The sequence below is a fragment of the Rhodococcus sp. NPDC076796 genome, from assembly GCF_040702765.1.
Lineage (GTDB): Bacteria > Actinomycetota > Actinomycetes > Mycobacteriales > Mycobacteriaceae > Rhodococcoides.
This window is the reverse complement of the sequence record NZ_JBFBMS010000002.1, coordinates 335,196-392,161: the sequence shown is the minus strand read 5'-3', so window position 1 is coordinate 392,161 and position 56,966 is coordinate 335,196. Positions and strand designations below refer to the sequence as shown.

Below are 56,966 nucleotides of genomic sequence, written 5' to 3'. Positions count from 1 at the left end.
AGCGTCGCCGACGAGGTGCGTGGAACGGGCTCGAAGGCAACGACATTCGTGGCCGACGTCAGTGATCGCGATCAGGTGTTCGCCGCCGTCGAACACACTCACGAGGCGCTCGGCGGCTTCGACGTCATCGTCAACAACGCAGGCATCGCGCAGGTCGCCCCGCTCGACGACGTCCGGCCCGAGGATGTCGCGAAGATCTGGGCCGTCAACGTCGACGGTGTGCTCTGGGGAATCCAAGCTGCCGCAGCCAAATTCAAAGCACAGGGCTCGAAGGGCAAGATCATCAACGCGTCCTCGATCGCCGGCCACGACGGGTTCGCGATGCTCGGGGTCTACAGCGCAACGAAATTCGCGGTTCGTGCCCTGACCCAGGCGGCGGCGAAGGAGTACGCGGCCGAGAGAATCACCGTCAACGCGTATTGCCCCGGAGTGGTGGGTACCGACATGTGGGTCACCATCGACAAGCGATTCGCCGAGTTGACCGGTGCCGCGGAAGGCGAGACGTACGACAAATTCGTCGGCGGAATCGCTCTCGGTCGCGCGCAAACGCCCGAGGACGTCGCGGCCTTCGTCTCGTATCTCGCCGGGCCTGACTCGGACTACATGACGGGCCAGGCACCGTTGATCGACGGTGGTCTGGTCTATCGGTAGCCCCCGTTCATGCCGATTTGTGAGCTGGAGCACAATTGACTGTAATGACGCAGTCGACAGGTCCTGAACCTGCGCTGGCGGCCGGCGAAGACCCGCGCCGCTACGCGCAGATTCTCACTGCCGTCTACGACGCGACCATGACCGGCGGCAAGTCGCCCGCACGGCCCCGGGAGGTCATCGGGGATTCGTGGCGGCGGTTGCAGACCCTGGGTATCGACCCGGAGCTGGGTAACCCCGCCGAGACGCAGATGGACGTCTCCGACCTCGAGCTCAGCCGTCGGGAATCGGGATTGTTCGACATCCTCGACGACCTGGCGCGCGGACTGGAGTCGGTGGTGCAGGACGGCGACAACATTCTCGTGGTCGCCGATCGGCACGGCAGGGTTCTGTGGCGCAGCGGATCGACCTCGGTGCTGGACCGGGCCGACGACCTCGGCTTCGTGGAAGGCGCGAACTGGGCCGAGGATTCGGTGGGTACCAACGCCATCGGAACGGCCCTGGTCTCGCGCCGCGCGGTCCAGATCTTCTCGGCCGAACACTATGTGCGCAGCCATCATTCGTGGACCTGTGCCGGAGCACCCATCCGTGATCCGCGAACCGGCCAGGTACTGGGAGCCATCGACGTCAGCGGACCGGCCAAGACGGTGCACCCCACCACCATCGCGCTGGTCGACGCCGTCGCACGGTTGGCCGAATCCCAACTGCGAGAACTGCATCGGAGCACCCTCGATCGACTGCGGTCGGTGGCCGCGCCGATGCTTGCGCGACTGCAATCCCCGGCCCTGGCCGTCGACGCGAACGGCTGGGTCGCGGCCGTCGAATCGGTGGCGCTGCGCAATCGCATCCTGCTGCCCGAGGACCTCGCGACCGGACGCTTCTGGCTGCCTACCCTCGGTGTGTGCGACTTCGAGCCCCTGCCCGGTGGATGGCTCGTCCGACCCGCCAGCACAGTGGATTCCGGCGTCGCCGATGTCGGATCGACGAGAATTCGCATCGACCTGCGCAATTCGCAGAAACCTCGCATCGAAGTGCGCAGCGAGGTGGGGGAGTGGACCCACGAGCCGACGCCCCGGCACGCCGAAATTCTGTACCTGCTCGCCATCCATCGCCAGGGGCGGACTGCCTCACAGATGGCGGCCGATCTCTTCGGCGACGACGGCCGCGCGATCACGGTGCGGGCCGAGATGTCGCGGCTACGCAAACACCTCGCGGGCATCATCTCCACGCAGCCGTATCGGTTGGACGAATCGGCGACCGTGGAGGTGATCACGCCGTCGGACATGAGTCGGTTGCTACCGCATTCGTCGGCTCCGGCGATCTGCGCGGCACGGCTCTGATCGGTGCCGCCGAATCGGGCTTGACCTTCACACCGTGACAAGGTCTTGGCTGACCGTCATGAACGAAACGCTCCAGCACAGCAATCCGTCGGTCCGCCTCCGGGCCGCGCTCGACATCGGGACTACACCGGATCCACGGGATCTCGACGCCCTGGTGCAGCGGTGCGCCGTCGAACCCGATTTTCAGGTGCGGGAAATGTTGACCTGGGCCTTGATTCGCCACCCCGCATCGCTGACGGTGCCGCGGCTGATCGAGGAGGTACGCACCGGAGGAGTCCTCGCTCGAAGCCAGGCGCTGCACACGTTGTCCAAGATCAAGGACCCGTCGGCGTGGCCCGTGATCACCGAGGAACTGATCTCCGACGCCGACGACGAGGTGGCACGAAGCGCCTGGCGAGCAGCGGTGGTCCTGGTGCCGGCCGGCAGTGAAGGGCAGCTGGCCGCGATGCTGGGTACGCAACTCGGCCGAGGTGGGCACGACGTTCGGCGAAGCCTCAGCCGCGCGCTCGTTGCGCTCGGATCGGTGGTCGAACCGATGCTGCGGGAGGCCGCGTCGAGCAAAGACGTTGCCGTTCGCGCCCACGCGCTGGCCACCGAGGCGCTGCTCCGAGATCCGGATGCGGGATTCGAAGTGTTCGAGGCCAAGCGTGTCGATGCTCTTGGCGTAGTCGACACGGCGGGGTGAGATAGAACGATGTTGATCGGTGAGGTGGCGCAGCGGTCGGGCGTCAGTGCACGCATGCTTCGGCACTACGACAGGCTCGGGCTCGTGCGCCCGACCTCGCGCAGCAGCACCGGTTACCGCGAGTACGCGCCGGAGGATCTTCGACGCCTGTTCCACGTCGAGTCACTGCGTTCGCTCGGGTTGTCGCTGAACGACGTCGGTCGTGCGCTCGACGACCCGAGTTTCGCGGCCTCAGGACTCGTCGACGAGCTCGCCGCCCGAGCCGAGGAACGCATCGCGCGCGATACCGAGTTGCTCACGCGGTTGCGTCGAATCGGCGACCCGCGGCCCGAGGCATGGGAGGACGTACTCGGAACCGTCGCGCTGCTCGGTGATCTGCAGTCGGTCAGTGCCGGGAAGCGGCAAACAGCGGCGCTGTCGTCCGCCGGAGATCGACCCATTCCGGCGGACGCATTGGCCGAAGCGGTGCTGCGCGAACCTGCGCCCAATGTGGCAGGCGCACTTCGGTGGGCCCTCGCTCGATCGGGTGGTGAAGCGATCGGGCCGCTCCGGGAAGGCCTGGACTCACCGGACCCCGAAGTCCGGCGCCGCGCCGTCGTCACCCTTGTCGAGATTCGCCACCCCACCGCCACCGACGTGCTGCGGGAGGCGCTCACTCACGACGACGGGCAGGTCAGGCGGGCTTCTGCGCTGGAACTGGGTGCGCGAGGGGTGACCGATGCGGTCCCGACGCTGATCGAGATGGTCTTCGAAGGCACCAACGATGTGGACGCCGCCGATGCCCTGGGCATGCTGGGATCCGCAGACTCGATCGTGGCGGCGCTGATGGACGGGCCAGGCGATCTGCCGACGCGACTACGAGTGACCCAGGCGCTGGCGAGTATCCCGGGGCAGGCAGCCTCGCGCGCCCTGCAGGAGTTGACCGGAGACGCCGACCGTTCGATTGCCCTGACGGCCGAATACATCCTCGGCCTGCGGGAATGAGCCCTTTGGGTACCGTCGGACGCATGAAGGCATTCGGACTCCTCGCGGCACTGATGATCACCTCGACCCTGACTGCCTGCTCCACCGCAACCACCCCGGCCGCACCCACCGAACCCGTCGCCGAGAACCAGGTGACCGTCGCCGATCGGATGTACTCGCCGAAGACGTTGACGATCTCGGTGGGAGACACCGTCACCTGGGTGTTCGCCGATCGCGGCATGGCCCACAACGTCGTCGCCGACGACAACTCGTTCCGGAGCGCTCTGATGGAGACCGGACAGTTCACGCACACCTTCGACACCGCGGGCACCTTCACCTACCACTGCACCCCGCATCCGGACATGACGGCAACGATTCTCGTCGAACCGTGATGGACTGAGTGCATGACGGCACCGACCCGAGGACGCAGCATCGCCGCACCCCTCGGCGTGGCCGCTGCCGCTGTTGGTGGCGCAGTACTGCTGTACGTCCGTGACCCACGAACCTCGACGTATCTTCCCTGCCCGCTCCACGCTCTGACCGGACTGTGGTGCCCCGGCTGCGGCACGACCCGGGCTTTCGGCGACCTCACCCGCGGAGACATCGCCGCGGCCGCGTCGAGCAATGTCGTTGCGGTTGTGTGCGTCGTCGTGGCCGTCGGGTTGTGGGGTTTATGGCTCAGGGCTCGCTGGATGCAGATGCCTCTGACGTTGCCTCGCCCGAATCGCCTGGCTGCTGCTGTGGTGCTCACCCTGCTGACCGTCTTCACCGTTGTGCGCAACACCCCGTGGGGCACCGCTATCGCCCCGACCTGAAACGACTAGGAGTAGCTGTGCTGCTGGAAATCTTCTCGATCATCGTGCTGCTGGGCGTGCTCATCGCGCTCATCCCCACGGCCCGCCGCGTGTTCAAGAAGGGTGACAACGAATGAGCGACTCTCTGCGGGATCGCGTCCGCGCGAAACTCCTCGCGCAACTCGCCGACGACGGAGGCACCGCCGCCGAGCAGGCCGAGGGGGACGACCCACGCCTGAACGCCCTGCGCGACGACCTCGACGCCCTCGACGCGGCGCAGGACGGGGATCCGGTGATCGACGACATCGCCGCACGGCACTGGGTGCCCTGACCGACTCCGCACCCCGCCGTTGGGGAGTCAATGTGACGTTCGGTGGACTGGAGTGGAGCCCGCGGCACGACCATCGGGCACTTTTGGGGAGTCAATGTCACGTTGAGTGGACCTTCTGGTGGCCAGAATTGGTGCACAGTTGAAGTGCATCTAGTATCTATGTTGTGTCCGAGACGAAATCTGCTGCCGATACGGCGTATGTGACGGTCAAGGAGCTCATCGTCTCGGGAGAACTTCCCGGCGGTGAGCTCGTCAGTGAAGGCGAGATCGCAACCCGCCTCGAGATCAGCCGCACCCCCGTACGCGAGGCGTTTCTGCGCTTGCAGGTCGAGGGATGGATGCGCCTGTATCCCAAGCGTGGGGCACTGGTGGTGCCGATTGCGGTAGGGGAGGCCGAGAGCGTCGTCGACGCACGTCGCCTCGTGGAGGCTGGCAGCGTCCGCGCCTTCATCGACGACGCGAGAGCCCGCGAATCGGTGGTATCCGCCCTACGCGAGAACCTGCGGCTTCAACAGCAGCTGGCCGTGGACGGCACTGCCGCACAGTTCAGCGCCGTCGACGCAGACTTCCATCGCATCGTCGTCCATGCCGGCGGCAACCCGTTGCTCGACGCGTTCTACGACGGACTTCGCGAGCGTCAGCGGCGGATGACCGCAGCCTCGGTGACGCGTGACCCGGGCCAGATCTCACGCATCGTCGACGACCATCGCCGACTCACCGACCTCATCGAGGCAGGCGACGCAGACGGATTCGAGCGGGCCGTCGAACAACACATGCTCGGGGTGCACGGCCTACGACCGGACAGAGGGGGAGCACGATGAGCGAAACGCTCACGAACGATCGAGACATCGAGCTGACTGCACGACGCTGGCTGCTGGTCGCGTCGGGCATGTTCGCCGTGGCGTGGGGCGGGAACGAGTTCACGCCGCTGCTGGTGATGTATCGACTCGATCATGGCTTCTCGGCAGTGGTGGTCGATACGTTCCTGTTCGCCTACGTCCTGGGCATCATTCCGGCGATGCTGATCTGCGGTCCGCTCTCGGATCGGCTCGGCCGACGCCCGATCATGTTGCCCGCCCCCGCAATTGCCGCGGCCGGTTCGATCCTGATCGCGCTCGGACCGGACAACGCGTACCTGCTGTTCGGCGGCCGCGTGCTCAGCGGAATCGCGCTCGGAATCGGTATGGCCGTGGGCGGCAGCTGGGTCAAGGAGCTCTCCAGCCGCGATGCCACTGCCAAGCCCGGTGCCGGCGCGCGGCGTGCCGCGATGTCGCTGACGGCGGGCTTCGCCCTCGGTGCCGGAGTTGCCGGCGTGCTCGCGCAGTGGGCACCCTGGCCGACGCACCTCGCCTACAGCGTGCACGTGCTGATCTGCATCGTCGCCGGTGTGGGCATGCTCTCGGTGCCCGAAACACGGACTGCCACAGCGGCATCGAAGAACAAGAAGCTGCTCGACGACCTGAGGATTCCGTCCGCCTCGCATCGCCGGTTCCTGTTCGTCGTGCTGCCGTTGGCACCGTGGGTCTTCGGCGCGGCGAGCGTCGCCTACGCGGTGCTACCGTCACTGATGGCCGACGCCTTGGCCGACGAGCCCGGTGGCGGCTATCCTGTCGCACTCTCCGCGGCGATGGCCGTGATCGCTCTCGGCTCCGGGTTCGCGATCCAGGCCGTCGGGCGTCGCATCGATACACCCGCCAACGCCCGTGGCGCTCTGGTTGCGCTGACTCTGCTGGTGATCGGTATGGCTGTCGCGGCGTGGGCGGCGTCGGTGCTCACCATTGCCGCGGCGCTGATCGCGGCGGCAGTTCTCGGCTGTGGGTACGGCATGGCGTTGGTCTCGGGTCTGCAAGAGGTGCAACGCATTGCGGGCCCCGACGATCTCGCCGGCCTCACCGCAGTGTTCTATTCGCTGACCTACCTGGGCTTTGCGGTGCCTGCCGTTCTGTCGGCGCTCACCGAGACCTGGCCCGGTGTGGTCACGTATCCGATCATCTTCGGATTCGGCGCGGTGATGGCGGCCCTGTGCGGCCTGGTGGTTCGGTCGAAGACGTCTGCTCACTTGCCGAGCGCGTAGGGACGGTTCGGCCCTAGGATCAGCGGCATCATGCTGCAGTCCTCGCGCACGGTCCCGCCGCATCGGGTACCTCCGACGGTGGCGCTCGCGGGTGCGACCGTATGGAACCGGCGTGAGGCGTACTGGTTTCTTATCGCTGTGATCGTGCCGGCCGCATCCTGGTCCAGATATCCGACGGTGGTGCCGTACGTCTTCGCGATCGTTCTGCTCGGGGCCCTGGTGTTTCGCTGCAGACGGATTGTCTGGTGGGTGTCGATGCTGCGCTGGGGACTGATCGCCGACGTCGAGACCGTGGACACCGCTCTGCGAGGCGACCGCAACCTTCGCCTCGCGCACGCCACCGGATGGAACGTCCAACGACGTTGGTACACAGGGGTTGTCACCGAATCCACGGTTCGGTACCGGGCCGGAGAAGCGCGCGGTCACCTGTTCGTTCGGGGACTGCCGTTCACCACCGGTGTTGTGCTCGCGCACTCGAAGCAACCGTCGTCTGCCATGGCCATCAGCGACTTCCCCTGCGATCTGCAATTGGACGGCAAGGGACGCTGGGCGGCGTCGTTCCCGACGGGCTTCTGGCGTCAAGCACTGGCAACGTCGGCGATGTACGGCTACGCGATTGCTGGGTTGATGCTGTCGCTCGGGTATCGCTGACGCAACCGATTCGGTGGGTACCGTGGAGCGGGTACATCCCTCGTACGACGGGAGCGAGCGTGAAATACAACTACTCCGGACCGTGGCCGATTTTCGCCGTGCTGGGCGTCATCGTGTTCTGGGTGCTGTTTCAGGTCGTGGCACTCGATGCGAGTGTCGGCCGCGCCATCGCGTCGCCGATCAACCTTTTCGCGTTGATGTCAGCGGGCTTGATGACCATCGGTTACGCGCAGAAGCGCCGTCGCCGTATCTGACCGGCAGATCGGCTCCCCAGACTTGGATTCAGGCCTCCGATTGCAGGCTGGTTTCCGAAACTGGGGAGCCGATTCGCGACGCTGGAACTACGGCAACGACGGCATCTGCTTGTCCACGAGCCATGCGTCCCACAGACTTCGGGGGCAACCGAAGCGGGAGGCAAGGTCGGTGAAGTCCGCCGTTGCGACCGTCGAGTAGCGGTACTTGGAGGTCCACTCCTGGATCAGGCCGAAAAAGCGCTCGTCGCCGATGGTGCGCCTTACTGCGTGCAGTGCCAGTGCGCCGCGCTTGTACACGCGGTCGTCGAAGATGCGCGCCGAACCGGGATCGGTGAGCTGCATGTCCATGGCCAGACCGCGCTGAATCGTGTGCGCGCGCTTGGCCTTGTCGTGAGCCGTTGCGCCGCCGGAGTTCTCGGCCCAGATCCACTCGGAGTAGCAGGCGAATCCCTCGTGCAGCCAGATGTCGGCCCACTTGCCGAGGGTCAACGAATTGCCGAACCACTGGTGCGCCAACTCGTGCGCCACCAGACGCTCGTAGTACCGAGAACCGGAACAGTGATTGGCACCGAAGATCGACAGCCCCTGCGCCTCGATCGGAATCTCGAGATCGTCGTCGGTCACCACCACGGTGTACGACGCGAAAGGGTAAGGGCCGTACAGCCGTACGAAGGTATCCATCATCTGTGGCTGACGACCGAAGTCGTGATCGAACTGCGCTCGCAGGCGCGGCGGAGTGATGGCCTTCATCGGCACCGGCCCCGGGCTGACGATGCGATGCTCGTACGGACCGATCTGGATGGTCGCGAGGTAACTGGCCATCGGCTCGGGCTGCTCGTACACCCACGTGGTGCGGCTGGCGCGAGTCTGCTTGCGCACCAACGTTCCGTTGGCCACCGCGTAATACGGCGAATCGGTGGTGATGGTGATGCCGTAGCTGGCCTTGGACACCGGATGGTCGTCGCACGGAAACCACGACGCCGCGCCGTTGGGCTGACTCGCGACGAGCGAGCCCTCGGTGAGCTCTTCCCAGCCGACCTCACCCCATACACCGTTGATGGGCTTGGGAGTTCCGCCGTACGCCACTGTGACCACCAGTGCCGCGCCCGACGCGATGGGCTTGGCGGGGGTGATCTTCAGCTTCCCGCGCTGGTGACTGAACTTCACCGAACGAGAACCGTTGACCGACACCTTCGACACGTTCATCGCCGGCCCGAGATCGAATGCGAACTTCGACACCGTCGCCGTGGTGACCGCGGTGATCTTCGCCTTACCCGTCAACCGGTTGCTCTCGACCTTGTACTCGAGGTCGAGTTCGTAGCGCGAGACGCGATAGCCGCGGTTGCCGTTCTGCGGGAGGTACGTATCGATCGGGTTGTCGCTGGAGTCGACGTCGAACACCGGGGCCACGAGCCTGTCTGCCACGGCGATCACCCCTCGTTTCGGTCGTCGCGAATCCGCGGAAAGGGATCACCCTTGGCCCACGGCGCGATCGGATTGCCCTGCCAACGAGTATGCGCGGGAACCGTATCGCCGCGCATCACCAGGGAGGCAGGCCCCACCGTTGCGCCGTCACCGATTCCCGACGCCGGCAGCGCGACACAGTGTGGTCCCAGTGTTGCGCCTCTGCCGAGATCGACCGTGTCCATGGACATGATCCGATCATGGAACAGGTGCGTCTGCACAACGCACCCTCGGTTGACCGTCGCACCGTCGGCCAAAGTCACCAGATCGGCCTCGGGAAGCCAGTACGTCTCACACCAGACGCCGCGGCCGATATCGGCACCGAGCCACCGCAACCACATGTTCAACACCGCTGTGCCCTCGGCGGCGCGCGCGAACCATGGCGCGGCAACGGTCTCGACGAACGTGTCTGCCACCTCGTTGCGCCACACGAACGAACTCCACAGCGGATGATCGGTCTTGCCGATCCGGCCCACCCACAACCACTTCGCCAACGCCGACACCGCAGCAGCCACGAAACCGGCGACGAGCAGGACGACGCCACTGAGCAACGCGGCCAACCAGTATCCGACGGCGTCGGCGAGCGCGGTGAGCGAGAACAGCACTCCGAGCCCGATACCGAACGTCACGACGACGGGAATCAAGCGGCACGTCTCGACGAACGACCGGGCGACCTTCAGCTTGCGCGGCGGATCGAACGTGCGCGACGAATCCGCACTACCGGCGGCTCGACGCAGCCGCACCGGTGGACTACCGAGCCACGACGAGCCGGACTTCGCCTTGTCCGGCGTTGCGGACAGCACGGCGACGAGCCCGTTCTTCGGGACGGTTCGCCCGGGACCGGTCATACCGGAGTTACCGAGGAACGCCCGCTTGCCCACCTTGGCGTCGCCCAGATGCATCCAGCCGCCGCCTAGTTCGTAACTGGCGACCATGGTGTCGTCGGCGAGGAACGCTCCGTCGGCGACCGTGGTGAACTTGGGAATCATCAGCACCGTCGACGCCTCGACGTCCTTGCCGATCTTCGCGCCCAACAGCCGGAGCCAGTGCGGCGTCAACAACGACGCGTAGAGCGGGAACAGGAAGGTGCGCGCCGAGTCCATCAGGCGTTCGGTGGCCCACACCTGCCAGCCGATGCGGCTGCGCACCGGGTGGTAGCCGCCGACGAGTCCGATGCTGAGCAACCGCACCGCGACGACGGTGATCAGCGCGAACACCGCCAGCGACACCAACGTCGCGACGGGCAACATCACCAGACCACGTTCGAAGGCGTCGAACACGGAGTCCGCGGTGTGAATCCACCAGCCCATCAGCACCAGGCTGACCCCGATCGAGAACAGTGCCATACCGGACAGGAACAGCGACGCGACGCCGTACGCGAACACCCACTTCGTCGCGCGCGGCGGCGTTTCCGCGGGCCACGGATGATCGGCCTTGCCGACCTTCTGGGCCGGCGAACCGGACCACATCTGACCGGCCTTCACCCGTCCGACGACGGCAGAGCCTGCCGTGACGACCGAGTTCTTGCCGACCTTGGTTCCGGGCAGAAGTGTCGAGCGGGCTCCGACGGTGGCACCGGCGCCGATCTCGACGCCGCCGATGTAGACGAGATCGCCGTCGATCCAATGCCCGGACAGATCCACCTCGGGTTCGATGGAGCAGCCGTCGCCCAGCTCGAGCATGCCGGTGACCGGCGGCATCGTGTGCAGGTCGACGCCTTTGCCGATCTTGGCACCGAGAGCGCGCGCGTAGTAGACCATCCACGGTGCGCCCGAGAGGTTCGACGCACCACTGGCATCGGTCAATCTCGTTGCCGCCCACAGTCTGATGTGCATGCTGCCGCCGCGCTTGTACGCGCCGGGTTTCAGCCCGGCCAACAGGATGCGGGATCCGATCACCGAGATCGCCATGCGGCCGACCGGCGTGATGAACAGGATGAATGCCACGAGCACCCACCACCACGACAGCGTCGGAGCCCAGGGCACGTCGCCGAACCAGGACATGACGTTGAACAGCAGCCCGAGCCAGGTGACCCACTGCAATCCGGTCAGGGTGGTCAACGGAACCGTTGCCGCGATCTGCGCCCACTGCGCGGTGCGCGACGTCGGCGCGACCTCACGCGGAACGGCCTCGACGACCGGCTTCAAATCGTCGAGATACTGCGCCAGCGAACCCAGCCGCGGGTGGTCGTAGAGCTGCGCGACGGTGATCTCGGGGAAGCGCTCGCGCAACGCCGTCACCAATTGCGCGGCCGAGAGCGAACCGCCGCCGTTGGCGAAGAAATCGGCGTTCTCGTCCGAGACCTGCGCGCCGAGGATGTTGGTCCACAGTTCGGCCACCCAGCCTGCCGTCCCGCCGAGCGAGGAGGCACCCGCCATGCCGGGCAGGGGCCACGGCAGCGCATTGCGGTCGACCTTGCCCGAGGTGCGCGTGGGCATCTCGTCGACCAATGCAAGCCGCGGGACCAGTGCCGCAGGCAATTGCTCGGCGAGCAATTCGCGAGCGGCTTCGAGATCGAAATCGGGGTTGGTGCTGGCCAGATATCCGACGAGCACCGAGTTTCCCGCAGCCGTCTTGCGGATGGCGGCCGCCGCGCCGCCGACGCCCGGAAGTGCTTGCAGCGCATTGTCTATCTCGCCCAGCTCGATGCGTCGACCGCCGAGCTTGACCTGATCGTCGGCGCGACCCTGGAACAACAGACCTTCGAGTTCGAGCTTGACCAGATCGCCGCTGCGATACGCCCGGTCCCACCCGAGGGACGGCATGGGCGCGTACTTCTCGGCGTCCTTGGCCGGATCGAGATACCGAGCGAGTCCGACGCCGCCGATGACCAACTCACCGATTTCGCCGACCTGTACCGGGGTGCCGGAGCCGTCGACCACCGCGAGGTCCCACCCATCGAGGGGGAGCCCGATCCGGACCGGGCCCTTGCCGTCCATGATCGCCGCACACGCGACAACTGTCGCCTCGGTGGGGCCGTACGTGTTCCAGACCTCACGGCCTTCGACGGCGAGCCGCTCGGCCAGCTCCGGTGGGCAGGCTTCGCCGCCGAAGATGAGGAGCCGTACCGCTTCCAACGCCACCGCGGGCCACAGCGATGCGAGCGTGGGCACCGTCGAGACGACGCTGATATCGCGGGAGACGAGCCACGGACCCAGATCGAAACCGGACCGCACCAACGACCTGGGCGCGGGAACCAGGCACGCACCGTGCCGCCACGCCAGCCACATCTCCTCGCACGACGCATCGAACGCCACCGACAGCCCGGCCAACACTCGATCGCCCGGACCGAGCGGATCCTTCTGCAGGAACATGCGGGCCTCGGCGTCGACGAACGCCGCCGCATTGCGATGACTGACCGCAACGCCCTTTGGAGTGCCCGTCGAACCCGAGGTGAAGATGACCCACGCGTCGTCCTGCGGGGTCGGTGGTCCGGCATTGTGTTCGGAAAGATCGTGCTGGGAAATGTCCTGCTTGGGGGCAGTACCGGCGGCGATTCCGCCCGCAGTGACGATGGCCGTCACCTGTGCCTCGCCGAAGACCAACTCGGCGCGCTCCTCGGGATCGTCCGCGTCCACCGGCACGTATGCCGCACCGACCTGAAGGATCGACAGGATCGCGACGTAGAGGGAGAAGGAACCCGACGGCATGCGGATCCCGACGCGATCGCCGCGCCTGACACCGGCATTGGCGAGCCACTGAGCGCCCTCGGCGATGTCGTCCAACAACTCCGAATAGCTGACCGACACGGCACCGTCGTCGATCGCGGGTGCGTCGGGAAAGCGATGGGCCGTGTCGCGGAGAATGTCGATGAGCGTCCGGGCGGGTGGAGCCTGGGGTGAGCGAAGAAACGCCGCCGGTGCAGGTGCGGTGTCCGCGCTCGAACCCGGCAGATCGTTCTCTTGATGCACAGACAACCGGGCGCCCTTCTCGTTTCTTCTTGTAATGACTCTGTGGTGCTGGTGAGCAGCAGCGCCGTTGGTTATCTCACGTTCTGTTTGCCAGCAGGTGAACGAGCGCGCTTTCCCACCGCGGGAATCCTACTGCGGCCTACGGGTGAGTCCCGGCTTGACAAAATCGCAGCGAGTTTGCCAATGTCTTCCCCACGGTCACGAGTACCAGCATCAAGCCCCGGCTAGCTGGTCGGCAACCCTCCTCCGCGGTGGGGTGCTCCGGGTGACGACCAGGCCGACTCCGGAAAACCGGCGCGGCAAGCGCGGACTCGCTCACCACATCCTTCGGTTGCGGGTCCCTCGAACGTGAGGGCTCGATCTGTCATGACATCTGTACTTTCCCGCCCCTGTGCTCCTTTTGCCCCTGTTTCGGGCACGGATCTACAGGTACCGCTGGTCCACGGCTGCACCCGCACCTACGCGAACTTCGATTACGCCGCCAGCGCGCCTGCACTGGACGCGGTGACCGATCGGATCGCGGAACTGCTGCCGTTCTACTCGAGTGTGCATCGCGGTGCCGGCTACGCCTCACGGGTCTCCACGGCGGCGTACGAGAAGGCTCGGGTGACCGTCGCTGATTTCTTTGGTGCACAGGATGATTCGGTGGTGGTGTTCACGCGGAACACCACCGACTCGCTGAACCTGCTGGCCGCATGCGTGCCGGGTGAGACCGTGATACTCGACATCGAGCACCACGCCAACCTGCTCCCGTGGCGTGATCGACGAGTGGTGGTGGCCGCGTCGACCCTGGCCGAGACCATCACGCGTCTCGACGCGGAGCTTGCTGCGAAACCTGCTGCTCTGCTGGCGATCACGGGTGCATCCAACGTCACCGGCGAGGTGCTGCCCCTCGCGGAACTCGCCGCTCTGGCGCATCGGCACGGCGCACGCATCGCGGTGGACGGTGCCCAGCTGGTTCCGCATCGACGGGTCGACATCGCCGCACTCGGCGTGGACTACCTCGCGTTCTCCGGGCACAAGCTCTACGCCCCGTTCGGCGCGGGAGTGCTTGTGGGCAAACGCGATTGGCTCGACCTCGGTGAGCCGCACCTGGCCGGCGGCGGCGCGGTGCGCAGCGTGAGCATCGACCACACCGACTGGGCTCCGGCACCGCAACGGCACGAGGCGGGCACCCCCAACGTGCTCGGCGTTGCCGCACTCGCTGCAGCCTGCGAGGCCATCGCCGGCTTCGACGATGCCGAGCTGCAGGCGCACGAACATGAACTGTCGTCCCGCCTGCGCGACGGGCTGGCCGCACTGGACGGCGTCGAGCAGCTCCAGGTGTGGGCCGATGCACCCGACAGTGTCGGCATCGTCACCTTCACCGTCGCCGGACGCGATCCCGGTGAGGTGGCTGCATACCTGTCCGCCGAACACGGCATCGGCGTGCGCGACGGAAAGTTCTGCGCACACCCACTGCTGAGCAGGCTGGGGCACGCGGCCGGAGCGGTTCGAGCCAGTATCGGGCTCGGCAGCTCGTCGGCCGATGTGGACCGACTCGTCGACGCCCTCGCAGCCCTGGTCGAGTCGGGACCGAGCTGGCACTACGCGGAGGACGCCGGCTGGTGGAACCCTGTACCCGACCCGCGACCCTTCCCCGAGCTGGCCGGATGGGTGGACGGGGTGGGTGGGCTCAGCGCCGCCGGGGTTGGATCCCCGTGCAGCCCCGCAGACCGTTAGCATGGCGTCATGACCGTGAGTGTCGTGTGGACGGGCAACCGCCACTGGTGCAACAGATACGTGGATCTGTGCCGCACTGCGTCCGGGTCGTGTTCGATTTCGGCTCCGCTCCGACCGAATGCGTTCACCGACTTCTAGAACCAGGACCACCACTCATGTCGCACAACTTCACCCGCGTCGCCGTCGAATTCGATTCCGGCTGGTCGGAACTGACCGCCGCTTCCGAGACCGATGTAGTGAGAATCCAGGCCTCCGACCTGCGGGAATCCCAGCAACACCGGGCCCGGGTGCGGGCCGAGGCGGCCGAGCGCGGCGAATCTGCCGACAGCACAGCAGTGTTTCTCGACCTCGAGATCCACATCGCGGCCGATGCCAGGACTGCCCGTCGGGAATTCGCCGCACTGGATGCGCCGACCGGTCCGTCGTCGATCCGCTACGTCGGAACGCCGGCAGGATTGGCCAGTTTGATCTCCGATGTCACCGCGGCCGATGTGGCCGACGGCGTGACGTTGACAGTGCTCGGCGATGTCGCTCGCCAGGCGGTTCTGATCAACGACGGGGTACTGCCGCTGCTCGAATCCCGCGGCACCCGACTCGACATCGACGTCGTCGACGCGGTCCTCGGCGCACCGATCGCCCCGACTCTCGCGTCCTGAGCCCGGTAAAGAAGCAGGGGTCAGGTGACGTCGATCGCCAGACCTGCGGTGATGCGCACCAACTCGGTGAACGTGGACCGAAATATCGTGTTGGTGTGACCGGCGGCCGCCCACACCTCGGCGTAACCGGCCAGGTCCTGGTCGACGAACGTGTCCAGGTTGGTGGGGTGGCCGACCGGGGCGATCCCCCCGATCGGCTGCCCGGTTGCATGCTTGGCCGTGTCGAGAGGCGCACGCATCAACGTGCCGCCGAGACGCTCACCGGTGCGCTCGAGATGAACGTTGTGGGCACCGGAGACCAGCAGCAACACCGGCTCGTCGTCCAGCAGAAACACCATCGACTTCACGATCGCGCCTACCTCGACGCCCAGAGCAGCCGCTGCATCGGCGGCGGTGTGCGTGCCCTCCGGGCTGCTGACCACCACACCGTGATGGCCGCGAGAAATCAGAGTGTCGGCAACATGGGCTGCATTCGGATGAAGTAGCCGGGACATGAACCAACCCTATTGCCCTGACGCTCCTTACGTGGAACTGACGAGATCACCGAACAGTCTCAATCGCGCCATGCCGCCGTCGGGGAAGATGTCCATGCGCACCTCGGAGACCGGGGTGTCGTGGGCGAGTACGAAGCGATGCCGGGTGTCGGGCTGCAGCGTCGTGCGCGGCAACAGTTCCATCCATTCGCCGTCGCCGAGCCGGCCCCGCAGCGATGCCGCACCGGGCGCGTTTCCGAGGAAGCAGGTGGTGTCGAGTTCGGCGAGAGAGATGTGCCCGGTACCCGCGAGCTGCACCTGAACCCAGTCGTTCGCGTCGTTGCGTCGACGCGAGGTCTCCCAGCCCTCACCCATCGAGCGCGGGGGTCCGGGGAAGAGCAGGTTGTTGGGCGAGCTGTAGAACATGTTGGAGCACGCCGAGACGTACGCGCCGTTCTCGAGTGCAGCCAGGTCCACCGGCCCGGCGGCGAGGAACTTGGGGTCGGGCTTACCGCGACCCAGCACTCGCAACCGCGCCACTCCGCCGTCGGGATAGATCGACAGCTTCACGTGCGTCCACCGCGCATCGGAGGCAACAGTGAACCTGTTCTCGCTGTCGCCGTTGACCGCACTGCGCGGGACGATGGTGGTCCACTCGGTCTGGGTGTGAAGCTCCTCAGGGGATGGAAATCCGTCGACCTCGGCGGCCTCGATCGAGATCTCCGGCGGATAGTTTCCGGTGAACCACGCGGTGTCGACGACGATTGCCGAGACAACCCCCGGCGCGCCGAGACGGACGATCGCCTCGTCGTAGCCGGCCTCGCGTCGGCGTCGCGTCTCCCACCCGTCGTAGATCTGGCCCTTGTGTCCGAACGTCGCCGTCGAGTAGTCGGCTTTGCCCGGCCTGACGAGATTCTCCTTCTCCGCGAACGTCTCGTCGTTCGCCCACACGACTGCGCCTCCGAGAGTGCGGACGGCGAGATCGGGCAGTGGCAGAGGGAAAGTGGAGGTCATGGAATCACACTTTACTGGTTTCGTGTTGGTGCACCGGGTTGTGTGCGGACCGGCGACGCACTGCTGCCGCGCCCATCAGCAGCGCGCCGATCACGATGTAGAGCGTCAGGCCCAGTGCGGGTTGCCCCAGCCCGGTGCCCGAGAAGTAGACGATGCTGCGTACGCCCTCGGTGCCGATGCCCGGGGTGATCCACCGACCGATCGAGGCGTAGAGGGACGGTAGGACGTCTGCCCCGAAAGCGCCTCCTGCGCTGGGGTTTCCGAGGATCACGAACAGGATGATCGCGGCGGGAACCGCGGCGACGCCGATCAGTGCGCGCAGGCCCATGGTGAACAACCCGGTGGCGAAGACCACCGCGGTGCCCAGCAGGGTGAGCGGAAACCAGTGGCCGGCAAAGGTTTCCAGGACATGGGTGGTGAGAAAGGCTCCGAGTACACCCGATGCGGCCGCGTAGACCGCGAGAATGCCGACGTGGACGAAGGTTTCGCGGCGCGAGGTCGGTGCACCGATGAGCAGTCCGAAGGCGGCAGCCAACAGGTACCCGCCGACGACCCAGCCGACCGAGAGGTAGAAGCCGGACAGTCCTCGGTTGTCGTGCACGCCGACCGGAATCTCGTCGCGGACCACGAACTGACGACCCTGCGCGGCGTCGACCTCGGTGAAGATCGACTCCAGTGCGGTGGCCACGGAACTGCCCGCCGCGCTCGCGGTGATGAGGGTGTCCGTTCCGTCGGCACCGACGACGTAGGCCCCGAGAATGTCCCGATCGCGGAGCAATGCCCGGACCTCCGCGGTGTCGGCTGCGGTGCGTGCCGCGAGCGGGGTGCCGTCGATGGCGTCGAGGCGGTCGGCGGTTTGCTGGTCCAGCCCCTCGGGGAGGCCGGCCTCGGTGACCACCGCGATGGGGATCGCGTGCGGCGTCGGCTGATGGAACGCCGAGACGTAGCTGAGGATGAAGCCGAGCTGCAGTACCAGTACCGCGGCGGCGAGCAGGGACATCTTGCGCATGGGTGACTCCTGAATCTTGTCGATACCCGAGGTATTCAATACTCTAGGTATCGTGAATGCCGACGAGCAAGAAAAGTGGGGGTCGACACAGGACCGGCGACGACCCCAACGCACCGACGTACGGGACCGACTGCTCGCCGCGGCGGCCGACGAATTCACCGAACGTGGTTATGCTGCAGCAAAACTCACCGACATCGCAGACCGGGCGGGCTTCACCAAGGGTGCGGTCTACTCCAATTTCGAATCCAAGCAAGCGCTGTTCGCCGAACTGCTCGCCCGGCGTTCCCTCGACCTCGCCGCTCGCGTGCTGGCCCACGTATCCGATCTGGACTCAGGTGCAGCGGCAGGAGCAGGCGGCGGAGAGATCGCGTCCTGGGTAGTGGCCGAACCCCGGTGGCCGCTGCTGACCGTCGAATTCGGCATCCTCGCCGGACGCGACCCCGCCGTCGCCGAGCGCTACCGCACCGACCGTCGCGCACTACGCAGCGAACTCGAACGCCTCATCGACCAGCACGCGGACCAGTGGGGCGTCGGTGAGAACTTCGATGCCCGACGCCTCGCGACGTCACTGGCCGCATTGATCTCCGGATTGGCCGTCGAACATTCGGTGGATCCTGAGGAAATCGACGAGGGCGTCATCGCCGACGCGGTGTCCGAACTGTTCGCGGGAGCGATAGCCAGGACACATCTCGGTTGAGGGACACCGCACCGGGTAACCGCAGAAGATGAACGCTCAGAACCCAGACCCCGACGTCACCACAGGACTCGAAGCCGGAGGCGGGGTCACCCCCGGAGATACTCCACCCGCCGAAACCGGAATCGGCGGCCCGAACCACGAGCCCCCGCAGCGCAACCGGGTGATGCCGATCGTCGTCATCTGCGTCGTGGCATTGCTGGCGATCCTGATCGCCGGTGGATTGATCGGCCGCGTCGTCGGCCTGTTCGGCTGAATCCCGACCGATCTCAGTACTCCGGCCAACCGCCTTCGGGCCCCAGCAGGCGATCCAATCTGATGTGGTTGATCTTCGCCAGCTCGTCGCGCATGACCTTGCGCTCGGTCTGATCGTGGTTGTCGAGCCGATGACCCAGATCGACCAGAATGTCGCGCGGCTCGAAGCCCTCGGGCTCGAACAACCGACTCGACACGTACGGGTAGCCGAACCGGTCGTCGTACGCCCTGGCCGCAGTTCCCAATGCCCCGCGAGTGTCGGTGTCCATGGCCGCGCACACCTTGCTCGGCTCCGGCAGCGTCGCGGCGAGCGAATCCACATCGCCGTCGGAGAGCTCGGTCAGTTCCGCGTCTGCTGCGGAGAACAGGTCTGCGCGAGAGCGATACCTGCGGCCGTCCGCCACCCTCGACGCCCACGCCACCGAGCAACAGCACTCGTACAGCGCATGCACCGCCTTGCGGCGCGGCAGATCGTTGAACGTCTCCAGGCCTAGTCCCTGATGCATCAGCATGAGACGATGATGGGCCCGATTCGGCGTACGTACCAGAGCTGAGCAGGGACTTAGCGCAGACGTTACGCGCCGTAACATGCGGTGCGGAAATGTGCGACGCTGCCGCTAGGCTCGCAGGCATGACCGAACGAACCTGGAAAGCCTTCTCCGTCGAGATCGCGGACCACATCGCGCACGTGACACTCCTCGGGCCGGGCAAGGGCAACGCCATGGGGCCGGACTTCTGGAGCGAAAGCCCCGAGCTGTTCGCGCAGCTCGACGCCGATCCCGAGGTTCGTGCAGTCGTGCTGGCGGGCTCGGGTAGGAACTTCACCTACGGACTCGACCTCGCCGCGATGGCGGGCACGTTCGGTCCGCTCATGGCCGACAAGGCACTGGCCGGTCCCCGAACGTCGTTCCACGACACCATCAAGACGATGCAGAAGGCGATCAACGCGGTTGCGGACTGCCGCAAGCCCGTCGTCGCGGCGGTTCAGGGCTGGTGCATCGGCGGAGGCGTCGACCTCATCACCGCCGCGGACGTGCGCTACGCGAGCGCCGACGCGAAGTTCAGCGTGCGTGAGGTGCGGGTCGCGATCGTCGCGGACATGGGCTCGTTGGCCCGGCTGCCCGCGATCATCGGCGATGGCCACATGCGTGAACTCGCCCTGACGGGCAAGGACATCGATGCCGCGCGCGCCGAGAAGATCGGCCTGGTCAACGACGTGTTCGAGGACCACGACGCCACCCTCGCCGCTGCTCGCGAATGCGCCGCCGCCATCGCCGCCAATCCGCCTCTGGTGGTGCAGGGCATCAAGACCGTGCTGGATCATTCCCGATCTTCGAGCGTCGACGATTCGCTGCGCTACGTCGCGGCCTGGAACGCCGCCTTCCTCGCCTCGCACGACCTCACCGAGGCGATCACCTCGGTGTTCGAGAAGCGACCGGCGCAGTTCACCGGTAACTGACGTGGTCGAGTTCGCCGAGGAGCTGGGCACGCAGCTGGTTCGGCTGCAACGCCTGCGTGAGCGCAACATCGCTGCGATCTCGTCCTCGGGCGGTGTCGACGGCGCTGCGTACGTATGCTTGTTCAGGCTCCTGCGCGACGGACCGATGCGGTCCAGTGAACTCGCCGCCATGGTGAATTCCGATCCGTCGACGGTGAGCAGGCAGGTGGCTCAGCTGGTCGAACGGGGGCACGTCGAGCGGCTGCCCGACAAACGTGACGGTCGAGCGTTCGTACTCGCGGTGACTGCGTCGGGTCAGGAAGCGGCGGCGGCGATCCAGCAACGACGCACCGACAATCTCGGCAGGGTGATCGAGGGGTGGACACGGGAGGACCGAGAATCGCTCGTCGCGTTGCTCGATCGTTTCTTGACCGATTACGAAATGATCAGGCCGGACCTGCCCGAGCGGCGCGCCGGTAACGTCTGATGCGCAAATGAACGATCGCATCACCTGACACGCTCGACGACCGGCCGCTGCCCAGGTCCGCATGCTCGCCCGAACAGTCAGAACGGACGGAGGGAACGCGGTGCCATTCGATCGCGATCGACCGCCGCACAGTCGGGCGAACGGGCTGCGAACCGGCTCGGTGCGACTCGAGCGCCGCGTTGCCCTGGGAATCGCCGCCTTCGTTCCCTCGTTCGGTCTGATCGGGGTCATCGCGATGCTTTCGGTGGACGGACCAGAAGGCGCTATCGCCAAGAGTGCCTGTTTGCTGGTGCTGATTTCCACCGTCCCCGTGGGGATGTGGTGGTTTCGTCGTTCGGCGGACTCGTCGCACATGCCCGGGTGGTTCGTCGTGTACGCAGATGTGGGCGTCGCAGCGATGCTGCTCACTTTCGCCGGACGCGACCTGGCTCTGAACGGGGCGATTCTGTTCACGGTGATCGGGATCTACATCGTCTACTTCTCTCGGCGGCGAGTGCTCGAATTCCACATTCTGTTCGTCAACGCAGTGGTCGTCGTGCTGGCAGCGCTGTTGTTCGCCGCGGACACGCACGATCCTGCGTCGACGGTCACCAGGACGCTGGCGACTCTGCTGGTGGTGAACTCGGTGCTCGCGTTCCGGGCGGTGATTCAGCGCCAGCTCGATCTCGCCAACACGGACTCGCTGACCGGCCTTCTCAACAGACGCGGCCTGGAACTGCGGCTCCACCGCATGATGAACTCGTTGGACGCGGAACGCTCGGTTGCTCTCATGGTGCTCGATCTCGATCAGTTCAAACGAGTCAACGACACCTACGGCCATGCGGTGGGGGACCGAGTGTTGCGCCGCACGGCCCGCAGGCTCACCGCGGTCACGGGTGCTCGCCCATGTGTCGCACGCACCGGCGGTGAGGAGTTCACGATCGCGCTGCCGGTAGACCATGCCGCCGTGCACCGCGTAGCCCACGAGATTCTCGAATCGATTCACGATCCAGCCGACGACGTGCCGGTGACGGTCAGTGTCGGGGTGGCCCTGCTGGACGGCAGCCGATGGTTCGACGCCGCCGAGTCCGGCGGAGCAGCCGGCCTCGTCCACAACGTGCTGCTCGACGCCGACACGGCGATGTACGAGTCCAAGCACGCGGGCGGAAACAGAGCAACGGTGTACGCCGGCGAATGATTCGCCGACGTACACCGTTCGACATTCGGGGAGGAACGTGTGCTGTGCGTCAGCGCAAAGCGCTCTTGGGGTCGTTCCACAGCTGATCGGTGAAGTCCTCCAACGCGACGAGCACGATGGTGTCCTCGGTGCGGCGCAGGATCGACTTGCTGGCTCGCACCTGCACGATATCGCCGGTCTTGTCGGTCATCCGCCACAGAGAATCTGCGCGGGTCGCCACCGTGGTGAGGAACATGTCCGCGACATTGACGCCCTCCGGTGCCCGGTCGGGGAAGATGTCGTGCAGGTGGAAGTCCTCCCGCTCGGTGCGGTCGAGACCGAACAGATCGTCGAAGGCCTCGTTCGCGAACACGATGGCACCGGTGGGATCGACCGCGAGGATCGGCACCGGGATTCGGTCGAGGACGACCGTCACCGGCAGATCGGGAAACTGCGTCGGATCCGAGATCGGTCGCGAATCGAGATTGCGCCGATCACCGTTGGCAGTGCTGTCGGTCATACGTCTCCCCAAACTATGTTTCGTCGGCGCTCGGCCGAGACGAGGTGTGTGATGCCGAAACGATCAGTGATCCGGATTGTCCGCCAAGCGCTTGAATGATGCAGCGATTTCGGCCTCTGCCTCTGCGCGCCCCACCCAGTCTGCCCCGGTGACGTGCTTGTTGGGTTCGAGATCCTTGTAATGGACGAAGAAATGCTTGATCGCATCGAGCTCGAACGTCGAGACGTCGGAAAGATCCTGGATGTGGTCCCAGCGGGTGTCGCCTGCCGGAACGCACAGCACCTTGTCGTCGCCGCCGGCCTCGTCGACCATCTTGAACATCGCCACGGGGCGTGCTTCGACGATGACGCCGGGGAACACCGACTCGGGCAGCAGAACCAGTGCGTCGAGCGGGTCGCCGTCCTCGCCGAGGGTGTTCTCGATGAAGCCGTAATCGGCTGGATACGCCATCGCGGTGTAGAGGTAGCGGTCGAGGCGAACACGTCCGGTGACGTGGTCTACCTCGTACTTGTTGCGCTGCCCCTTGGGGATCTCGATGGTGACGTCGAACGGCACGTGCAGTCCTCACTGTCGTCGTCGAGCCGGAGCGGCTCGAGTCGTTGCGAATGTGTAGATGGTGGCGGCGCAAGGCTACCGGACCCGAGGATACTGTTGACTGAACGATCATGGGTACGACCACGGCAGATACGGAGGAACAGTGGCGGGGCTGACACGGCGGTTCCTCGGCCCCACAGCGGGTCGACGGCGCAGGAAGAAGCGCGTGACCCTGACGCTGTGCGCTCTGTTCGTGGTGATCCTCGCAGTGACGACCGCCGCCCTGGTGCTGCCGTCGGTGTCCGACGGAGCCGAGACGGCGATCGAGCCCCCACCCGAGACGGTCTTGCCCAACCCTGCGATCACCCCGTTCCCGGAATCGGCTCCGATGCCGAACGCGGCGGGTCTGGCAGCTGCGCTGGCCCGAGTGGTCGACGATCCTGCCCTCGGCACGTTCACCGGAACCGTCGCCGACGCGCAGACCGGTCAGGTGCTCTGGTCCCAGAACCCCGACAATCCGATGACGCCTGCCTCGACCACCAAGGTGCTGACCGCGGCGGCTGCGATGCTCGGGCTCCCGGCGGATCACCGCGTCACCACCCGCGTGGTCCAGGGTAGCGGCGAGGGCAACATCGTGCTGATCGCGGGCGGCGACCCCACACTCACCGCGCTTCCGGTCGGAACCGACGGGTTCTATCCAGGCGCGGCGCGGATCGACGACCTGGTGGAGCAGATTCGGCGCAGCGGAACGGTGGTGCGCAGCATCGGCGTCGACACCTCGATCTATTCCGGTGACACGATGGCGCAGGGCTGGTTTCCCGCCGACATCGCCGCCGGTTCGATCACGCCGATCGAACCGATCATGCTCGACGGCGGAAGATCGGACCCACTCGTCGACGAGTCGCCGCGCAGCACCACCCCGGCGCTGGACGCGGGCCGCGCACTTGCCGCGGGACTGGGCGTCGACCCGGCAGCGGTGACGACCGGCAAGGCCACCGACGGAGCCGATCAGATCGCATCCGTCGAATCCGCACCGCTGCGAAACCGCTTGCAGCAGATGATCTATCGCTCCGACAACGTCCTCGCCGAGGCCGTCGGACGCGAACTCTCGCTCGAGATGAACACGGCCGCAAGCTTTTCCGGTGCAGTGGCATCGATCGGGCAGACCCTGTATTCCGCAGGCTTCGACATGGCCGGACTCACGCTCGAGGACGCCAGCGGGCTGTCGGTCGACGGCAAGATACCGGCCAGGCTGCTCGACCAGGTGTTGACCTCGGCAGCCGGAACCGAGCAGCCGTCGCTGCGTCCGATGCTCGACTATCTTCCCGTCGCCGGTGCCACCGGAACTCTGACGGATCGGTACGCCTCGGGGGACAGAACCGGAGCGGGCTGGGTTCGTGCGAAGACCGGAACCCTTTCTGCTGCAAGCGCTTTGGCTGGATATGTCGTCGACGTCGACGGCCGAATCCTGACCTTCGCCCTGATGTCCAACGACCGGCCGCCCGACGTCAGTCGCCCCGCCCTCGATGCCGTCGCATCGACCCTGAGATTGTGTGGTTGCCAGTGAACACGGACGCAGCAGCGAAGACCGACGACGGCGAAGCCACCTCCGGTTTCGCCGGTGCCGTCGACTGGTCGGTGGCGGCGAAGACCGGAGCCAAGCTTGCCCGCCCGGGTCCGGCCACCTCGCGCTACACTGCCGAGGCAGCTGTGGAAGAGCTTGCCGCCGCATCGATTCGGGCCGAGGGACCGGTTCGTGAGACCACCGGCCTGGCCGACGGACTCCCCGTGCCCGACGCCCAGGTGGTCGACCGCGCCGGCTGGATCGCCGCGGCCGCGTCGTCGATGAAACACCTGACCGGAGACGACGACGGTACGCCGCCGTCCGGTCTGCTCGGCGGAAAGCCGGCCGGACTGCAGGCCGGAGCGATGCTGGCCTTTCTGTCCAGCGCCATTCTCGGCCAGTACGACCCGTTCACCGGCGAGAACGGAACCCTGCTTCTGGTCGCGCCCAACGTGATTGCCGTCGAGCGAGCGCTTCGGGTGTCGCCGAGCGACTTTCGGTTGTGGGTGTGCCTGCACGAGGTGACGCACCGAGTGCAGTTCTCCTCCGCTCCCTGGCTCGGCGGCTACATGCGCGAGAACGTGGGCGTGCTCTCCGACGGCACCGACGAGCCGCTCACCGATGTCGCCAACCGGCTGACCGGCGCGCTGAAGGCCCGCAAGAATCCGAGCGGGTCGTCCAAGTCCGAGGACGCAGGCATCGTCGGACTCCTGCGCGCCACCCAACCGCAGCCCCAGCGCGACGCCATCGACCGACTCCTGGTGTTGGGCACCCTGCTCGAGGGCCACGCCGATCACGTGATGGACGCCGTCGGACCGGCCGTCGTACCGACCGTGACGCAGATTCGCGGTGCGTTCGATCAGCGCCGTCGACGCAAGGTGAACCCGCTGCAACGCGTCATTCGGGCACTGCTCGGCATGGACGCGAAGATGGCGCAGTACGTGCGCGGTAAGGCATTCGTCGATCACGTCGTCGCCACGGTGGGCATGGAACGCTTCAACACCGTCTGGACCGGGCCCGACACCCTGCCGTTGCTGTCGGAGATCGAGGACCCCGACGCCTGGATCGCCCGAGTTCTGGGCTAGTGCTCTTCCCTGAAGGCCCCGCGCTGCTGGAGATCAGGCATGCGGTGCGTAGCTGGCTCGCGGTCCATCCCGGCCCGGTTGTCGTCGCATTGTCCGGTGGAGCGGATTCGTTGGCCTTGACCGCCGCGACCGTGGCCGAGGCGCCGAACGTGCGGGCATTGATCGTCGATCACGGTCTGCAGACCGGCTCGGCGGAGGTGGCCTCGACGGCGGCGGCGCGTGCTCGCGAGTTCGGCGTCGAGGACGCACGTGTTCTGACGGTGCGCGTGAATGGTTCGGGAGGGATGGAAGCAGCCGCCCGCCGAGCCAGGTACGACGCGTTGAACCGGGCCCGCGGCGACGCGTCGGTGCTGGTGGCGCACACCCTCGACGATCAGGCCGAAACGGTGCTGCTCGGGTTGGGCCGCGGATCGGGGCCGCGGTCGATCGCGGGCATGGCGGCATTCGATGCGCCGTGGGGTCGGCCGCTGCTCGGAGTCAGGCGCAGCGTGACCCGGGCTGCCTGCGTGGAGTTGGGGATCGAGCCGTTCGAGGATCCACACAACACCGACACCGACTTCACTCGGGTGCGGTTACGCCACGAGGTGCTGCCCCTGTTCGAGGACGTGCTCGGCGGTGGTGTCGCCGCTGCGCTCGCGCGGACCGCCGAGCAGCTGCGCGAGGACGGCCGGATGCTCGACGCGCTCGCCGAATCCGTCGTCGACGCCGATATCCCCGACCTCGAGGTCGCGGCGCTCGACCCGCTCGATCCCGCCGTTCGCCGGCGAGTACTGCGCCGATGGTTGCTCGGCCGGGGTGTGACGTCGCTGACCGACCGGCAGATCCGGGCCGTCGATGCCCTCGTCGGACGGTGGACGGGTCAGGGCGGAGTTGCGCTGCCAGGAGGAACGCCCGACGCCAGGTTGGTGTGCTCGCGTCGGCATGGCAGGCTGAGCGTCGGCCTGGAGAACGAATGAAGGGAAACCCCGTGTACGAGGGCGACATCGAATCGGTTCTCATTTCCGAGGAACAGATCAAAGCACGCACTGCGGAACTCGCAGAAGAGATCGCCCAGCGGTATCCCGAAGGCTCGCCGGAAGGTGACCTGCTCCTGGTCGGCGTCCTCAAGGGCGCGATCATGTTCATGACCGACTTCGCTCGGGCTCTGCCCATTCCGGCGCAGCTCGAGTTCATGGCGGTCAGCTCCTACGGCTCGTCCACCTCGTCGTCGGGCGTCGTCCGGATCCTCAAGGACCTCGACCGCGACATCACCGGACGCCACGTGCTGATCGTCGAGGACATCATCGACTCCGGTCTGACGCTGAGCTGGCTCAAGCGCAACCTCGCGACCCGCTCGCCTGCCTCGTTGTCGGTGGTGACGTTGCTGCGCAAGCCCGACGCGATCAAGGTCGACGTGGAGGTCGCGAACGTGGGCTTCGACATCCCCAACGAATTCGTCGTCGGTTACGGCCTCGACTACAACGAGCGCTACCGGGACCTGCCGTACATCGGCCTGCTCGATCCCAAGGTCTACAGCTGAGTCCGTTCCTTCGGTCCACCCCGTCCGGGTGAATGGACCATTGCCGCGCCGAGACGTATGCAATGGTCCATCGATGCGGATAGGGTGCCCATCAGGTGGGGAACTGCCGGGGGAGTGCAGTCGTTGGAGGGGAAGAAGCGTCGACGCAAACAGGTGCGTGGACGCACAGCGCCAGGTATGAGCGAGTCAGATGTCCGAGTCTCGCGCTAGCCTGGAGTATCCGGCGGGCAGGGAGCAGCCAGCGCGCGGGAGCGGACTGAAAGGACACGGCCGACTCGGCTGAAGCTGTATGAATCGGAAGACAGTAATACGAAATCTTGCCATCGTTTTCGGCATTCTGTTGGTGATCTATGCCTTCAGTTACTTCGGTAACGACACGCGGGACTGGACGACGGTCGACACCTCGGTGGCGATCGCCCAGCTCGACGACCGAAACGTCGCATCCGCGCAGATCGACGACCGCGAACAGCAGATCCGACTCACGCTGAAAGAGGCCAACGAGGCCTCGGACAACCAGACTCAGATCATCGCGAAGTATCCGGACTCCGCGTCCGAGCAGATCTTCGACAAGGTCGACTCGCAGGGCCTGGACAGCTACAACACCACCGTCACCCAGGAGAGCTGGTTCAGCTCCTTCCTGCTGCTGATCCTCCCGATGGTGCTGATCCTCGGCGTGATCATCTTCGTGATGAGCCGCATGCAGGGTGGCGGACGCGGTGGCGTCATGGGCTTCGGCAAGTCCAAGGCCAAGCAGCTGACGAAGGACATGCCCAAGACCACCTTCGCCGACGTCGCAGGCGCGGACGAGGCAGTCGAAGAGCTCTACGAGATCAAGGACTTCCTGCAGAACCCGGCGCGCTACCAGGCGCTCGGTGCCAAGATTCCCCGCGGTGTGCTGCTGTACGGCCCTCCCGGAACCGGTAAGACGCTGCTCGCGCGCGCCGTCGCGGGCGAGGCGGGCGTGCCGTTCTTCACCATCTCCGGCTCGGACTTCGTCGAGATGTTCGTCGGTGTCGGCGCGTCTCGCGTTCGCGACCTCTTCGAGCAGGCCAAGCAGAACAGTCCATGCATCATCTTCGTCGACGAGATCGACGCCGTCGGTCGTCAGCGCGGCGCAGGCATGGGCGGCGGTCACGACGAGCGCGAGCAGACACTCAACCAGCTGCTCGTCGAGATGGACGGCTTCGGTGAGCGCACCGGCGTCATCCTCATCGCCGCCACCAACCGCCCCGACATCCTCGACCCCGCGCTGCTGCGCCCGGGCCGCTTCGATCGCCAGATCCCGGTCGGTGCCCCCGACCTGGCCGGGCGTCGGGCGATCCTGAAGGTGCACTCGGCGGGCAAGCCCGTTGCGCAGGACGCCGACCTCGAAGGTCTCGCCAAGCGAACCGTCGGCATGTCCGGTGCCGACCTGGCCAACGTCATCAACGAGGCGGCACTGCTCACCGCCCGCGAGAACGGCACCGTCATCACCGAGGCGTCCCTCGAGGAGTCGGTGGACCGCGTCGTCGGTGGCCCGCGCCGCAAGAGCCGCATCATCAGTGAGCACGAGCGCAAGATCACCGCGTACCACGAGGGTGGTCACACCCTCGCGGCATGGGCGATGCCCGACATCGAGCCCGTCTACAAGGTCACCATCCTCGCTCGCGGTCGCACCGGCGGCCACGCGATGACGGTGCCCGAGGACGACAAGGGCCTGATGACGCGGTCGGAGATGATCGCTCGCCTCGTGATGGCCATGGGTGGTCGCGCGGCCGAGGAGCTCGTCTTCCACGAGCCGACCACCGGTGCGTCCTCGGACATCGACCAGGCCACCAAGATCGCTCGCGCGATGGTCACCGAGTACGGCATGAGCAGCAAGCTCGGAGCCGTCCGGTACGGGCAGGAACAGGGCGACCCGTTCCTCGGCCGTTCGATGGGCCAGCAGTCCGACTTCTCGCACGAGGTCGCCCGCGAGATCGACGAGGAGGTGCGCAAGCTCATCGAGGCGGCGCACACCGAGGCGTGGGCCATCCTCAACGAGTACCGCGACCTGCTCGACACCCTGGCCTCGGAGCTGCTCGAACGCGAGACGCTCACCCGCAAGGACCTCGAGAAGATCTTCCACAGCGTCACCAAGCGGCCGCGCATCACCCTGTTCAACGACTTCGGTGATCGCAAGCCCTCGGACAAGCCGCCGGTCAAGACTCCGCGCGAACTCGCCGCCGAGCGCGGCGAGCCGTGGCCTCCGGTGCCGCCGGCCCCGAAGCAGCTTCCGCCGCAACAGTTTCCGCAGCCCAGCTACGCCGGTTCGCCGCAGCTGAGCAAGGGTGGTTACCCGAACGGAAGCAACGGATACAACGGTGCCCCGACCAACGGCACGCCCACCAACGGTGCCCCGTCGAACGGTGGACCGGTGAACGGCGCGCCCACCAATGGTGATGTCGATGCGCCGAACACCGGTGGTGGTCGACGCAGCGCCCCCGCAACCGGTGGCTTCAACGGCGGTGGCTACAACGGTGGGCCCAACGGAGGGTACGGCGGCCCGGTCAACGGAGGTGCTCCCAACGGGGGCGGATACTCCGAGGGCTATCGCCGACAGGAACCTCGCCCGAGCGGTCCCAGCCAGGGCTCGCGTCCCGATTACGGTGCCCCGGCCGGATGGTCGGCTCCGGGATGGCCCCCGCGTGACCAGTCCTCGGTTCCCCGCTACCAGGGACCGACCACGCCGCCGGCTGCGAACCAACCGAACCGCGAGCAGCCGGAATCGGATCGACCGGACCAGAATCGGTACGAGCCGCCGCAGGGACAGCCGCCGACGTACCGACAGCACCCCACCTATCAGCAGCCACAGGCATATCAACCGCCCACCGCTGCGCCGTCGAACCAACCGCCGTCGAACCAACCGCCGGAATATCAGCAGCCGCAGTATCAGCCGGATCCGTTCCGGCCGGACGCTCGGGACCAGGGTCGAACCTCTCGGCACGAGCCCCCGTACGGCCAGAACCAGGACGGTGCTGCACCGGCCGAGGCGTCGCCTCCCACCTGGGAGGTTCCGACTCCGTCGCAGAGCTATCCGCTGCCCGGAGACGATCGTTCCTCGAACAGCCCGTCCGAGGACTCGCGGCGAGACGAGCGAGCCGAGGACGACGGCGACGAAGGTCCGCGGACCCAACGCTGGGAAGGGCCGGGCGGTTCGTACCGCTAGGTCCATCATTAGGCTGGCTGGGTCGACCCTTTCGGTCGGCCCAGTCCGTCGTTCGAACCGTGCTGCAGGTCGGCGCAGCTGCTCTGTGAAGAACAGGTGCAGTTCGGCCCAGCTGTCACATTCGCGGAGCCCAACCGGAGGTACGTTCTCGTGTCAGTCAACCGGACCGACGAGTCGGCAATCGACTCGGCAGAAGTCCCAGCAGCGCAGCAGCAGGTAGTGGAACAGACAGTGGCCTACGCCACCGGCGCGGTCTTCGACCAGCCTCGCGCTGAGGCCGCCGTGCGTGAGCTGTTGATCGCCGTCGGCGAGGATCCAGACCGTCCAGGTCTGCTCGACACCCCGGCCCGCGTCGCGCGTTCCTACCGCGAAATCTTCGCCGGGCTGTACACCGACCCGGACACGGCGCTGAACACGACGTTCGACGAGGGGCACCAGGAACTGGTTCTCGTCCGCGACATCCCCATGTTCTCCACGTGCGAGCATCACCTGGTTTCGTTCCACGGCGTTGCCCACGTCGGCTACATCCCCGGCAAGAGCGGCAAGGTCACCGGCCTGTCGAAGCTCGCGCGCGTGGTGGACATGTACGCCAAGCGTCCCCAGGTGCAGGAACGCTTGACCAGCCAGATCGCCGACGCATTGATGCGCAAGCTCGACCCGCGCGGTGCGATCGTCGTGATCGAGGCCGAGCACCTGTGCATGGCCATGCGCGGGATTCGCAAGCCGGGTGCCAGTACCACCACCTCCGCGGTGCGGGGTCTGTTGCAGTCCAGCGCGGCATCGCGTTCGGAAGCTCTGGACCTGATTCTGCGGAAATGACGCGTCCGGTCGATTCCCGATGAACCCGGCGCGGAGTATCCCCCCGGCACCCGTCGTCATGGGTGTCCTCAACGTCACTGCCGATTCGTTCTCCGACGGCGGCCGATACCTCGATGTCGATGCTGCCGTCGAACACGGGCTGGCGATGCATCGTCGCGGAGTCGACATCGTCGATGTCGGTGGTGAGTCGACGCGTCCCGGAGCAGACCGGATCGATCCGACTCTCGAGGCGCAGCGCGTCGTCCCGGTCATCGCCGCGCTGGCCGAAGCAGGTGTGACCACCAGCGTCGACACCATGCGCGCCTCGGTCGCCGAGGCCGCGATCGAGGCCGGGGTCTCTATCGTCAACGACGTCTCGGGCGGTCGGGCGGATCCGGCCATGGCCGGGGTGGTTGCGGACGGCGGACTGCCGTGGATCCTGATGCACTGGCGAGCCGCCGGATCCGAATACCGGCACGCCGGTCCGGCCGATCGGTACGACGACGTGGTCGCCGACGTTCGCAGCGAACTGCTCGAACAGGTCGATCACGCAGTGGCCGCGGGAGTGGACTCCGCGATGCTCGTGCTCGACCCCGGCCTCGGATTCGCCAAGAACGCCGATCACAACTGGCAACTGCTACGTGGCCTTCCCGACCTGGTGTCGGCCGGCTTCCCGGTTCTCGTCGGTGCTTCCAGGAAGCGTTTTCTCGGATCGCTGCTGGCGGACGAAGACGGTTCTCCGCGGCCGCCGGACGGGCGAGAGATCGCCACGGCCGTGGTGTCGGCGCTCGCCGTCGCCGGGGGAGCGTGGGGTGTTCGCGTGCACGACGCCCGAGCATCACTCGACGCGGTCGCCGTCGTACGGGCATGGCAGGGTGATCGGGCATGAGCGAGATCAGCAGCCGCGTCGGCGCCGGGACGCGTCGCGGCGACCGCATCGAACTGCGTGGCCTGACGGTGCGCGGCAATCACGGCGTCTTCGACTTCGAGAAGCGAGACGGGCAGGACTTCGTCGTCGACATCACCGTGTGGATGGACCTGCGGCCCGCGGCCGAGACCGACGATTTGACCCGAACCCTGCACTACGGAGAACTGGCCGAGCACGCCGCGGCCGTCGTCGCGGGCCCGTCCAGGGATCTGATCGAGACGGTCTCGGCCGAGATCGCCGAGGTCGTGCTGGCGTACGACTCGCGCGTCGACGCGGTGGAAGTGGTGCTGCACAAGCCGTCGGCCCCCATTCCGCTGACGTTCGGGGACGTTGCCGTGGTGGCGTACCGGGAGCAGCCGTGACCAGGGCCGTGCTGTCCATCGGCAGCAACATCGGTGATTCGCTCGCCCACTTGCGCTCTGTCACAGCCGAATTGGGTACGCGGCTGGTGGCCTGCTCGCCGGTGTACCGCTCCGCTCCCTGGGGTGGCGTCGAGCAACAGGACTTCCTCAACGCCGTCGTCGTGGCCGAGGACGACGCGTTCGACGCCTGGGATTGGTTGCGCTTCGGTCAGCGCCTCGAGGAGGCGGCCGATCGCGTTCGAGTGCAGCGGTGGGGGCCGCGGAGCCTCGACGTCGACGTGGTGGTGTGCGAGAACATGATCAGCGAGGACCCTCGTTTGATCCTTCCGCACCCGCGCGCGCACGCGCGAGCGTTCGTCCTGCTGCCGTGGCTGGACGTGGAGCCGGACGCCACCCTGCGCGTCGGCGGCGACGACGTTCCGGTGACCGAGTTACTCGGGAGACTGAGCACGGAGGAGCGTGCGGGAGTGATCGAGCAAGAAGGCGTCGGTGATGGGTTGTGGTGACCAATCCCACCAAGGTCTGGGATGTCTTGGGTCTTTTCCTGGTCGCCTCGATCGGCACGTGGTTGCTGGTTCGGGTCTTCTACGGCTCGTTGCCGCCGATTCCGGTGTACGCCGGGGCGTCGCTGTATCTGGTCGCGGTGGTGCAAGTGGTGACTGCCGTGATCGTTCGCAATCGCATCGCCGAGCATCGGGTGGGCAACGGTCTGCACGATCTACACCCGTTGACGGTGTTCAGGGCGCTGGTGTTGGCGAAGGCATCGATGCTGGTGGGAACCGCTGTCGTCGGAGTGTGCGTCGGATTTCTGGTGTACGTGATGCCGCGTGCGGCGACGGTGCGGGCAGCGTCGTCGGATCGAGCCGGAGCCGTCGTTGCGCTCGTGGCAGGACTGGCCGTCGTCGCTGCCGCGGTATGGCTCGAACAGTGCTGCCGTACCCCGAAGGACCGTGACGACGAGCGTTCCCGGTAACGCTCGAAACTTTTGATTGTTACCTCGGTTGTGTAAGTGATCGGTCGAGGATGACTATTTGCGAACGATTTGCCGGTTACCCTTGTGAACATGACAGATCAGACTCGCGCAAAGAAGGGGCGCCGTAAGAGGCGCAGTGCGAGCCAGCTGTTCCTCGCGGCGCTCGTCGTGTTCGGCATCATCGCCAGTGTGTTGTTGCTCTTCACCGAGAGCGTGCAGTGGATGAGGGTCGGTGTTCTCTCGGCGCTGTGGGCTGCGGTGATCGGTGCGTTCGCGATGACCAAGTACAGGCGCGAGGCGGCCGCCGATCAGACCAAGGCCAAGGACCTGCAGACGGTCTACGAGCTGCAGTTGGCTCGGGAGATTTCGGCGCGACGCGAGTACGAGATGAGCGTCGAAGCTCGGGTTCGCGGTGAATCGCAGCTCGAGCTCGACGAGGTCGCAGCGCTGCGCAACGAACTCGCTGCCCTTCGCCAGAACCTGCAGGTGCTCTTCGACGGCAATCTGCCCACCGAACGTGTCGCACTGCGTGCCGAAGCGATGAGGATGCAAGAACTCGGCGGACGCGGTTACGACAGCTACCAACCTGCGCCGTCCGGCCTCTACGTTCCCGGTCGCGGGAACGGCTCGATGGCACCGGGAACCGGCCTCAACGGTGTCGGAACTCCCTACGACGAGCCGGTCACGGCCGAGACGTCGGTGGTGTACCCCGAGGATCCGGACGAGATGCCGCAGGCCACGGCGTCCGCGGCGGCCGCCGAGTCGGCTGAGGATCCGTACGCCGAGGATTCGTTCGAGGAGACAAGCTACGACACGGACGCGGCCGAAGCGGACGAGGACCCGTACGAGCGACCTGCAGCGCAGGCACGTCCTTACGGCGCACCGAGACCGGCGGGGCGCGTCACGCCGCCCAGCTCGCCATTCACCGCATACGACTTCGAGCAGACGCGTCGACCTGCCGCAGAGCCGGAACCGGCGGCGGAGTTCGAGCCGCAGGCCACCGAAGAGACCTACGAGAGCGGGCATGCGGAGGCAGACTCGGTCGGTTCGTATTCCACGAGTTCGTTTTCCGCAGAGTCGTTTCCGGCGGAGTCGTATTCGGCGGAGCCGGACGAGCAGTACGAAACCGAGCCTGCCGCGGACCGGAACGGTGACGCGTTCTCGACGTCTCGCGCCTCGTTGCGTGAATCGGCCGACGCGTTCTTCGCGGCCGATCACGACTACGAGACACCGGCCGAGGACACGTCCGTCTCGCCCCGACGCGGTCGTAGGCGCGCGGAGTCGGCCGACGACGAGGATGCGTCGGGTGCACACTCGAACGGTCGATCCGTCGCCGAGATCATGGCCGGACTGCAAGGCGGAGGGTCCGGCGATGCGGCCATGACCGATCCGGGAACCCGTCGCCGTCGCCGCCGCGCAGACTGAGAACCAGATCACACAGCTCTCCCATGGCCTGCGAGGGGTCGCGGTCGCTATTGTTCCGTGCAGGACGTCTGGTACCCGCCGAGCGGGACTGGAACGAACGAGAGGAAATTTTCGGTGACCTTTTCTGGCACCGGTGGTCTGTCTCCGGCTCGCTTGACGGTTGGTGTCGTCTCGGCAGGTCGGGTCGGCACCGCATTCGGTGAGGCGCTCGAACGCGTCGGGCATGTTGTCGTCGGTGCCGCTGCCGTGTCGGATGCATCCATCGCGCGGGTGCGTGAGCGGCTGCCCGAGTCCCAGGTTCTGCCCGTCGACGAGGTTGCTCGTCGCGCAGAACTGCTGATTCTGGCCGTACCGGACAGTGAGTTGGCGTCGATCGTCGCGGGTCTGGCGTCCACCGGGGCGGTTGCACCGGGAAAGTTGGTGGTGCACACCTCCGGCGCGAACGGGATCTCGGTGCTCGAGCCTCTGGCGGCTCTCGGTGCCGTGCCGTTGGCGATACACCCGGCCATGACGTTCAGCGGCGGAGTCGAGGACACCGACCGGATGACGGCGGCATGCTTCGGCATCACTGCAGGCGACGAGATCGGCTACGCGGTGGCGCAGGCTCTCGTCCTCGAGATCGGCGGCGAGCCGGTGCACGTGCCCGAGAACAATCGAGCGCTCTATCATGCTGCACTCGCGCACGGCAGCAATCATCTCGTCACTCTGGTGGTCGACGCGATCGAAGCGCTCCGAGTTGCATTGGCCGGACCGGGTTTTCCCGGTTCGGACTCCGAACGCGGTGTGCCCGAGCGTGTTCTGGCTCCACTGCTCGAAGCCGCGCTGGACAATGCGCTGCGCAACGGGCAGTCGGCGCTCACGGGGCCGGTTGCCCGCGGCGACACCGCTGCAGTCGGCAAGCATCTCGACGTGCTCGAGTCCGTGGATTCGCGGATCGCAGCCGGATACCGCGCGCTGTCGTTGCGATCAGCGCAGCGCATCGGTGCCAAGGCAGACCTGATCGAACTTCTGGAAGGGAATCGATGACCCTCGCGGGCAGCTACACCAAAGGGCAGTTGACGGTTCACCACGATCCTGCGGTGATCACGTCGGTGTCGAAAGCATTGCGAGGCGTCGGGAAGCAGGTCGCTCTGGTTCCGACCATGGGCGCGCTGCACGCCGGGCACCTGCAGCTGGTGCGGCAGGCCAAGCTCACCGGTGCCGTGGTGATCGTGTCGATCTTCGTCAACCCGCTGCAGTTCGGAGTGGGCGAGGACCTCGATGCCTACCCGCGCACCCTCGACGCCGATGTCGCGCTGCTGCGTGACGAGGGCGTCGAACTGGTCTTCGCGCCGTCGGCGTCGGACATGTACCCGTCGGGTCCGCGCACCACGGTCCATCCCGGTCCGCTCGGCGCAGAACTCGAAGGTGCCAGCAGGCCAACTCATTTCGCAGGAATGCTCACCGTCGTGGCCAAGCTGCTGCAGATCGCCGCACCGCATCGCGCGTTCTTCGGCGAGAAGGACTACCAGCAGCTCACGTTGATCCGGCAGATGGTGCGCGATCTGAACTTCGACGTTGCCGTCATCGGGGTCCCGACGGTGCGTGAGCAGGACGGTCTCGCACTGTCCTCGCGCAACCGGTATCTCGATGCCGAGCAGCGCGACGCGGCGATGGCGCTGTCGGCGGCACTGGTCGCCGGGGCGCACGCTGCGGCCGGCGGTGCGGACGCCATCATCGCCACGGCGCGTGCCGTCCTCGACGAGGCGCCGCTGGTGCAGGTCGACTACCTGGAGGTGCGCGACCCGCATCTCGGCCCGGCTCCCGAGCGTGGAGACGGAAGACTGCTCGTGGCAGCCAAAGTGGGCACCACGAGATTGATCGACAACGTCGGTGTCGCAGTCGGCACCGGTTTCCTCGAGTACCCCGACGATCCGAAGAGCTGAGGGCACAACATGTTTCGAACGATGATGAAGTCCAAGATCCATCGCGCCACGGTCACGCACGCAGACCTGCACTACGTCGGTTCGGTGACCGTCGACCAGGATCTGATGGAGGCGGCCGACCTGCTCGAAGGCGAGCAGGTCACCATCGTCGACATCGACAACGGTGCGCGGTTGGAGACCTACGTGATCACCGGTGAGCGTGGCAGCGGCGTCATCGGAATCAACGGGGCTGCAGCGCATCTGGTGAACCCGGGTGACCTGGTCATTCTGATCGCCTACGGGGTGATGAACGAGCAGGAGGTTGCCGAGTACGCACCGCGGGTGGTGTTCGTCGACGAGAAGAACCGGCCTGTCGAACTCGGCAGCGATCCGGCGCATGCGCCCGAGGGCTCGGGTCTGATCACGCCGCGCGATCTGCGGGCCGATTCCGTGCTGGTCTGATTCGATGCTCCTCGCGATCGATGTGCGCAACACCAGCACCGTGGTCGGTCTGTTCACCGGCACGGGCGATCACTCGAAACTGCTGCGAGATTGGCGAATTCGAACCGACCCGCATGTGACGGCCGACGAACTGGCCCTGATGCTGCGCGGTCTGCTGGGTGAGGACGCCGAACGGATCACCGGAGTGACTGCACTGTCGACCGTGCCGTCGGTGCTGCGGGAGATGCGGACGATGCTCGCGCGCTACTGGGATCACGTGGTCCACGTGATGGTCGAACCCGGTGTGCGGACCGGCGTGCCGTTGCTGGTCGACAATCCCAAGGAGGTCGGTGCCGATCGCATCGTCAATACCCTTGCTGCACACGACCTGTACGGCACGGCGTGCATCGTGGTGGATTTCGGAACCACCACCTGTGTCGACGTCGTCTCGGCCAAGGGCGAATTTCTCGGCGGTGCCATCGCTCCGGGGCTCGAGATGTCGGCGTCGGCCATGTCCACTCGCACTGCCACATTGCGTGAGGTGGAGATGATCCGGCCTCGTTCGGTGTTGGGCAAGAACACCGTCGAGTGCATCCAGTCGGGCACCATCTTCGGGTTCGCCGGTCTGGTCGACGGCCTGGTCGGGCGAATTCGACGAGAGGTCCCCGAGGTGACGGGCGCGGACGTCGCGATCATCGGTACCGGAGACATCGCGGCGCTGATCCTGCCCGAGTCGACGACCATCGAGCACCACGAACCCGACCTGACCCTCGAAGGGCTGCGCCTGGTCTACGAACGCAACATGGCAAAACGGCGTCCACGGTGAACGACTAGCGCTTCGCGGTGCCGTGTGTCAGAATTCTCGGCGTGATGACGTGCATGGCCACCCAGGAGTGTTGTCGAGGCTGAACCCTGCCTCGTTCGTAACACACCCCTGGAGTAGAGCTTCATGCTTTCCACACCTGTACTTTTTGCACCCTCCCGCACCCGATCGTCGTCGCGTTCGGTCTCGACGCTTCCGACCCGGTTGCGTCCACCCGACCTGCTGCGTATCACCGACCAGGGCGCATCCGACGTCCTCGAGGGCCGCTTCGATCACCTGCTTCCCGTCGGCGGTCGCTGGCCGACCGACGAGCGTTGGGCCGCCCGACTGCATTCCGACGACGACCTCGACGTCTGGTTGATCAGCTGGGTTCCCGATCGATCCACCGAACTGCACGATCACGCCGGCTCGCTCGGTGCGCTCACCGTTCTCAGTGGCTCGCTTCTCGAATACCGTTGGGCCGGAACCGGACTGAGGCAGCGTCGCCTCGACGCCGGTGATCAGGCGTCGTTCCCGCTCGGTTGGGTTCACGACGTGATGCACGATCCGGCGTCCGAACCGGCCGGCCCCACCCTCAGCGTGCACGCCTACTCGCCACCGCTCACGGCGATGTCCTACTACGAAGTGACCGAACGGTCCACGCTGCGTCGCACCCGTAGCGAGCTCACCGACGAACCCGAGAAGGCCACCGCATGACCATCGTCGAAATGCTCGAATCCGCACGCGAGACCATCGATCGAATGACCGTCTTCGAGCTGCGCGACGCCGTCGCCCGCGGAGCCGTCGTCGTCGACATCCGCCCCCAGGCGCAACGCGCCGTCGAGGGAACGCTGCCCGGGGCACTCGCCATCGAACGCAACGTCCTCGAATGGCGTCTGGACCCGACGAGCGATGCGCGCCTGGCGATCGCCGTCGATCATGACGTCGAGTGGATCGTCATCTGCTCCGAGGGCTACACCTCCTCGCTCGCCGCCGCGTCGCTCAAGCTGCTGGGTCTGCACAAGTCAACCGACCTGGTCGGCGGTTATCAGGCGCTGAAGTCGGCTGGGTTGCTCGGTGTGTTGACGCAGGCCAAGCACTGCGTCCGTGAGGCGAAAGCCGTCGCAGCGCACTGACAGTCCTTGGACGCTCGGACTGTAAAGTGTCTGCGCGTGAGTGATACAGCTTCTACCCAGCCTGCCGACGACACCCCGGAGCAACTACGGATTCGTCGTGCCAAGCGCGCCGCACTGCTCGAGCGCGGGGTCGAGGCATATCCGGTGTCGGTCCCGCGGACCCATTCGCTGCTCGAGATCCGCACCGAGTTCCCCGAACTCGAACCCGATACGACAACCGGCCTGATCGTCGGAGTCGTCGGCCGTGTCATCTTCGTCCGCAACACCGGCAAGCTGTGCTTCGCCACTCTGCAGGAGGGCGACGGCACCCAGCTGCAGGCGATGATCAGCCTGGCAGGCGTCGGCGAGGACGCACTCGCGGAGTGGAAGTCCGATGTCGATCTCGGTGACTTCGTGTTCGTGCACGGTGAGGTCATCAGCTCCCGACGCGGCGAGCTCAGCGTGATGGCCGACGCCTGGCAGATCGCGTCGAAGTCGCTGCGTCCGCTGCCCGTCGCGCACAAGGAACTGAGCGAAGAGACGCGGATCCGGCAGCGTTACCTGGATCTGATCACCAACCCGACCTCGCGTGAGACCGCCCGCAAGCGCATCGCCGTCGTCCGGGAACTGCGCAACGCCCTCGAGCGTCGTGGATTTCTCGAGGTCGAGACGCCGATGTTGCAGACGCTGCACGGCGGCGCGGCGGCGCGGCCGTTCGTCACCCATTCCAACGCGATGGACACCGACCTCTATCTCCGTATCGCGCCTGAGCTGTTCCTCAAGCGCTGCGTCGTGGGCGGTATCGAGAAGGTGTTCGAGATCAACCGCAACTTCCGCAACGAGGGTGCAGACTCCTCGCACTCGCCGGAATTCGCGATGCTCGAGACGTACGAGGCCTACGGCACGTACGACGATTCGGCGACAATGACGCGTGAGCTGGTCCAGGAAGTGGCCATGGCCGCCCTCGGATCCACGGTCGTGACGCTGCCCGACGGCACCACCTACGACCTCGGCGGCGAATGGACGACGCTCGAGATGTACCCGTCGCTGTCGGAATCGCTCGGATTCGACGTCACCCCCGACACCACCGTCGACGAGCTGCTCGCGATCGCCGACAAGGTGGGCGTCGAGGTGCCGCGCAAGGACGGCGTCCCGATCTACGGCCACGGCAAGCTCGTCGAAGAGCTGTGGGAACACCAGGTGGGCGACGCGTTGACCGAACCGACGTTCGTCCGCGACTTCCCGGTCGAGACGTCCCCGCTGACGCGTCAACACCGCAGCAAGCCCGGCGTCACCGAGAAGTGGGACCTGTACGTCCGTGGGTTCGAGCTGGCCACCGGCTACTCCGAGTTGGTCGATCCGATCATCCAGCGCGAGCGTTTCGAGGATCAGGCCCGCCAAGCCGCCGCCGGCGACGACGAGGCGATGGTGCTCGACGAGGACTTCCTCGCTGCGATGGAACAGGGCATGCCGCCGACGACCGGAACCGGCATGGGAATCGACCGTCTGTTGATGGCACTGACCGGCTTGGGCATCCGCGAAACGATCCTGTTTCCCATCGTCAAGCCGGCTCAGGCTTGATCGAACGGTAAAGAGCTGTTCGCCAGCAGCGGACAGTGAATGGGAAACGTTTTGCATAGTGCCTGCGTTATGAACAGTAAGCAGGCAAGGCAGTCCGCACACGTGGGCGGTTGCGCAGCATTTCAGGGGTGGAGGGTCGGCGTTCGTAACGTCGGCCAACTACAGTGAGAACCAGTCTTACCTTCAAATGCACAAGCGACCCGGCGTGTTGGACACTGCGGCGCTAGAAGAACTGGTGGGCGAGCTACCACCCGCCAAGAAGTGAGGGAGAGCGATGTTCGAGAGGTTCACCGATCGCGCGCGGCGTGTTGTCGTCCTGGCTCAAGAAGAAGCCCGGATGCTCAACCACAACTACATCGGCACGGAGCACATTCTGCTCGGCCTCATCCACGAGGGCGAAGGCGTCGCAGCCAAGTCTCTCGAGTCGCTGGGCATCTCCCTCGAAGGAGTACGCAGCCAGGTAGAGGAGATCATCGGGCAGGGTCAGCAGGCTCCGTCCGGTCACATTCCGTTCACCCCGCGCGCCAAGAAAGTACTCGAGCTCAGCCTGCGTGAAGCACTGCAGCTCGGCCACAACTACATCGGCACCGAGCACATCCTGCTGGGACTGATCCGCGAAGGCGAAGGCGTCGCAGCTCAGGTCCTGGTCAAGCTCGGAGCCGACCTCAACCGCGTGCGCCAGCAGGTCATCCAGCTGCTGTCGGGCTACCAGGGCAAGGAACCGTCCGAGAGCGGCAGCGGCCGCGGCGAGGCGGGCACCCCGTCCACGTCGCTGGTCCTCGACCAGTTCGGACGCAACCTCACCCAGGCCGCGCTCGAAGGCAAGCTCGACCCGGTCATCGGTCGCGCGAAGGAAATCGAGCGCGTCATGCAGGTGCTCTCGCGTCGTACCAAGAACAACCCCGTCCTCATCGGTGAGCCCGGTGTCGGTAAGACCGCAGTCGTCGAAGGCCTGGCTCAGGCCATCGTCAACGGCGAGGTCCCCGAGACGCTCAAGGACAAGCAGCTCTACACCCTCGACCTCGGCTCGCTCGTGGCCGGCAGCCGTTACCGCGGCGACTTCGAGGAGCGCCTGAAGAAGGTGCTCAAGGAGATCAACACCCGCGGCGACATCATCCTGTTCATCGACGAGCTGCACACGCTCGTCGGCGCAGGTGCCGCCGAAGGTGCTATCGACGCAGCGTCGATCCTCAAGCCCAAGCTGGCTCGTGGCGAACTGCAGACCATCGGTGCCACCACCCTGGACGAGTACCGCAAGTACATCGAGAAGGACGCCGCACTCGAGCGTCGTTTCCAGCCCGTCCAGGTCGGCGAGCCGACCGTCGAGCACACCATCGAGATCCTCAAGGGTCTGCGCGATCGCTACGAGGCACACCACCGCGTCTCGATCACCGACGGTGCCCTCGTCGCAGCTGCCACCCTGGCCGACCGGTACATCAACGATCGGTTCCTGCCCGATAAGGCAATCGACCTCATCGACGAGGCGGGCGCGCGGATGCGCATCCGGCGGATGACCGCGCCGCCAGACCTGCGCGAGTTCGACGACAAGATCGCCGACGCGCGCCGGGAGAAGGAATCGGCCATCGACGCACAGGACTTCGAGAAGGCTGCGAACCTGCGCGACAAGGAGAAGACCCTCGTCGGTCAGCGTGCCGAGCGGGAGAAGCAGTGGCGCTCCGGTGACCTCGACGTCATCGCCGAGGTGGACGACGAGCAGATCGCAGAGGTTCTGGGCAACTGGACCGGCATCCCCGTCTTCAAGCTCACCGAGGAAGAGACCACTCGTCTGCTCCGCATGGAGGACGAGCTGCACAAGCGGATCATCGGCCAGGTCGAGGCAGTCAAGGCCGTCTCCAAGGCGATCCGTCGTACCCGTGCAGGTCTGAAGGATCCGAAGCGTCCGTCGGGCTCGTTCATCTTCGCCGGCCCGTCGGGTGTCGGTAAGACCGAGCTGTCGAAGGCTCTCGCGAACTTCCTCTTCGGCGAGGACGACGCACTGATCCAGATCGACATGGGCGAGTTCCACGACCGCTTCACCGCGTCGCGCCTGTTCGGTGCACCTCCGGGATACGTCGGTTACGAAGAGGGCGGCCAGCTCACCGAGAAGGTCCGCCGCAAGCCGTTCTCCGTCGTGCTGTTCGACGAGATCGAGAAAGCACACCAGGAGATCTACAACACCCTCCTGCAGGTGCTCGAAGACGGTCGTCTCACCGACGGCCAGGGACGCACGGTCGACTTCAAGAACACCGTGCTCATCTTCACCTCGAACCTCGGTACCTCGGACATCTCGAAGGCCGTCGGCCTCGGCTTCTCCTCGGGTGAAGGCACCGGCTCGAACTACGAGCGGATGAAGCTCAAGGTCAACGACGAGCTGAAGAAGCACTTCCGCCCCGAGTTCCTCAACCGTATCGACGACATCGTCGTGTTCCACCAGCTCACCAAGGACGAGATCATCCAGATGGTCGATCTCATGCTCAACCGAGTCGAAGGTGCGCTCAAGAACAAGGACATGGCGATCGAGGTCACCGAGAAGGCGAAGTCGTTGCTCGCCAAGCGCGGATTCGACCCCGTCCTGGGTGCGCGGCCACTGCGTCGCACCATCCAGCGCGAGATCGAGGACCAGTTGTCGGAGAAGATCCTCTTCGGCGAGATCGAAGCCGGCCAGATCATCCTGGTCGACGTCGAGAACTGGGACGGCGAAGGCGCAGGCGAGGACGCGAAGTTCACCTTCCGCGGTGAGAAGAAGGCGATCATCGTCCCCGACGAGGTCCCGGTCGACCTGGCCAAGGCCACCGGAGACAGCGACAGCGAGTAAGTTTCACAGCACACGACAATGGGCGATCCTCTTCGGAGGGTCGCCCGTTGTCGTATGTCCACCTAGGCCCGCCCGCCCCGTTCGCCCCGTTCGCCCCGTTCGCGTCAATGGACCCTTGCACTCTTCAGACGTGTGCAGTGGTTCATTCACGCAGATCAGTTCCGTGGGTGAATGGACCGTTGCACCGCTCAGACGTGTGCAGTGGTCCATTGACGCAGGAGGAGGACCCGAGCACCGAGGGCCACGGCGATGACCGCAAGTTCCGCCAGCACGATCCAGAACAGCAGCGCGATGTCAGGAGCCCAGCGGGCCAGTGTCGACATCGGCGCGCCGGTGAGCGCGGGGAGCGAGAAGTACAGCAACAATCCGGCCGCAAGGGCAGCCAGGGCACGCGCGGGTGCCCATCGCCCGGGGGCAGTTCTGAATCCGAGCAGCGTTTTCGTCGCACATAGCGCCAACAACACCGCGAGTGCGGTCGCCGCGATCAGCGCTGCTTCGTACAGACCGAAGCCGGCGGTACGAGGCTCGTCCATGCCGAGTCGGGTGAGCACGAGAGAGCGGGCCGCCGAGGCGAGCGCGTCGGCCTCGAGTTCGCCGTATCGATTGGTCGCGAAGACCACGGCCAGGTGGCGTTCCGAAACGAGTGCGACGTGGGTGAAATAGCCGGGGACCGCACCGGAATGCCAGCGCATCTCGGTACCGTCGGCCAGCGTTTCGACGTACCACCCGTATCCGTACGTCGCGCCCGAACCCGTCGGCACCGTATCGGGACTGTTCGACGCCGGAGCGGTCAGTTGCCGGGATGCGTAGCGTGAGAGTTCGTCGATGGATCCACTCAGGTAGCCGTAACCCATTCCAGCGGAGTCGATTCCGGTATCGATGCTTCGGGGGAAGGTGAAGAACGGTACGTGGCCGGGTGCGACGGTGCCGGCGGTGTGCACTCCGATCTCACGGGCGACGACGTCGGCGAAGGGTTCGGCGGTGACCTTCTCGACGATCGCCTGCAGCAGCAGGTAGTTCAGGCTCGAGTAGCGGAAGGTCCCGCGGTCGGCGACGGTGACGTCCAGTGTGGGGACGACGTCGAGTGCTCGCTCCGCACGCCCCCACACGTCCAGTTCGGTGACGTCGTGAGGGAGCCCGCTGGTGTGGTGGATCAGATCGTCGATCGTGACGTCGCCCGGAACGATCGAATCACTCTCCGGCAAAATCGAATTCACGGTTCCCGTGAGCGTGAGCGCTTGATGTTCGGCGAGTGCGTACACCGTCGCCGCCGTCACCGACTTCGATACCGAACCCCACACGAACGGCGTTCCCTCGTCGATCGGCGCACCGTCCCCGTCCATCCCGTACTCGACGTTCTCCAACACCTCGTTCTCGGAGACGACGCGGAACGCGACCCCCGGCAGTCCCAGTTCTTCGGCGACAACTTCGATGTCCGACGCCACGCCGGGGTCAGGTGGGGTGGGGGAGCCTGCGGCCAGGACAGCGACGACGGTCAGCAGGGCGTGGACGATGCGCATGGATGGAGTGAACCAACTTCATCGGGGTCGACGCCTCGGTGAACACCCTGATTTCACACCTGAGATCAGCTGCTGCCTATCGGGTCGTTCCTGCAGGCTCCACTCCTGCGTGAACCAGCCCGGCGATCCAGGGCATCACGTCGTTGTAGGCCGCCAGGGCTCCGGGTTGGTGGTTCGCGCCCTCGACCGGGATGGCCGGGAGGTCGTATTCGCGGTAGGTGATTTCTGCACCGAGATCGCGCCAGCGCCCGAGCAGGGTGCGGCTCTGCTCGATGGGTACGGTGTCGTCCTCGACCGCGTGCGACAGGTACACCGGCATGGCCGGGGCGATGCGTCCGACCGTGTTGGCGGCGGTGATCTCGGCCAGAACGGGGTTGCTCAGTTGCTCGGTGAGTGGTCGGCCGTCGCGGGTCAGCTCGGTCGTTCGCACGATCTCGGAGGCCGCGGGGTCGGTGGTGCACCAGTTCTGTGCGGCGTCGAGCGCGGCGATCCCGTCGGAGTCGAAGAGGTCGCGGATCCCCGCTGCCCGGTCCGGGTAGGCGTTGATCATCCCGTCGACAGCGAAGAGCACAGCGCTGCCGAGGCCGGTGTTGTCGAGTGTGTCGATGTTGAGCGTCGGATCTGCCGGTGGTGCACCGACATACGCTCCCTGGATGTTGAGCTCCGGGGCGTAGGTGGCGGCGAGTTCGGCAGCGGATGCGGATGCGAACCCGCCTTCGGAGTAGCCGAACAGCACCACCGGGGTGGTCGGTTCGACATCTGCGGTTCTGGCGACGTCGAGCAGCGCTCGGCCCGAGGCGATTCGGTTCAGGTACGTGTGCCCGCCGGGGGTGCCCAGTCCCTGGTAATCGGTTGCGACGACGCGATATCCGGCCAGCAGCAGCGGCAGGATGGCCGGGGACGAGCCGACTGTCCCGAGAACTGCCGATCCGGCGCAGCGGTCCGCCATACCGGAAGTGCCGGGCGCGTACGCGATCACCGGTCGGGGTCCGGGTCCGGTCCACGGAGCTGTGGGGGTCATGGTGTAGCCGGATACGACCATGGGCAGATCGTGTGTATCGGTGGATCGATAGAGAATCCGTTCGATGTCGAATCCGAGTCCGAACCCCTTGGGCGAGTTGACGGGCCGGCTTCGGACCACTTCGCCGGGCGTCGCGGTGCCGAGCGTCGCCACCGGCGCGTCGTAGAAGTCCGCCAGGGGACCGGCGACGGCAATCGGCGTCGAGAATCCGACGATCGACAGGACCACGGTTGCTGCGACCGTTGCCGCGCGCGAGAAGTTTCTCGATTGTCGCAGCCGTCGTGTCGACATCCTTGCACTCGGTAGCCCGGTCACCCCGCTGACGTTAGCCTGAGAAACAGGCCTACGTCAGGGTCGACAACGAAAGGACTCGGTTCGATGCCAACTCGTACTTCACGCACAGCTTGGAACGGAACGCTGGAACAAGGTTCCGGCCAGGTGAAGCTGTCCAGTTCCGGCGCAGCGACTTTCGATGTGTCGTTTCCCAAGCGCGCCGCCGAGAATGCCGACGGCACCACCAGTCCCGAGGAATTGATCGCCGCGGCTCATTCGAGTTGCTACGCGATGCAGTTGTCGGCGCTGATCGCCGAGGCGGGCGGCACCCCGCAGAGCCTCGAGGTCACCGCCGATGTCTCGCTCGGTCCCGATGAGCCGGGCTTCAAGCTGACCGGCATCAAACTGACCGTGCGTGGCGAGGTCGAGGGTCTCGACGCCGATGGCTTCGCGAAAGCAGCTCAGGCGGCAAAAGAAACCTGTCCCGTCAGCAAGGCTCTCACCGGCGTCGACATCACATTGGACGCGGCCCTCGAGGGCTGAACGGACAAATCGCCCGATGTGAGACTGGCGAACAATCGTCAGGTTTGAAATAGTTCGTTACTTGACCCATCTGCAGGGTGATTCGGTTACGAATCGTGGTCAAACGTCGGGTTCGATCGGCTGATGCGTACGTTCGGGGTATGCACCGACCGGCCTAGGAAGGATCAGCCCCACCATGTTGTGGACGCGCTTCCTGGGCCTCGGTGCACTCGCAGTCGCGGTGTACGCACTTACCCCGCCCGGAATACCCCAGGATGCGGTCTACGCAATCGTGCTCCTGGCCACAGTGGCCGCGTTCGTGTACCGCTACTTTCGGGAACCCGGGCCGGACAAGCGGACGTGGAAGTACATGGCCGTCGGCGTCGGCTCCTGGGGTATCGGCGACGCGCTGATAGCGATGGTGCATGTCGGCGGAGGACGAGTATCGACGTTCTCCTCGTCCGACATCTTCTATCTGTTCGGCTACCTGGTGATCGCTGTCGGCTTCGCCCGAGCCGCCGACGAGAACGGGCTCGTGTTCGGGATCGAAGAACTTCTCGAGTGTCTGGTGGTTGCGGTCGGTGTCGGCCTCGCCACATGGGTGTTCGTCATCTCCGACGATGCGGCGTTGTCGTTTCCGTCGGCATTGGAACTGTGGCCGGCCACGGTCTACCTCACCATCGATGCGTTTCTGCTGACGCTCGTCGGCAGTCTGTACCTGCTGACTCGCTCGACCACGGTGCCGTTCCTGGCGGCCACGGCGGGCGTCGTGTTCCTCGTCTCTGCCGACTTCGCGTCCTATGCCGCGGTCACCACCTCCGAGCTCTACCGTTCGACTCTTCTGAACACGCTGTGGCTGGCGGCCTACGTGTGTTTCGGAGTGATCGCCCTACACATTCCGGAGCGGGCGGTGTCGCGGGTCGACCGGTCCAGCCCGTTCAAATTCGGGCGCGTGAGATTTCTCGGACTCACGGTCGCGGTCGCCGTGACACCCCTTGCGATGGCTGTTCAGTTGGCCCGCGGAATACCCGTCCAACAGTGGGGTTGGGTGATCGTGGGGTCCTCGGCGCTGGTCATCGCGCTCGTCGGGTGCCGCATGGCGTGCTTCCTGAGTACGTTGCGGTTGCAGGCCGCAGTGCTCGAGGACGTGGCTCGGACGGACGCGGTCACCGGACTGGCCAGTCGCCGCCTGCTCCGAGAGCGGTTGGACACGATGCTCGCCACCCGTGGTGATTCGGACGTCTTCACGCTCGTGGTGGACATCGATCGCTTCGCTCAGATCAACGAGACCTTCGGGTACAGCGTGGGAGACAGTGTGCTGCGCGAGATAGGCCATCGCCTTGTGGCATCGGTGCGATCCGACGACCTCGTGGGACGGCTCGGTGGGGATCAGTTCGTCGTCGCGATGCGCCGGCGTCCCGCCCAGATCGACGTGACGGACACCGCCGAGCGGCTCCAGTTCGCAGTCAGTAGAACGATGTTCGTGCACGACATCAACGTGGCGCTCGATGCGACCGTCGGAATCGCGGCGATCGAGGAACCGGGGGTGACCCGGAACGACACCGAGGAGCCGGAGGCGAGTCCGGTCGACGGTGAGGCGATGCTTCAGCGCGCCCACGTGGCGTTGACGGCAGCGAAGGCCGGCCATACCCGCGTCGGTCGCTACGAACCCGACATGGATCGCGACCGCCACGATCAGATGCGGTTGCTGGGGGAACTCGACACGGCCATTCGGGACCACCAGCTTCGAGTGTTCTTTCAACCGTGCCTGGATCTGGAATCCGGCAGTGTCGATCGCGTCGAAGCTCTATTGCGGTGGCAGCACCCACGCGAGGGTTTGATCGGACCGTCGATGTTCCTGCCCGACGCCGAGCGCACCGGCATGTTGCCCGCCATCACCGCGCTTGTGCTGGACGAGGCCTTGGCGCAGTGCAGCGAATTGCGTCGACGCGGCATCAATTTGTCTGTCTCGGTGAATCTTTCGGTGAGAAACCTGCTGGACGAGACGCTCACCGAACAGGTCGCGGCCGCGCTGGCGAAATATTCGGTTCCCGCGCACGCTTTGGAATTCGAGGTCACCGAGACGACGGCGATGACCGATCCGGTGCGCTCGGTGAACGCGTTGACGTCCCTGCGTAGCCTCGGCGTCACTATTGCGATCGACGACTACGGCACCGGCTACAGCTCGTTGGCCTATCTGCAGACCCTGCCGGTGCAGACTCTCAAGATCGACCGCTCGTTCGTGTCGAAGATGAACACCGACGAGACCGACGCATCGATCGTGCGCTCGACCATCGACTTGGCTCGAAGCCTCGGGGTGCGGGTGATGGCAGAGGGAGTCGAGGACGCGGGCACGTTGGATGCGCTCCGAGAGTTGGGCTGCGACGGTGCCCAGGGCTACATCCTCGGTAGGCCGATGCCCGCCGAGTTCCTGGCCGATGCGGTGGCGAAACTGGATTCGGAGATGCCGACGAAACTCGAATGGGAGCTCGCCCGCGAACGCATCTGAGCGCACGCGTGCGCTCTCACGACGTCGCAGGCACGTCCAGTACGACCTCGAATTCGAGCAGAGATGCTCCGGACGAGACCGGCTTCGCGGAACTGGCTCCCGCGTGAGCCTCCCGCGACGGTCCCGCCGACCACGCCTGGAAGGACTCCTCGTCCTCCCACTGGGTGACGACGAAATAGCGCGACTCGCCCTTGACCGGCCGCAGCAGTTGGAACCCGAGGAAGCCCGGGGAGCCGTCGACCGACCCGGCGCGCGCGGCGAAGCGCTTCTCGAGTTCGGGGCCTGCGCCCTCGGGTACGTCGATCGCATTGATCTTCACAATGGCCATGCCCGCGAGATTACTCCGCCGATATGCTCGGCGGTGATGCTCTACGACGAGGGTGGATCCGGCCGTTCGATTCTGCTGCTGCACGGGCTGATGGGCAGCGCTGCCACGTGGCGGCGGCAGGTTCCGTGGCTTCGAGAGTTCGGGCACGTGCACACCTACGATGCGCCGGGGCACCGTCGCCCTCCGCCTCCCGAGCTCACGACGGAGTTCTTCGTTGCCGACCTGCTCGAGCATCTCGAGGCGTTGGGTCCCAGTGTGCTGATCGGTCATTCGATGGGCGCACTGCACGGTTGGTGTGCGGCCGCCCAGCGACCGGACCTGGTGACCGCCATGGTCGTCGAGGACATCGCCCCGGACTTCAGGGGCCGCACCGCAGACGACTGGGCCGCGATGATCCGGGCGTGGCCGCAACCCTTTCCCGACGCCGACGCGGTGCGGGCGTTCTTCGGAGACGTTGCGGGTCAGTACTTTCTGGATTCCTTCGAGCGAAACGCCGACGGGTGGCGGCTGCACGGTGAGGTGGACTTCTTCGAAGCGATCTCGCAGGAGTGGGGGACTCGGCACTTCTGGGACGAGTGGGATGCCGTCGACGCGCCGGTGTTGCTGATCGAGGGTGAACACACCATCACCCCGGCCGGTCAGATGCAGCAGATGTACTCGAGCAAGCCCGGATCGGCGTACGTGCGGGTCGAGAAGGCGGCGCACCTGATTCACGACGAGGCACCCGAGCGGTATCGCACGGCGGTCGAGGAGTTCCTGCGCGCACTAGGATGATCCGAATGCCGCTCGCGAAGCTCAACGGAATCGACCTCAACTACGACGTGACCGGCGACGGTCCGCTCGTGGTGTTGGTGATGGGCACCGGTAGCCCGGGACGAGTCTGGCGAACCCATCAGGTTCCGGTGCTGGTGAAGCAGGGGTACCGGGTTGTCACCTTCGACAATCGCGGTATCGCACCGTCTTCCGAGTGTGCGAGCGGGATGACGCTGGACGACCTGGTCGCCGACACCGCTGCCCTCATCGAGCACCTCGGAGGCGGCGCAGCACGCGTCGTGGGCACCTCGATGGGAGCCCGCGTCACTCAGGAATTGGCCTTGGCCCGGCCGGATCTGGTGTCGCATGCAGTGATGATGGCCACCTACGGCAAGTCGGGCACCTTTCGCGAGCAACTGTCCAAGGGGGAGAAGGACCTGCACGACGCCGGGGTCGAACTCCCCGCGTCGTACCGGGCGGCGATGACTGCGATGCAGAACTTTTCGCCGAAGACGCTGGCCGACGACTCCGCGATCGGTGATTGGCTGGCAATCCTCGAATACTCCGGCGGCAGGAAGACTGCGGGTATGCGGGCGCAGATCGGACTCGAAATGCGGAGCGGGACAGATCGATTGGCGGCGTACCGGAGGATCGCGGCCAAGTCGCTCGTCATCGGATTCGCGGACGACCGGATGATCCCGGTGCAGCAGTGCCGCGACGTCGCCGACGCGATACCGGGTGCGCGCTACGTCGAGATCGCCGACACCGGTCACTTCGGCTACCTCGAACGCCCGGATGCGGTCAACGCGACTCTCGTCGAATTTCTCGCTCAGTAGCGAACTTTCGGCGGCGGTGTGCGAAGGAAGACCACGCAGCACACCGCGGTCACCGCCATCGCTGCTGCCATGGCCGAATAGGCGAATCGAAAGTCCGTCAGCCCGGCGACGATGGTGAGCAGCGCCAACCCCATCGCGCCACCGAACTGCTTGGACGTGTTCATCAATCCTGACGCGGCTCCGGCGTCGGAGCGCGCGACCCCGCTGGTCACCGCAGTGGCCAACGGGGTGTTGAGCAGCCCGCCGCCGATCCCGATCAGAATCGACGGCAGCCCGACTGCCGCGAGGTAGCCAGGCGAATTCGAGGCCGCAGCGAGGCCGAGCAGTCCGGCGGCGGCCAGGGTGGCGCCGGCAGCGGCAACCAGGTGCGAGGGGCATCTGCGCATCAGAGCAGGAGTGACTGCGACGCCGGTCACGACGAGAGCGGCAGTGAGCGGTAGAAAGCCCACTGCAGCCTGCAGTGGTGACCGCTGCAGGAGCTCTTGCATCTGATAGGTCAGGTACAACCAGATCGGTATCTGGAACACCGCACCGGTGAGCAGTGTCAGCAGATTCCCCGTGACCACGGTGCGATCGGCGAACAGCCGCAACGGAATCAGTGGTGCGGTCGATCGACGCAGTCGGAGTACGAATCCGATCGATCCGGCCACGGCGAGAACAGCCGTCGACAGGGACAACGACTGCGAGCCGCCGGCTCCGAGCTGGGTGACCGCCACGGTGGACGCGCCGAGGGCCAACGCCCCGAAAGCGGCACCGACGATGTCGAGCCCGGGCCGATGCGCCTCGGTCCCGGCTCGCCGAGCGTCGAGATGTCGACGAGCCGACATCAGCAGAACGGCGCCGATGGGCAGGTTGATCAGCAGAACCGAACGCCACGAGACGTACTCGGTCAGCGCGCCTCCGGCGATGTTGCCCACTCCACCGCCGGCAACGCTGATGGCCGTCCACACCGCGACAGCACGTGTCCGCATCGGCCCCTCGGGGTAGGTGAGAGTGAGCAACGTGAACGTGGCCGGGGAGACGATTGCTGCGGCCAGACCCTGAACGATGCGCGCGGACACCAGCATCGAGCCGGTGGATGCGACTCCGCCGACAACGCTGGCGGCGACGAACAGTGAAACGCCGAAGAGGAAAACCCCGCGGATGCCTCGGGTGTCGGCTGCGCGGGCTCCGGCGAGCAGGGCCGCGGCGAACGCGACGGTGTATCCGCTGGCGACCCACTGCACGTCTCGATCGTCGATGCTCAGCGCTCGGGCGATCTGCGGCAACGCGATGTTGACGACCGAGGAGTCGAGCACCACCAGCAACTGGGCCAGGCACGCAACGGCCAGAACACCCCACGAACGCTCCCGCGTCATGCTCGACCCCCTCGATTGGTACAGCTGTATAACAGTCGCTTGATACAGTTGTATCAAACGCGGGGAGGTGGGCGGAAGATGGCCGGTGAAGATCGACGAGAGCAGATTCTGGTAGCTGCGGAGCGGGTCGCGACCGTCGATGGGCTGGAGGCGCTGACGATGCGGAGCGCCGCCGCGGCAGCCGAAGTGTCGCTGCGTCTGGTTCAGTACTACTTCCACTCCAAGGCAGGGCTGCTCGACGCCGTTTTGACGCGCTTCTCCGAGCGTGGCTACGCGGACTCTCGATCCAGGATCGCCGCGATCGCCGGCGCTTCGGCAGCCCGACGCCTGCAGATGTTCGCCCGTTCGGTGTTGCCGACAGACGACGAGGGCAGGCGCTTCCATCGGCTGGGAGTGTCGTTCGCATCCTTGGCGATCCGGGAACCGGACCTGGCGCAGGCCGCGTATCGCGCCAATCTTGCTGTGCTGGAGTCGGTTCTGACCCACATGATCGGGCAGGCCGCAGCGGAGAGCGGCTCGGATCGAATCGACGCCGTCGCGGAGGCTCGACTACTCATGGCCTCGTTGCACGGTTTGGGGACGATGACGATGGTCGGGCAGATCGACGAGATCGAGGCGGCCGCTCTGGTGGACCGATTGTTGCTCGGCAGAGCATGGTTCGACGCAAACGGCCGGAGTTAGCCGTCCGAACCCTCACCCGCGAGGGCGAACAATCCCGACTCGGTCTGTTCGATCAATCCGTCGGTCAGCAGTGAATCGAGAGCTCGGTCGCGTTGCGTCGGGTCGGTGGGCCAGACGATGTCGAGTTGGGCGCGCTCGACCGGTCCGGTGCTCTCACGCAGTACCGACATGAGCTTTCCTCGCACCTGACGATCCGTGCCCGCGAACTTCTGGACCTTCTTGGCCGGGCCGGTGTGCGCGGGCCTGCCTGCCTCGATCCAGGCACACTCCGGCAGCGGGCACAGCAGGCATGCCGGATTCTTGGCGGTACAGATCAGTGCGCCCAGTTCCATCAACGCCGCCGAGTAGCGGGCGGCGCGCGGGACACTCTCCGGGAGCAGCTGCTCGACGTCGGCCAGGTCCCGCGAGGTGGAGGGATTCCCCGGCTCGGCGTTGCCGTGCAACGCACGCGCCACGACGCGTCGAACATTGGTGTCGACCACCGGAACTCGCTGACCGTAGGCGAAACACGCCACTGCGCGCGCGGTGTACGCACCGATACCCGGCAGGCCCAGCAGTGTCTCGACGTCGGCAGGTACCTCGTCGCCGTGCTCCTCGGCGAGCACGCGGGAACACTCGTGCAACCGCAATGCTCGACGCGGATAGCCCAACTTGCCCCACGCGCGGAGCACCTCGGCCTGAGAGGACGCGGCCATCGCCGACGGCACCGGCCAACGCTGCACCCACTGCTCCCAGATCGGCGCGACCCGCACCACCGGCGTCTGCTGCAGCATGATCTCGCTCATCAGGATCTGCCACGCGCTGACGCCGGGTCGCCGCCACGGCAGATCGCGTCCGTCGGTGTCGAACCACCCGAGCAGTGCGTCGGCATCGATCGGCAAGTGGTCGCCCTTCTCGTCGTGTCTGTGATCGGTCCCAACAGTAGTCAACCCGACTCGCCGGTAACTCGATCCACGTGCACAATGAGACACATGCCTGCTTCGAATCCGATCGCTGCCTGGAAGTCCCTCAAGGAAGGCAACCAACGGTTTGTCTCCGGAGAGGTCCTGCACCCGTCGCAGGGCATCGAGGATCGCGCCCGCCTCGAAAGTGCTCAGCACCCCAGTGCCATCCTGTTCGGTTGCGCCGACTCGCGTGTTGCTGCCGAGATCATCTTCGACCAGGGCCTCGGCGACATGTTCGTCGTGCGTACCGCCGGTCACGTGGTCGATTCCGCGGTTCTGGGCTCCATCGAGTACGGCGTCGCCGTGCTCGCGGCCCCGCTGATCGTGGTGCTCGGCCACGATCACTGTGGTGCAGTCAAGGCGACCGTCGACGCCCTCGAGAGTGGCGACGTACCCGGTGGGTACATCCGCGACGTCGTCGAACGCGTCACCCCGTCGGTGCTCTCGGCCCGCCGCGACGGCTACCAGGCCGTCGACGAGTTCGAGGCTCGGCACGTCGAGGAGACCGGCAATCTGCTGATGCAGCGCTCGCGGATCGTCGCCGAGAAGGTCGAAGCCGGGGAACTCGCGATCGTCGGCCTCACCTACCAACTGTCGAAGGGACATGCGCAGTTGCGTGAGGTCATCGGCGACATCGGCGAAATGCCTGCCTGAATCAGCTCGGATCCCATTTCGGTGAGTTCGCTGACGCGACACGCCGTGTGGGCTCAGGGATAGCGTGGCTTCGGCCGCATACGGTTGATTCGTGTTGGAACCGACCGGGCCTTTGCCTCCCGAAATCTACTGGCGACGCCGTGCGCTCGCTATCGGTGCGGCCGTTGTCGTCCTCGGATTGATCGTGTGGTTCATCGCCTCGCTCAGTGGCGGTTCCGACGACACCGAGGCCGCTCCCGCAGGCGTCGTTGCGGCTCCGGCGACATCCTCGGCTCTGCCGTCACCCAGCTCTTCTGCCTCCGACGCCGATTCCGCCGGAGCGGGTGGTTCCGGCGGCGGTTCGGGTGGATCCGGTGGTTCCGGCGGCTCGGGTGGAGCCACCGACTCCGCTGCCGGTGGTGGCGCAGCTGCGACCACCAGCGGTGCGCCCGCTCCTGTGATCTCCAACCAGTGCCCGGATCAATCGCTCGCGATCAAGGTGACGCCGGAGAAGGCCACCTACCGTCTGGGCGAAGAGCCCGTGTTCACCGTGGTCATCACCAACATCGGCTCCACCGAATGCCAGCGCGATGTCGGTGCCGGGCTGCAGCAGGCGCTCGTCTACACCCTCGACAATCAGCGCATCTGGTCCAATATCGACTGCTTCCCCAATGCCGCATCGGATCTGCGCACCTTCAAGCCCGGTGAACAGGCCGGCTTCACCGTCAAGTGGTCCGGCACCAACTCGGTTCCCGGCTGTGGCGAGGAGCGCATCCCGGTCGGTGTCGGTGCCTACCAGGCGATCGCCCAGCTCGGCGAGCTCAAGAGCGTGCCGGAGCCGTTCAACATCACCGGCTGAGTACGGTCGAATCTCATGACCACCTCGACAGCTCTCGCCCGCGCCGCCTACAAGACGCTCGAACCCTTCCACGTCACCGCGTACTTCAATCCCGAACTGGGATCGGCGTACGAGGACACCGGCCTCGACGGGCATGCCTGGTACGTCGGGGCTCGGGCGGCTCCGATGGGTCCGTGCGCGCCGAGTGTCGTCGCAGCTGCGTTCTACAACTTCAATCCGGCACTGATCGAGCGTGCGTGGCCTGCCGCCGTGGCCGTCGGTCTCGAGACGGTGTCCGATCGTCGATGGACCCTGCTCGACTCCGTTCTGGGAACGGCACTCGGCTCCCTGGCGAACGACCCTGCGCTCGCAACGTTGGCGGGCCGCCTGGGAGATATCGGCGACACCGCCTCGTTCGCGGGCCGACCGCTCGCCGCCGCGTGGCACTCCGCCGATCGACCCGAGGTGCCGCATCTCGCCCTCTGGCACTCGATCACCGTCCTACGCGAATGGCGCGGTGACGGCCACCTCGCCGCACTGATCGACGCAGAGCTCGACCCCACGGAAGCCGCCGTCTTCCACGAGGCCGACCGCACGACCCCGCAGCCCGGCCGTCGAGCCCTCGGCAAACGCATCACGCAGTTGACCAGGCAGTGGTCCGAGACCGAATGGGATTCTGCCGCTGAACGACTCGCTGCCCGCGGACTGCTCACAACATCCCCCGAGGGAGAGACGTTGACCGATGACGGCCTCACGCTCGATCAGCACATCGAGGATCGCACCGACATCATGGCGTCGGCCGTGTGGAAGAACGTCCCGGACGCCGAGCAGTTGATCACCGGTGCCCGGCCGTACGTGAAAGCCGTGATCGACGCAGGCTTCCTGCCGGGGACGAAGAAGAAGGCGTCCTAGTCGTACGGCCCCGAGATCGACGCCTCGGCCAGTCTGGAGAGGCCTTCACGGATGTGACGAGCCCACAGTCCACCGATGCCGTCGACGGACTGCAGGTCGGCTGCGGTGGCCGCAAGCAGCCCCTGCAGGGTGCCGAACGCGCCGACCAGTCGGTGAATCTGGCTGAACTGCAACCTCGGAACTCGGGTGAGCACCCGGTACCCGCGGGGGCTCATCGGGGTGTCGAGGGCCTCTATGGTCGCGGGATATCCGAAAGCGCGGGCCAG

General features: G+C 66.0%; 59 protein-coding genes and 1 riboswitch (2 of these 60 cut by a window edge). Of the genes, 45 read left to right on the top strand and 14 right to left on the bottom strand.

Features of this window, described 5'->3' with window-relative positions; translation table 11 throughout:
• The 11 genes from AB0366_RS07095 to AB0366_RS07045 form a co-directional block, all read left to right on the top strand.
• A protein-coding gene (locus tag AB0366_RS07095; RefSeq protein WP_366243242.1) for an acetoin reductase crosses the window boundary here: on the top strand, nt 1–651 show its 3' portion. 117 nt of this gene lie to the left of the window's left edge; only the last 651 of its 768 coding nucleotides appear in the window; its start codon lies off the left edge, out of view; it ends in the stop codon at nt 649–651.
• 44 nt (nt 652–695) lie between these two features.
• Nucleotides 696–1,988 carry a GAF domain-containing protein gene (locus tag AB0366_RS07090; RefSeq protein ID WP_366243241.1) on the top strand — a complete coding sequence of 431 codons (1,293 nt, stop codon included), beginning with the start codon at nt 696–698 and terminating at the stop codon, nt 1,986–1,988.
• 58 nt (nt 1,989–2,046) lie between these two features.
• Nucleotides 2,047–2,673, top strand: a complete 627-nt coding sequence (locus AB0366_RS07085; RefSeq protein WP_366243240.1) for a HEAT repeat domain-containing protein — start codon at nt 2,047–2,049, stop codon at nt 2,671–2,673.
• 9 nt (nt 2,674–2,682) lie between these two features.
• Nucleotides 2,683–3,657, top strand: coding sequence for a HEAT repeat domain-containing protein (locus tag AB0366_RS07080; RefSeq protein ID WP_366243239.1), 975 nt, complete (start codon nt 2,683–2,685; stop codon nt 3,655–3,657).
• A gap of 23 nt (nt 3,658–3,680) precedes the next feature.
• Nucleotides 3,681–4,028, top strand: coding sequence for a plastocyanin/azurin family copper-binding protein (locus tag AB0366_RS07075; RefSeq protein WP_366243238.1), 348 nt, complete (start codon nt 3,681–3,683; stop codon nt 4,026–4,028).
• Nucleotides 4,029–4,040: 12 nt separating this feature from the next.
• The gene (locus AB0366_RS07070; RefSeq protein ID WP_366243237.1) at nt 4,041–4,451 is read left to right on the top strand and encodes a DUF2752 domain-containing protein; all 411 of its coding nucleotides are present in this window, start codon (nt 4,041–4,043) and stop codon (nt 4,449–4,451) included.
• A 112-nt stretch (nt 4,452–4,563) separates the two neighbouring features.
• Complete coding sequence (locus tag AB0366_RS07065; protein ID WP_032395188.1) at nt 4,564–4,761, top strand: hypothetical protein; 198 nt, start codon at nt 4,564–4,566, stop codon at nt 4,759–4,761.
• A gap of 164 nt (nt 4,762–4,925) precedes the next feature.
• On the top strand, nt 4,926–5,582 hold the full coding sequence (locus AB0366_RS07060) for a GntR family transcriptional regulator (RefSeq protein ID WP_366243236.1): 657 nt from the start codon (nt 4,926–4,928) through the stop codon (nt 5,580–5,582).
• The gene (locus AB0366_RS07055; RefSeq protein ID WP_366243235.1) at nt 5,579–6,835 is read left to right on the top strand and encodes an MFS transporter; all 1,257 of its coding nucleotides are present in this window, start codon (nt 5,579–5,581) and stop codon (nt 6,833–6,835) included. Before AB0366_RS07060 ends, AB0366_RS07055 begins: the two co-directional genes overlap by 4 nt.
• A gap of 30 nt (nt 6,836–6,865) precedes the next feature.
• Nucleotides 6,866–7,486: a hypothetical protein gene (locus AB0366_RS07050; protein ID WP_366243234.1), complete on the top strand. Its 621-nt coding sequence runs from the start codon at nt 6,866–6,868 to the stop codon at nt 7,484–7,486.
• Between the two features lie 59 nt (nt 7,487–7,545).
• Complete coding sequence (locus tag AB0366_RS07045) at nt 7,546–7,740, top strand: hypothetical protein (RefSeq protein WP_366243233.1); 195 nt, start codon at nt 7,546–7,548, stop codon at nt 7,738–7,740.
• Nucleotides 7,741–7,827: 87 nt separating this feature from the next.
• Here the strand turns inward: AB0366_RS07045 and AB0366_RS07040 are convergent, their stop codons facing one another.
• Together AB0366_RS07040 and AB0366_RS07035 are read right to left on the bottom strand one after the other, a co-directional pair.
• Nucleotides 7,828–9,165 (bottom strand): M1 family metallopeptidase, encoded by a 1,338-nt coding sequence (locus tag AB0366_RS07040; RefSeq protein ID WP_121872940.1) that lies wholly within the window; start codon nt 9,163–9,165, stop codon nt 7,828–7,830.
• A 5-nt stretch (nt 9,166–9,170) separates the two neighbouring features.
• The gene (locus AB0366_RS07035; RefSeq protein WP_366243804.1) at nt 9,171–13,115 is read right to left on the bottom strand and encodes a Pls/PosA family non-ribosomal peptide synthetase; all 3,945 of its coding nucleotides are present in this window, start codon (nt 13,113–13,115) and stop codon (nt 9,171–9,173) included.
• A 196-nt stretch (nt 13,116–13,311) separates the two neighbouring features.
• Nucleotides 13,312–13,427, top strand: a riboswitch (SAM riboswitch).
• Nucleotides 13,428–13,481: 54 nt separating this feature from the next.
• Here AB0366_RS07035 and AB0366_RS07030 point away from each other — a divergent pair.
• Together AB0366_RS07030 and AB0366_RS07025 are read left to right on the top strand one after the other, a co-directional pair.
• Nucleotides 13,482–14,837, top strand: coding sequence for an aminotransferase class V-fold PLP-dependent enzyme (locus AB0366_RS07030; protein ID WP_366243232.1), 1,356 nt, complete (start codon nt 13,482–13,484; stop codon nt 14,835–14,837).
• 155 nt (nt 14,838–14,992) lie between these two features.
• Nucleotides 14,993–15,493: a hypothetical protein gene (locus tag AB0366_RS07025; protein ID WP_366243231.1), complete on the top strand. Its 501-nt coding sequence runs from the start codon at nt 14,993–14,995 to the stop codon at nt 15,491–15,493.
• Nucleotides 15,494–15,513: 20 nt separating this feature from the next.
• On the opposite strand, the gene AB0366_RS07020 is transcribed toward AB0366_RS07025, so the two are convergent.
• Genes AB0366_RS07020 through AB0366_RS07010 form a run of 3 tightly spaced genes read right to left on the bottom strand, consistent with a single transcriptional unit; the run spans nt 15,514 to nt 17,989 of the window.
• Nucleotides 15,514–15,987: a YbaK/EbsC family protein gene (locus AB0366_RS07020; protein ID WP_366243230.1), complete on the bottom strand. Its 474-nt coding sequence runs from the start codon at nt 15,985–15,987 to the stop codon at nt 15,514–15,516.
• A gap of 27 nt (nt 15,988–16,014) precedes the next feature.
• Complete coding sequence (gene alc, locus AB0366_RS07015) at nt 16,015–16,980, bottom strand: allantoicase (RefSeq protein WP_366243229.1); 966 nt, start codon at nt 16,978–16,980, stop codon at nt 16,015–16,017.
• A gap of 4 nt (nt 16,981–16,984) precedes the next feature.
• Nucleotides 16,985–17,989, bottom strand: coding sequence for a hypothetical protein (locus AB0366_RS07010; RefSeq protein WP_366243228.1), 1,005 nt, complete (start codon nt 17,987–17,989; stop codon nt 16,985–16,987).
• A 52-nt stretch (nt 17,990–18,041) separates the two neighbouring features.
• Here AB0366_RS07010 and AB0366_RS07005 point away from each other — a divergent pair, with 52 nt between their 5' ends.
• Nucleotides 18,042–18,686, top strand: coding sequence for a TetR family transcriptional regulator (locus AB0366_RS07005; RefSeq protein ID WP_366243227.1), 645 nt, complete (start codon nt 18,042–18,044; stop codon nt 18,684–18,686).
• 28 nt (nt 18,687–18,714) lie between these two features.
• On the top strand, nt 18,715–18,939 hold the full coding sequence (locus AB0366_RS07000; RefSeq protein ID WP_121872129.1) for a DUF6480 family protein: 225 nt from the start codon (nt 18,715–18,717) through the stop codon (nt 18,937–18,939).
• Nucleotides 18,940–18,952: 13 nt separating this feature from the next.
• Here AB0366_RS07000 and AB0366_RS06995 read toward each other — a convergent pair whose 3' ends face one another.
• A complete protein-coding gene (locus tag AB0366_RS06995; RefSeq protein ID WP_366243226.1) occupies nt 18,953–19,450 on the bottom strand; it encodes a 2-oxo-4-hydroxy-4-carboxy-5-ureidoimidazoline decarboxylase in 498 nt (165 codons plus the stop codon).
• Nucleotides 19,451–19,569: 119 nt separating this feature from the next.
• On the opposite strand from AB0366_RS06995, the gene AB0366_RS06990 reads away from it, so the two are divergent.
• From AB0366_RS06990 to AB0366_RS06980, 3 genes are all read left to right on the top strand, one after another.
• Nucleotides 19,570–20,397: a crotonase/enoyl-CoA hydratase family protein gene (locus tag AB0366_RS06990; protein ID WP_366243225.1), complete on the top strand. Its 828-nt coding sequence runs from the start codon at nt 19,570–19,572 to the stop codon at nt 20,395–20,397.
• Between the two features lies 1 nt (nt 20,398).
• Nucleotides 20,399–20,863 (top strand): MarR family transcriptional regulator, encoded by a 465-nt coding sequence (locus tag AB0366_RS06985; RefSeq protein ID WP_121872132.1) that lies wholly within the window; start codon nt 20,399–20,401, stop codon nt 20,861–20,863.
• Between the two features lie 100 nt (nt 20,864–20,963).
• Nucleotides 20,964–22,040 (top strand): GGDEF domain-containing protein, encoded by a 1,077-nt coding sequence (locus AB0366_RS06980; RefSeq protein WP_366243224.1) that lies wholly within the window; start codon nt 20,964–20,966, stop codon nt 22,038–22,040.
• Between the two features lie 49 nt (nt 22,041–22,089).
• On the opposite strand, the gene AB0366_RS06975 is transcribed toward AB0366_RS06980, so the two are convergent.
• Both AB0366_RS06975 and AB0366_RS06970 read right to left on the bottom strand, forming a co-directional pair.
• Nucleotides 22,090–22,539 (bottom strand): PAS domain-containing protein, encoded by a 450-nt coding sequence (locus tag AB0366_RS06975; RefSeq protein WP_121872134.1) that lies wholly within the window; start codon nt 22,537–22,539, stop codon nt 22,090–22,092.
• Nucleotides 22,540–22,602: 63 nt separating this feature from the next.
• Complete coding sequence (locus AB0366_RS06970; protein ID WP_121872135.1) at nt 22,603–23,094, bottom strand: inorganic diphosphatase; 492 nt, start codon at nt 23,092–23,094, stop codon at nt 22,603–22,605.
• A gap of 142 nt (nt 23,095–23,236) precedes the next feature.
• On the opposite strand from AB0366_RS06970, the gene dacB reads away from it, so the two are divergent.
• The 19 genes from dacB (at nt 23,237) to AB0366_RS06875 (ending at nt 43,572) form a co-directional block, all read left to right on the top strand.
• A complete protein-coding gene (gene dacB, locus AB0366_RS06965; RefSeq protein ID WP_366243223.1) occupies nt 23,237–24,640 on the top strand; it encodes a D-alanyl-D-alanine carboxypeptidase/D-alanyl-D-alanine-endopeptidase in 1,404 nt (467 codons plus the stop codon).
• Entirely contained in the window at nt 24,637–25,722 is a 1,086-nt protein-coding gene (locus AB0366_RS06960) for a zinc-dependent metalloprotease (RefSeq protein ID WP_366243222.1), read from the top strand. Before dacB ends, AB0366_RS06960 begins: the two co-directional genes overlap by 4 nt.
• The gene (tilS, locus tag AB0366_RS06955; protein ID WP_366243221.1) at nt 25,722–26,678 is read left to right on the top strand and encodes a tRNA lysidine(34) synthetase TilS; all 957 of its coding nucleotides are present in this window, start codon (nt 25,722–25,724) and stop codon (nt 26,676–26,678) included. The genes AB0366_RS06960 and tilS overlap by 1 nt, the downstream gene beginning before the upstream one ends.
• A gap of 11 nt (nt 26,679–26,689) precedes the next feature.
• Entirely contained in the window at nt 26,690–27,241 is a 552-nt protein-coding gene (gene hpt, locus AB0366_RS06950) for a hypoxanthine phosphoribosyltransferase (RefSeq protein ID WP_032395535.1), read from the top strand.
• 289 nt (nt 27,242–27,530) lie between these two features.
• On the top strand, nt 27,531–30,428 hold the full coding sequence (gene ftsH, locus AB0366_RS06945) for an ATP-dependent zinc metalloprotease FtsH (protein WP_366243220.1): 2,898 nt from the start codon (nt 27,531–27,533) through the stop codon (nt 30,426–30,428).
• 219 nt (nt 30,429–30,647) lie between these two features.
• A complete protein-coding gene (folE, locus tag AB0366_RS06940) occupies nt 30,648–31,247 on the top strand; it encodes a GTP cyclohydrolase I FolE (protein WP_037195562.1) in 600 nt (199 codons plus the stop codon).
• Between the two features lie 19 nt (nt 31,248–31,266).
• Nucleotides 31,267–32,115, top strand: a complete 849-nt coding sequence (gene folP, locus AB0366_RS06935; RefSeq protein ID WP_366243219.1) for a dihydropteroate synthase — start codon at nt 31,267–31,269, stop codon at nt 32,113–32,115.
• On the top strand, nt 32,112–32,516 hold the full coding sequence (gene folB, locus AB0366_RS06930) for a dihydroneopterin aldolase (protein WP_366243218.1): 405 nt from the start codon (nt 32,112–32,114) through the stop codon (nt 32,514–32,516). Before folP ends, folB begins: the two co-directional genes overlap by 4 nt.
• Nucleotides 32,513–33,022, top strand: a complete 510-nt coding sequence (gene folK / locus AB0366_RS06925; RefSeq protein ID WP_366243217.1) for a 2-amino-4-hydroxy-6-hydroxymethyldihydropteridine diphosphokinase — start codon at nt 32,513–32,515, stop codon at nt 33,020–33,022. Before folB ends, folK begins: the two co-directional genes overlap by 4 nt.
• A complete protein-coding gene (locus tag AB0366_RS06920; RefSeq protein WP_366243216.1) occupies nt 33,019–33,489 on the top strand; it encodes a DUF3180 domain-containing protein in 471 nt (156 codons plus the stop codon). The genes folK and AB0366_RS06920 overlap by 4 nt, the downstream gene beginning before the upstream one ends.
• Nucleotides 33,490–33,579: 90 nt before the next feature.
• Complete coding sequence (locus AB0366_RS06915; RefSeq protein WP_366243215.1) at nt 33,580–34,914, top strand: DUF6779 domain-containing protein; 1,335 nt, start codon at nt 33,580–33,582, stop codon at nt 34,912–34,914.
• A 114-nt stretch (nt 34,915–35,028) separates the two neighbouring features.
• A complete protein-coding gene (locus tag AB0366_RS06910) occupies nt 35,029–35,940 on the top strand; it encodes a DUF2520 domain-containing protein (RefSeq protein ID WP_366243214.1) in 912 nt (303 codons plus the stop codon).
• Complete coding sequence (gene panC / locus AB0366_RS06905) at nt 35,937–36,839, top strand: pantoate--beta-alanine ligase (RefSeq protein WP_366243213.1); 903 nt, start codon at nt 35,937–35,939, stop codon at nt 36,837–36,839. Before AB0366_RS06910 ends, panC begins: the two co-directional genes overlap by 4 nt.
• A 9-nt stretch (nt 36,840–36,848) precedes the next feature.
• Nucleotides 36,849–37,280, top strand: coding sequence for an aspartate 1-decarboxylase (gene panD / locus AB0366_RS06900; protein WP_366243212.1), 432 nt, complete (start codon nt 36,849–36,851; stop codon nt 37,278–37,280).
• A 4-nt stretch (nt 37,281–37,284) separates the two neighbouring features.
• Entirely contained in the window at nt 37,285–38,085 is an 801-nt protein-coding gene (locus tag AB0366_RS06895; RefSeq protein ID WP_094613722.1) for a type III pantothenate kinase, read from the top strand.
• A gap of 123 nt (nt 38,086–38,208) precedes the next feature.
• Complete coding sequence (locus AB0366_RS06890; protein ID WP_366243211.1) at nt 38,209–38,778, top strand: cysteine dioxygenase family protein; 570 nt, start codon at nt 38,209–38,211, stop codon at nt 38,776–38,778.
• Nucleotides 38,775–39,197: a rhodanese-like domain-containing protein gene (locus tag AB0366_RS06885; protein WP_366243210.1), complete on the top strand. Its 423-nt coding sequence runs from the start codon at nt 38,775–38,777 to the stop codon at nt 39,195–39,197. Before AB0366_RS06890 ends, AB0366_RS06885 begins: the two co-directional genes overlap by 4 nt.
• A gap of 36 nt (nt 39,198–39,233) precedes the next feature.
• Complete coding sequence (gene lysS, locus AB0366_RS06880; RefSeq protein WP_121872147.1) at nt 39,234–40,757, top strand: lysine--tRNA ligase; 1,524 nt, start codon at nt 39,234–39,236, stop codon at nt 40,755–40,757.
• Between the two features lie 274 nt (nt 40,758–41,031).
• Nucleotides 41,032–43,572, top strand: coding sequence for an ATP-dependent Clp protease ATP-binding subunit (locus AB0366_RS06875; RefSeq protein WP_032380134.1), 2,541 nt, complete (start codon nt 41,032–41,034; stop codon nt 43,570–43,572).
• 188 nt (nt 43,573–43,760) lie between these two features.
• On the opposite strand, the gene AB0366_RS06870 is transcribed toward AB0366_RS06875, so the two are convergent.
• Nucleotides 43,761–45,092, bottom strand: a complete 1,332-nt coding sequence (locus tag AB0366_RS06870; RefSeq protein ID WP_366243209.1) for a serine hydrolase domain-containing protein — start codon at nt 45,090–45,092, stop codon at nt 43,761–43,763.
• Between the two features lie 76 nt (nt 45,093–45,168).
• Complete coding sequence (locus tag AB0366_RS06865) at nt 45,169–46,404, bottom strand: lipase family protein (protein WP_366243208.1); 1,236 nt, start codon at nt 46,402–46,404, stop codon at nt 45,169–45,171.
• Between the two features lie 87 nt (nt 46,405–46,491).
• Here AB0366_RS06865 and AB0366_RS06860 point away from each other — a divergent pair, with 87 nt between their 5' ends.
• Nucleotides 46,492–46,929 (top strand): OsmC family protein, encoded by a 438-nt coding sequence (locus tag AB0366_RS06860; RefSeq protein ID WP_366243207.1) that lies wholly within the window; start codon nt 46,492–46,494, stop codon nt 46,927–46,929.
• A 175-nt stretch (nt 46,930–47,104) separates the two neighbouring features.
• Nucleotides 47,105–49,417, top strand: a complete 2,313-nt coding sequence (locus AB0366_RS06855; protein ID WP_366243206.1) for a bifunctional diguanylate cyclase/phosphodiesterase — start codon at nt 47,105–47,107, stop codon at nt 49,415–49,417.
• 16 nt (nt 49,418–49,433) lie between these two features.
• On the opposite strand, the gene AB0366_RS06850 is transcribed toward AB0366_RS06855, so the two are convergent.
• Nucleotides 49,434–49,745 (bottom strand): antibiotic biosynthesis monooxygenase, encoded by a 312-nt coding sequence (locus AB0366_RS06850; protein WP_121872152.1) that lies wholly within the window; start codon nt 49,743–49,745, stop codon nt 49,434–49,436.
• A 36-nt stretch (nt 49,746–49,781) separates the two neighbouring features.
• Between AB0366_RS06850 and AB0366_RS06845 the strand changes: the two genes are divergently transcribed.
• Nucleotides 49,782–50,519, top strand: coding sequence for an alpha/beta hydrolase (locus tag AB0366_RS06845; RefSeq protein WP_366243205.1), 738 nt, complete (start codon nt 49,782–49,784; stop codon nt 50,517–50,519).
• Between the two features lie 5 nt (nt 50,520–50,524).
• Nucleotides 50,525–51,334, top strand: a complete 810-nt coding sequence (locus AB0366_RS06840; RefSeq protein ID WP_121872946.1) for an alpha/beta hydrolase — start codon at nt 50,525–50,527, stop codon at nt 51,332–51,334.
• On the opposite strand, the gene AB0366_RS06835 is transcribed toward AB0366_RS06840, so the two are convergent.
• Nucleotides 51,328–52,692, bottom strand: coding sequence for an MFS transporter (locus AB0366_RS06835; protein ID WP_366243204.1), 1,365 nt, complete (start codon nt 52,690–52,692; stop codon nt 51,328–51,330). The two genes, AB0366_RS06840 and AB0366_RS06835, sit on opposite strands and share 7 nt — an antisense overlap.
• A gap of 78 nt (nt 52,693–52,770) precedes the next feature.
• On the opposite strand from AB0366_RS06835, the gene AB0366_RS06830 reads away from it, so the two are divergent.
• Complete coding sequence (locus AB0366_RS06830) at nt 52,771–53,373, top strand: TetR/AcrR family transcriptional regulator (protein WP_366243203.1); 603 nt, start codon at nt 52,771–52,773, stop codon at nt 53,371–53,373.
• Here AB0366_RS06830 and AB0366_RS06825 read toward each other — a convergent pair.
• Nucleotides 53,370–54,254, bottom strand: coding sequence for an A/G-specific adenine glycosylase (locus tag AB0366_RS06825; RefSeq protein WP_121872947.1), 885 nt, complete (start codon nt 54,252–54,254; stop codon nt 53,370–53,372). The two genes, AB0366_RS06830 and AB0366_RS06825, sit on opposite strands and share 4 nt — an antisense overlap.
• Nucleotides 54,255–54,344: 90 nt before the next feature.
• Here AB0366_RS06825 and AB0366_RS06820 point away from each other — a divergent pair, with 90 nt between their 5' ends.
• The 3 genes from AB0366_RS06820 (at nt 54,345) to AB0366_RS06810 (ending at nt 56,700) form a co-directional block, all read left to right on the top strand.
• The gene (locus tag AB0366_RS06820; RefSeq protein ID WP_037195038.1) at nt 54,345–54,971 is read left to right on the top strand and encodes a carbonic anhydrase; all 627 of its coding nucleotides are present in this window, start codon (nt 54,345–54,347) and stop codon (nt 54,969–54,971) included.
• Between the two features lie 91 nt (nt 54,972–55,062).
• A complete protein-coding gene (locus tag AB0366_RS06815; protein ID WP_128645856.1) occupies nt 55,063–55,809 on the top strand; it encodes a hypothetical protein in 747 nt (248 codons plus the stop codon).
• Between the two features lie 15 nt (nt 55,810–55,824).
• Nucleotides 55,825–56,700, top strand: coding sequence for a hypothetical protein (locus tag AB0366_RS06810; RefSeq protein WP_366243202.1), 876 nt, complete (start codon nt 55,825–55,827; stop codon nt 56,698–56,700).
• Here the strand turns inward: AB0366_RS06810 and disA are convergent.
• On the bottom strand, nt 56,697–56,966 hold the 3' end of the coding sequence (disA, locus tag AB0366_RS06805; RefSeq protein ID WP_121872158.1) for a DNA integrity scanning diadenylate cyclase DisA. The gene runs 816 nt beyond the window's last position; only the last 270 of its 1,086 coding nucleotides appear in the window; its start codon lies beyond the right edge, outside the window; the stop codon is at nt 56,697–56,699. The genes AB0366_RS06810 and disA overlap by 4 nt on opposite strands.

Coding starts and splice junctions, on each gene's coding strand:
- AB0366_RS07055 (WP_366243235.1), top strand. CDS start 5,579: ATGAGCGAAACGCTCACGAACGATCGAGACATCGAGCTGACTGCACGA.
- AB0366_RS06845 (WP_366243205.1), top strand. CDS start 49,782: ATGCTCTACGACGAGGGTGGATCCGGCCGTTCGATTCTGCTGCTGCAC.
- AB0366_RS07090 (WP_366243241.1), top strand. CDS start 696: ATGACGCAGTCGACAGGTCCTGAACCTGCGCTGGCGGCCGGCGAAGAC.
- panD (WP_366243212.1), top strand. CDS start 36,849: ATGTTTCGAACGATGATGAAGTCCAAGATCCATCGCGCCACGGTCACG.
- AB0366_RS06995 (WP_366243226.1), bottom strand. CDS start 19,450: ATGCTGATGCATCAGGGACTAGGCCTGGAGACGTTCAACGATCTGCCG.
- ftsH (WP_366243220.1), top strand. CDS start 27,531: ATGAATCGGAAGACAGTAATACGAAATCTTGCCATCGTTTTCGGCATT.
- AB0366_RS06850 (WP_121872152.1), bottom strand. CDS start 49,745: ATGGCCATTGTGAAGATCAATGCGATCGACGTACCCGAGGGCGCAGGC.
- AB0366_RS07025 (WP_366243231.1), top strand. CDS start 14,993: ATGTCGCACAACTTCACCCGCGTCGCCGTCGAATTCGATTCCGGCTGG.
- AB0366_RS07050 (WP_366243234.1), top strand. CDS start 6,866: ATGCTGCAGTCCTCGCGCACGGTCCCGCCGCATCGGGTACCTCCGACG.
- AB0366_RS07080 (WP_366243239.1), top strand. CDS start 2,683: ATGTTGATCGGTGAGGTGGCGCAGCGGTCGGGCGTCAGTGCACGCATG.
- AB0366_RS07070 (WP_366243237.1), top strand. CDS start 4,041: ATGACGGCACCGACCCGAGGACGCAGCATCGCCGCACCCCTCGGCGTG.
- AB0366_RS07085 (WP_366243240.1), top strand. CDS start 2,047: ATGAACGAAACGCTCCAGCACAGCAATCCGTCGGTCCGCCTCCGGGCC.
- alc (WP_366243229.1), bottom strand. CDS start 16,980: ATGACCTCCACTTTCCCTCTGCCACTGCCCGATCTCGCCGTCCGCACT.
- AB0366_RS07000 (WP_121872129.1), top strand. CDS start 18,715: ATGAACGCTCAGAACCCAGACCCCGACGTCACCACAGGACTCGAAGCC.
- AB0366_RS07075 (WP_366243238.1), top strand. CDS start 3,681: ATGAAGGCATTCGGACTCCTCGCGGCACTGATGATCACCTCGACCCTG.
- AB0366_RS06810 (WP_366243202.1), top strand. CDS start 55,825: ATGACCACCTCGACAGCTCTCGCCCGCGCCGCCTACAAGACGCTCGAA.
- AB0366_RS06870 (WP_366243209.1), bottom strand. CDS start 45,092: ATGCGCATCGTCCACGCCCTGCTGACCGTCGTCGCTGTCCTGGCCGCA.
- AB0366_RS06875 (WP_032380134.1), top strand. CDS start 41,032: ATGTTCGAGAGGTTCACCGATCGCGCGCGGCGTGTTGTCGTCCTGGCT.
- AB0366_RS07020 (WP_366243230.1), bottom strand. CDS start 15,987: ATGTCCCGGCTACTTCATCCGAATGCAGCCCATGTTGCCGACACTCTG.
- AB0366_RS06975 (WP_121872134.1), bottom strand. CDS start 22,539: ATGACCGACAGCACTGCCAACGGTGATCGGCGCAATCTCGATTCGCGA.
- panC (WP_366243213.1), top strand. CDS start 35,937: ATGACCCTCGCGGGCAGCTACACCAAAGGGCAGTTGACGGTTCACCAC.
- folP (WP_366243219.1), top strand. CDS start 31,267: ATGAACCCGGCGCGGAGTATCCCCCCGGCACCCGTCGTCATGGGTGTC.
- AB0366_RS07030 (WP_366243232.1), top strand. CDS start 13,482: ATGACATCTGTACTTTCCCGCCCCTGTGCTCCTTTTGCCCCTGTTTCG.
- AB0366_RS07065 (WP_032395188.1), top strand. CDS start 4,564: ATGAGCGACTCTCTGCGGGATCGCGTCCGCGCGAAACTCCTCGCGCAA.
- folB (WP_366243218.1), top strand. CDS start 32,112: ATGAGCGAGATCAGCAGCCGCGTCGGCGCCGGGACGCGTCGCGGCGAC.
- AB0366_RS06865 (WP_366243208.1), bottom strand. CDS start 46,404: ATGTCGACACGACGGCTGCGACAATCGAGAAACTTCTCGCGCGCGGCA.
- AB0366_RS06990 (WP_366243225.1), top strand. CDS start 19,570: ATGACCGAACGAACCTGGAAAGCCTTCTCCGTCGAGATCGCGGACCAC.
- AB0366_RS06860 (WP_366243207.1), top strand. CDS start 46,492: ATGCCAACTCGTACTTCACGCACAGCTTGGAACGGAACGCTGGAACAA.
- AB0366_RS06855 (WP_366243206.1), top strand. CDS start 47,105: ATGTTGTGGACGCGCTTCCTGGGCCTCGGTGCACTCGCAGTCGCGGTG.
- AB0366_RS06835 (WP_366243204.1), bottom strand. CDS start 52,692: ATGACGCGGGAGCGTTCGTGGGGTGTTCTGGCCGTTGCGTGCCTGGCC.
- AB0366_RS06885 (WP_366243210.1), top strand. CDS start 38,775: ATGACCATCGTCGAAATGCTCGAATCCGCACGCGAGACCATCGATCGA.
- AB0366_RS07010 (WP_366243228.1), bottom strand. CDS start 17,989: ATGCGCAAGATGTCCCTGCTCGCCGCCGCGGTACTGGTACTGCAGCTC.
- AB0366_RS06840 (WP_121872946.1), top strand. CDS start 50,525: ATGCCGCTCGCGAAGCTCAACGGAATCGACCTCAACTACGACGTGACC.
- AB0366_RS06830 (WP_366243203.1), top strand. CDS start 52,771: ATGGCCGGTGAAGATCGACGAGAGCAGATTCTGGTAGCTGCGGAGCGG.
- AB0366_RS06890 (WP_366243211.1), top strand. CDS start 38,209: ATGCTTTCCACACCTGTACTTTTTGCACCCTCCCGCACCCGATCGTCG.
- AB0366_RS06915 (WP_366243215.1), top strand. CDS start 33,580: ATGACAGATCAGACTCGCGCAAAGAAGGGGCGCCGTAAGAGGCGCAGT.
- AB0366_RS06895 (WP_094613722.1), top strand. CDS start 37,285: ATGCTCCTCGCGATCGATGTGCGCAACACCAGCACCGTGGTCGGTCTG.
- AB0366_RS06820 (WP_037195038.1), top strand. CDS start 54,345: ATGCCTGCTTCGAATCCGATCGCTGCCTGGAAGTCCCTCAAGGAAGGC.